The organism is Stenotrophomonas sp. PA-6-5C (genome assembly GCF_021605635.1).
Classification (GTDB): domain Bacteria; phylum Pseudomonadota; class Gammaproteobacteria; order Xanthomonadales; family Xanthomonadaceae; genus Stenotrophomonas; species Stenotrophomonas lactitubi.
Genome location: NZ_WKEE01000025.1, coordinates 1 through 57,671, shown reverse-complemented (window position 1 = coordinate 57,671; position 57,671 = coordinate 1). Strand labels below are relative to the sequence as shown.

Here is a 57,671-nt window from a genome sequence, read left to right as displayed (position 1 = left end):
CTCGCGATCAACACGGGGCAGGAGGCGATCATCGACGGCAGCGGCGGGCGGCTCTATCTGTCTCCCTCCGAAGCCGATCTCGCCTCGGCACGTGCCTGGATCGCCGAACAGCAGCAGATCCGCGAGCGTGAAGCGGCGCAACGTGCGCAGCCGGCACAGACCACCGATGGCCACCGCATCGACATCGGCGCCAACGTCAACCTGCCCGAGCAGGTGCCGCTTGCACTGGAACAGGGTGCGGAGGGCGTCGGCCTGATGCGCACCGAGTTCCTGTTCCTCGAACGTGGCAGTACGCCCAGCGAGGATGAGCAGTACGCCACGTATGTGGCGATGGCCACGGCACTCGACGGCCGCCCGCTGATCGTGCGCGCGCTCGATATCGGTGGCGACAAGCAGGTTGCACACCTGGAGCTGCCGCGCGAGGAAAACCCCTTCCTCGGCGTGCGTGGCGCGCGCCTGCTGCTGCGCCGCCCCGACCTGCTGGAACCGCAGCTGCGTGCGCTGTATCGCGCGGCGAAGGACGGTGCACGCCTGTCCATCATGTTCCCGATGATCACCTCGGCGCCTGAGCTGATCAGTCTGCGCGCCATCTGCGAGCGGTTGCGCACCGAGCTTGATGCGCCGGAAGTGCCGGTCGGCATCATGATCGAAGTACCGGCTGCGGCTGCCCAGAGCGACGTGCTGGCACGCCACGCCGATTTCTTCTCGATCGGCACCAACGACCTGACCCAGTACGTGCTGGCGATCGACCGCCAGAACCCGGAACTCGCTGCCGAGGCCGACAGCCTGCACCCCGCCGTGCTGCGCGCGATCCGCGCCACGGTGGAAGGTGCACGCATGCACGGGCGCTGGGTCGGCGTCTGCGGCGGCCTGGCAGGCGATCCCTTCGGTGCAATGCTGCTGGCCGGCCTGGGTGTGGACGAACTGTCGATGACCCCGAACGACATCCCGGCAGTGAAGGCACGCCTGCGTGGCAACGCGCTGACCGATCTGCAAGCGCTGGCCGACACCGCGCTGGACTGCGAAACCGCCGAGCAGGTGCGTGCCCTCGACGGAGCGCGCGCATGAGCGCCCGCGCCGTCACCGTTACCCTGAACCCGGCGATCGACCAGACCGTGCGATTGGTGCACCTGCAACCGGGCCGCGTGCATCGTGCCCGCAGCTGCCGCGACGACGCCGGCGGCAAAGGCGTCAACGTAGCCGCCTGCCTGGCCGATTGGGGCGTGCCGACCACCGCACTGGGCGTGCTCGGCGATGGCAACGACGGCGTGTTCAGCGCACTGTTCGCTGAGCGCCGCATCGCAGACGGGTGCCTGCGTATTCCGGGCCACACCCGCACCAACATCAAGCTGGTCGAAGACGCCAGCGGCGAGACCACCGACATCAACCTGCCCGGCCTGTCGTTGTGTGACGCCGATCTGGATGCGGTATCCCGCCGACTCGCCCCCCTGCTCCAGCCCGGCCTGCCGGTGGTGCTGTCCGGCAGCCTGCCGGCCGGGCTGCCAGCCGATGCATGGGCGCAACTGCAGGCGCAGGCTGGCGCCGCCGGCGCACACATACTGCTGGACACCAGTGGCGACGCACTTGTCGCCGCGTTGAGCGGCGCACAGGGCGCACTGCCCTACGCGGTCAAGCCCAACCGCCACGAACTGGAGGCCTGGACCGGCACGCCGCTGCCGGATCGCAGCGCTCTGCGGGCCGCTGGTCAGGCCCTGGTCGAACGCGGAGTCGCGCTTGTAGCGATCTCGATGGGCACCGATGGCGCGCTTTTCATTGATCGCAGGGGTGCCCTGGTCGCGCGACCGGCGCGACTGGCCCAGGGCAGCACGGTCGGTGCGGGGGACGCCATGGTCGCCGGCATCGCCGCCGCATTGCTGGAGCCCTCCCTTGATCTGGCCGGCGGTGCACGCCTGGCGACGGCGTTCTCGATGAGCCGGCTGGAGAGCGGCGACGCGCGACGGCTGGACCCGGCGCAGGTGCGCGAGTGGACCGGCGATGTACTGATCGAGCGGTTGGATTGAAACCCCTGCAGAGGGAGCTGCGGCTGGCCTCGGGCCACCCCTGCCCCTCCTGCAAGGACGAACCTGAAGAATTCCAGGAGTTCCCATGCAAGCTTCCACCGTAGTCATCGCCGCTGGCGAACGCAGCATCGAGGCGGTTCTCGCCGCCGAAGCGCTGCGCCGCGCCGCCCGTCAGCAAGGGGTTGAACTGGCGATCGAAATCCGCAGCGACCAGGGCGTAACCGGCGCACTGCCCGCCGCGCAGGCCGCCGCGACACAGCTGCTGCTGGTCGGTGATGGCGAGGCAGACGCGTCCCGCTTTGGCAGTGCCCGGATCGTGCGCGCGAGTCTTGGCGAAGTGCTGAACGATCCACTTGCCGCGCTGGCGCTGCTCGCCGCGACATCAGCAACCGCTTCTACTGCAAACGACGGCAAGCGCATCGTCGCCGTCACTTCCTGCCCGACCGGGATTGCCCACACCTTCATGGCGGCCGAAGGACTGCAGCAGGCCGCCAAAGCATTGGGCCACGCGATCCGGGTGGAAACCCAGGGCTCGGTGGGCGCACAGGACGCATTGAGTGACGAAGAAATCGCCGCCGCCGACCTGGTGCTGATCGCTGCCGACCGCGAAGTGGATCTGTCGCGCTTCGCTGGCAAATGCCTGTTCAAGAGCGGTACCAAGCCGGCGATCAACGACGGCCAGAACCTGATCCGCAAGGCGTTGGCCGAGGCCAACGTGCAGGCCGGCGCGGCCGTTGCCGGTCGCACAACCGAAAAGACCAAGGCCACCGGCCCGTACAAGCACCTGATGACCGGCGTGTCCTTCATGCTGCCGTTCGTCACCGCCGGTGGCCTGCTGATCGCACTGGCGTTCGCGCTCGGCGGCATCTACGCCTTTGATGATGCACACAAGGGCACACTGGCCTGGTCGCTGTTCCAGATCGGCGCCAAGTCCGGCTTCATGTTGATGGTGCCGGCACTGGCCGGTTACATCGCCTACTCCATCGCTGACCGTCCCGGCATCGCGCCCGGCATGATCGGTGGACTGGTTGCGGTCAACATGGACGCAGGCTTCATCGGCGGCATCCTGGCCGGCTTCATCGCCGGCTACGGCGTTTACTGGATCAACCGTGCGCTGCGCCTGCCGCGCAGCCTGGAAGGTCTCAAGCCCGTGCTGATCCTGCCGGTGCTGGGCACGCTGTTGGTCGGCCTGTTGATGATGTACGTGATCGGCACGCCGGTCGCCGGGCTGTTGGCCTGGCTGACCGACTGGCTGCGCGGCATGCAGGGCAGCAGCGCGATCCTGCTGGGGCTGCTGCTGGGCGGGATGATGGCGGTGGACATGGGCGGGCCGGTCAACAAGGCGTCCTACGCCTTCTCCACCGCGCTGATCTCCAGCCAGGTCTACACGCCGATGGCGGCGACGATGATCGGTGGCATGACGCCTCCATTGGGCATCGCCCTGGCAACATGGCTGTTCAGCAACCGCTTCACTGCCGAGGAGCGTGGTACGGCCGGTGCAGCCGGCGTGCTCGGCCTCAGCTTCGTTACCGAAGGTGCGATTCCCTACGCGGCGCGCGATCCGCTGCGCACCATCCCGGCACTGATCCTCGGCTCTGCCGTGGCCGGCGCGATCTCGATGGCCGCGGGGGTTGAACTGAAGGTGCCGCACGGAGGTGTGTTCGTGCTGCCGATCCCGAACGCGGTCACCCACCTGGGCATTTACCTGGTGGCGCTGCTGGCCGGTGTCGCGGTCACTGCGGTCGCGCTGGGCGTGCTCAAAAAGCCGGTCACGTCCCCGGCCTGACCCGTCCTCCCAGACCTATCCGCGGCCCCTGCTGCTGCAGGGGCCAGGCGACCTACGCCCTGCACAAGGAGCCCCGCATGACCTGCCCTTCCCGCCGACGCCTGTTGCTGGTCGCCATCCTGCTGGCCCTGCCGTCGCTGGCTACCGCCGCCGACGCAAGCGAAGTCTTCGCCCCCAAACTTGCCTACACCGGTGAAGCTGCCGCCACGCTCGACGGGGGCAAGAGCAGCGGCACGGCCTATGCCGGCCAGTTGATGTTTGGTGCCGACGTGAATCTTGATGCCGCGTTCGGTTGGCGAGGCGCGACCATCAAGGCTTATGGCATCAACCGTCATGGCACCAACCTCGCCAGGAGCAGCACGGGCAACAGCACCTCGGTGCAGGAAATCTACGGTGGCCAGGGCACCCGCCTGGCCAACCTGACCCTCGAGCAGAAACTGCTGAACGATCGATTGGTGCTGGAAGCCGGCCGCAGCGTGGCCAACATCCATTTCCTCGGCTCCGAGCTGTGCCAGTACTTCCAGGGCAATTCGGCCTGCGGCAACCCGACCTACGTGTTCCGTACCAGCAACTTTACCTGGTGGCCGGTATCGAGCTGGATGGCCGATGCCACCGCCTGGGTGATGCCCGATGTCTACGTGCGCGTCGGCGCCTACCAGGTTGATCCGACCCAGGCCGAAGACGGGCAGCACGGCCTGAAGTGGAGTACGAACCAGGCCACGGGCTGGGTCGTGCCCTACACGATCGGTTGGCGCAGCCCGGCTTCGGCACGATTGAAAGCCAAGTATGAAGTCGGCGGCTGGCAGGACAACTCGACCTACCGCGATCCGCTGCGCGATGCCAACGGCAATCCGGCGCTGCTCAGCGGCCAGGCGCCTGCGTCCCGTCACGGCCGCTCCGGCGCGTTCGTGCGCTTCGAACAGCAGGTCAGCAGCGATGGCAACGGCCGTGGGCTGACCGTGTTCGGCGCGGCGCTCAAGGGCACCTCCGGCCAGTTGATCGAAGACCACTTCCTGCAGGCCGGCCTGGTGCAGAAAGGCACGTTCGCCAGCCGACCGCAGGACAGCATCGCCTTTGTTGTCACCCAGCAGAAGTACAGCGACATCGCACTGGAGAACCTGCGCCTTGCCCGTGCCGCGGCCGGCGGCAGCGGCACCCCGTACGACAGCCAGGTGATGATGGAGTTGAGCTATGGCATCCAGCTCACCCCGCAGCTTCGCATCGCGCCGAACCTGCACTACATCGTGCATCCTGACCAGTTCGACGAGCCGGCACGCCAGCGCGACCTGCCCAATGCGCTGATCGCGGGCCTTCGCATCGATTGGAGTCTGTAAAGCGGCGCCACGCCGCACAGATGCCCTCCGTCTTCACGAAGGGCATGAATTCTTCGCGGTAGAACCCGTAGGGCAGACCCGGCGTGGTCTCCCGCGAAGTCGGATCCAGGCGCATCTTCAGTCTACGCTGCAGGATCCACTGCTACTGATGGTTGCTGAATAGTGGTGGATCAGTGCGGATGAGACGCTGGACGCTACACACAGGATGGCTGCGTGACCTGCTGCGTTGACGCGGATGGCGCCGGCTCCGGTTCGGGCTCTTGGATGGAAGCTTCCAGCAGGGCCACGTAGGTATCCAATCGTATGCGCTGACCGATAAGCACCCAGCCCATCAGATAGAAGAACGCCATTCCAAAGATGAGCAGCGCGCCTGCCCAGCCAACATCAAAGACAGCGCCCCAATCGCCCCATTTCCAGCTGCGAAACTGAAGGTAGAGTGCGATAAGCAGTGGAAACGGGCCAAGACGCTGCAGTCCTCCGTACATCAAGCCCATGCGGTCGATCATATTGGTCCGCAGGTTGCTGACGTACTTGAGACGTTGCTCGCGCTGGCCCCTCGGAAAGCTGCGGAGGTCTGTAATCACCGCCCGCCAATGAGTGAACTCGCTGTCCATTTCCCTGGCATGCGACAACCTGGGCTGGATGTACTGGTGAAGCTCTCTCTGTGCCATAAGCACGACACTGAGAACGAAACCTGCGATCTCAACAACCAGACAAACCACGACAAGCACCACCGCGACATTGACAGGCAGCCACCCAGGGGCGAGGCCGATCAGAACACCGACGACGGCTGCGAGCATGCCCACCCAGAACGACCATTTCTCCAATCGGCCCGCCTTCGGGTAGATGCTGTGATCGACCAGTCCCTGCACACGTCCATAAAGCCACTGGAAGGTCAGTTCCTCCCGCGGTTCGGCCTGCGCGGGTGAATCGAATGCGGTTCCTGCCTGCATGTCCATTGCGCCCCCTGTCCCATCGACGTTTGTGTCGGTCAGCGAATCGTAGCCGAGGCGGGTTTCAGATGGCGCCTTGCCGGTCAGCGGCCGGCACCGGCCTCGAATCGCGGGAGTCCGGAATCGGAATTACCGTGACGCGTCACGCGTGAATGGCGTGAACCATCAACCGGGTATGATGCCGGCTTTCTCGCACTTGCCGCGACGCAGCGCGCGTTGCTGTTGGCTACGCGCCGGTGCAGCTGAGACCCCACTTACTCCATGCTCGCTTCCTATTCCCCCCTCATCATCTGGGCGGCCGTGGCCGTTGCCACCGTCGGCCTGCTGTTCCGGCCGTTCCGTATTCCGGAATACGTGTGGGCGCTGGGCGCGGCCGCGCCGCTGCCGCTGCTCGGGGCGGTGTCGCTCGGCACGACCTGGCACGCGGTGGCCGAAGGGCGGGATGTCTACCTGTTCCTGATCGGCATGATGGTGCTGGCCGAGCTGGCGCGGCGCGAGGGCCTGTTCGACTGGCTGGCGCTGTATGCGGTGCGGCATGCCGGCGGTTCGGGGCGGCGCCTGTTCGATCTGGTGTTCCTGGTTGGCACGGTGGTGACGGTGTTCCTGTCCAACGACGCCACGGCGGTGGTGCTGACGCCCGCGGTCTATGCGGCATGCAAGGCGGCCCGCGCCAATCCCCTGCCCTATCTGTTCGTCTGCGCGTTCATCGCCAACGCGGCCAGCTTCGTGCTGCCCATTTCCAACCCGGCCAACCTGGTGGTCTATGGCAGCCACATGCCCTCGCTGCTGCAGTGGCTGGCGCAGTTCACGCTGCCGTCGTTGGCTGCGATTGGTGGCACCTATCTGGTGCTGCGCTGGGTGTATCGCCGCGAGATCGCACAGCCGTTGGCAGCGTCGCCCGAGCATCGCCCGCTTACCGAGGGTGGCCGGCTGAGCGCGCTCGGCGTGCTGTTCACCGGCACCGTGCTGCTGGTGACGTCGGCACTGAATGGTCCGCTGGGCCTGGCCACCTTCTGTGCGGGCGCGCTGAGCGTGGTGGTGTTGGCGATCCGCCAGCGCCATAGCCCGCTACCGCTGTTGCGCCACGTGTCGTGGGGCGTGCTGCCACTGGTGGCCGGCCTGTTCGTGCTGGTTGAAGCCGTGTCGCAGACCGGTGTCATCCAGACGGCGGCCAGCGCCCTGCAGACGCTGGCACAGACCTCGCCGCACCAGGCCGGCTGGTTGGCCGGTGGCGCAGCCGCGCTGCTCAGCAACGTGGCCAACAACCTGCCGGTGGGTCTGGCGGCCGGCTCGCTGGGGCAGATGGCGGAGCTGCCGGCGCAGACGCGCGCGGCGTTGCTGATCGGCGTGGACCTGGGCCCGAACCTGTCGGTGACCGGTTCGCTGGCCACCATGCTGTGGCTGGTGGCGCTGCGTCGCGAAGGCGAGCACGTCAGCGCGCTCGACTTCCTGCGGGTCGGCGCGCTGGTGATGCCGCCCGCGCTGATCGGGGCGTTGCTGCTGCTCTGATCAGGGCGCGGGCGCAGTGCTGGCCTAGAACGCCACCTGCAGGCGGGTGTTGAAGGTGGTGCCTTCGTCCTTTCCCGGCCCGGTGCCGCTGCGGTTGTTCGTCTGCCAGCGGATGGCCTCGAACATCACGCGGCTGAAATCGTTGAGGTACCAGTTCGTGCCCAGCGTCCACGCGTGGCCGGTACCGCCGCTGGGCAGTTCGGCGTAATCCACGTCTTCATAGCGTGCCTTCAGCTCCCAAGCGCCCCTGCCGCCGCGCGTGACCGGGTCCGCCACCTTCACCCGGCCCCAGGTGCCGGCCTTGCCCGAATAGGCTGGCATGGCACCGGTCAGGAACCAGCCGGCCGAGACGGCCCAGGCCTGGTGGTCAAGGTCGTAGCGACCGCTGGCATCGGCGCCACGCAGGTTGCGCGTGCCCCACTCGCCCGTCGCCCAGGCCGGGCCGAAGAAGCCCGCCAGCTCCGCGCCATAGCCGGTGCTGCGCTCGGCGCCCAGCAGCGCGCCCGGGGTGATCTTGACCAGATCGTTGAAATGCCCGGCGATGGCCGAGCTGCGCACCACGCTGCTGGCGCCGGCGGCGATCTCCTCGTGGAAGGCCCATGCGCCCAGATGCACCGTCGCGGTGGAGCTCTCGATGGGGTTCCAGTGCACGCGCGTGGCCCAGGTCTGGCTGTCGTTGTCGGTGCCGGCGTTGTTGAGGTCATTGCCCGCCACCGAAAGGCTGGCGTGCCAGCCCTTGCCGTACACGCGCTCGGTAAGGCCGACACCGAACAGCCCGCGCTGCGGCAGCATCAAGGTGCCCACCACGTTGCGGTCCTGGAAGGGCGTGTTGGAGGTGCTGCTGGAGCCGTCGATGCCGCGATCGTTCAGGCGGTTGCCGACGGTGAGGTCTGCAGGCAGGCCGAACAGGCGGTGATCGACGGTGGCATAGACCGATTTCCAGGCCACGTCGTTGTCGGCGAAATCGCCTTCCACGGCCCAGCCGAGAATGCCGTAACGTCCTTCGGCGCCCAGGCGCACCGAACGGATTTCGGTGCCGGAGAGGTTGCGGTCGTTCACCGCGGAGCCGTCGGTGCTGGAGGCATCAACAAACAGGCGCCCGCGCGGCCGGAAGGTGACGTTGCCGTCGGCGCTGCTGAACTCCGGCGCGCCCTTCGACCAGGACACCTTGGGCTGTTTCGACTGGCCCGATTCCAGCGCGGCAACCCGGGTTTCCAGCGCGGGCGCGGGCGTTGCCGATGGTGAGGCTGCAGTGCCCTGCCCGCCCTCGACAGCGCGCAGGCGCGCCTCCAGCTGCTGGATCTGCACGGACTGTTGCTGCACCAGTTGCGAGAGCTGGGCTTGGCTCAGTGGTGCAGGCGGTGATGACGTGGACTGGGCGCCGGCATGGCCAGTGGCCAACAGCAGGCCAAGCGCGACCGACAGCGCTGCCGGCGGCAGCACGGTGGAATGGTTCATGGTCTCTCTCTCTCCGGCCAGCCGGCCCCCTGGCCTGGCGCTGGCCTGTTGCGGTGGTGCGGGGGAAGATCGGGGAAGGAAGGAGGCGCGCGCCGCCGGATCAGCCCGGCGGCGCGGCAAGCGGGCTCAAGCGGCCGCGCTCAGCTGGTGGCCTGCGTCTGCGCGTTCGGGCGCCAGGTGATCAGTTTGTTCTCGACCACATCCAGCATGGCGTCGATGACCAGCACGAAAGCGGCCAGGATGATGATGCCGGCGAACACGCCCACGGCATTGAAGTTGCCTTCGGCCTGGGCGATCAGGTAGCCCAGCCCTGCCGAGGCACCGAGGTACTCGCCGATGATCGCGCCGACCACGGCGAAACCGACCGAGGTGCGCAGCGAGGACAGGATCCAGCTGGCCGCCGCCGGGAAGTACACGTGACGCAGCAGGTCGCTGCGGCCTGCACCGAGGATGCGGGCGTTGGCCAGCACCACCGGGTTCACTTCGCGCACGCCCTGCATGGCGTTGAAGAAGGTGGTGAAGAACACCAGCGTGACCGCCAGCGCCACCTTCGACCACAGCCCCAAGCCCAGCCACAACACGAAGATCGGCGCCAGCACCACGCGCGGAATCGCGTTGAAGCCCTTGATGAAGGGGTCCAGGATGCGTGCCGAACGACGGCTCAGGCCGAGCCAAACGCCGCCTGCCACGCCCAGCCCGGTGCCGATGATGTAGCCCAGCGCGGTTTCGGTCAGGGTGATGTAGACGTGCTGGTAGAACGAGGTATCGGACAGCCAGGTCCAGGCCTGCTGCACGATCGCCGTTGGCGAGGGGAAGAAGAACGGATCGATCACGTCCAGCGCGATGCCGCCCTCCCAGCCGCCGAACACAGCGACCACCAGAGCCAGCTGGATGAATTTGTCAGTCTTGGCGTGCATAGCTCTTCTCCACTTCGCCGCGCAGGCAGGCCCAGATGTCGCGGTACAGGTCGGTGAATCGTTCGTCCAGCTTGATTTCGGCCACGTTGCGCGGCCGCTCCAGGTTCACGTCGAAGCTGCGCACGACGCGGCTTGCCGGGCCGGAGGACAGCACCACCACGCGGTCACCCAGCGCGATCGCCTCTTCCAGGTCGTGGGTGATGAGGATCACCGAGCGGCGATCCTCCTGCCACAGCCGCAGCAGTTCGTTCTGCATCAGGTGGCGGGTGTGGATGTCCAGCGCCGAGAACGGCTCGTCCATCAGGATCACCTTCGGCTCGACGATCAACGCCTGCGCCATCTGCACGCGCTTGCGCTGGCCGCCGGACAGCTGGTGCGGGTAGCGGTGCTCGAAGCCCGTCAGGCCGACCTTGGCCAGCCAGGCATTGGCCTTGGCCTTGCGCTCGGCTTCAGGCACGCCACGGAAGCGCAGACCCAGTTCGACGTTCTGGTAGGCGGTCTTCCATGGCAGCAGTGCATCCTGCTGGAACAGATAGCCGACCGATTCCTGCACGCCGCTGACCTTGTGGCCATCGATGGCGACATCGCCGGACGACGGCGTCAGCAGACCCGCCACGGAATTGAGGATGGTGCTCTTGCCGCAGCCGGTGGGGCCGACGATGGCAAGGAACTCGCCGTCGCCCACCTGGATGTCGACATCGCGCACCGCGGTGAATTCGCCGAAGGACATGGTCACCTTGTTGATGGCGACCATGGTCTGTGCAGGCTCCAGCTGCGGCGCGCCGTTGAGCTGGCGCACGGTGGCATTGAGGGCCATGGGGTTACCTCCGCTTAACGTTGGGCTGCCGGCGCCGCAGCGTGGGCACGCTCGACGAAGGCATTGGTGTAGGTCCTGGACAGATCGATGTTGGCCTTGGCCACGTCCGTGTTGAATTCGCGCAGCACCTTCAGCGGTGTTTCCAGATCGGCCGCGGTGAAGTGGCCATCGGTGGTGAAGATCGCGCGGGCGTTCTCCACGGCGCGTGCATAGGTGGCGCGGTCGCCGGAGACATAGCTGTCAGGCAGGGCCGCGACGATATCCTCGGCGCTGTTGTCGGCGATGAACTTCAGCGCCATCTGCTCGGCACGGGCGATCTTTTCGGCCGCTTCCGGGCGCTTGTCCAGGAAGCTCTGGTTGGCGTACATCACCGAGGTCGGGTACAGGCCGCCATAGACCTGGCGTGCGCCTTCATCACTGCGTGCGTCGAGGATGATCTTGCCGACCTTGCGTTCGGTGATCAGGGTGGCGGCGGGGTCGTAGTTCACCAGCAGGTCGATCTTGCCCTGCTCCAGCGCGGCGACTGCGGCGGCACCGGACCCCACGCCGATCAGCGAGATGCTGTCGACCGGGATGTCATGCTGGGCCAGGAAATGCCGCACGAAGAAGTCCGACGAGGAGCCCGGTGCGGTGATGCCGACCTTCTGGCCCTTGATGGTCTGCGGGCGCGCCGGATCGAACGTGGCGTCTTCGCGGCCGGCCATCACCAGGCCGGAATTACGCGAGAGCAGCACGAAGGCGACCACGTCCTTGCCCTTGGCCTGCATCTGGATGGTGTGGTCGTAGAAGCCGACGGCCACGTCGGTGGAGTTGGCAACCAGCGCCTGCAGCACCTTGGAGCCACCCTGGGCGAAGTTCTCGGTCTTCACGTCCAGGCCGACGTCCTTGAAATAGCCCTTGGCGTCGGCGATGAAGAACGGCAGGTTGTTGAGGTTGTAGGAACCGACGCTGATGCGCACCGGGGCATTGTCGCCGCCGCGCGCGCCGCCACCGGCGGCAGTGGCGTCCGGCTTGCTGCATCCGGCCGCGGCCAGGCCGACCGCGCACAGCGCGGCCATGAAGAACTGCTTGTACATCATCCCTCCCAGGAGTGAAGCATCTACGTTGTGGTGGCGGGCAAGCACCGCTGTGCCGGCCCGACCGGTTTCAGATCATGCCGCTGACGTCCATTGGCGGGCTTGATTGGCACTTGCCCTGGCGGGCGCGGGCGACGTGGCGAACACGCGACCTTCAAACAGACGACGTGCGGTGCGCACCACGCTGGCGACCACCGGCGCATCGTCCGAGCTGCGACTGAGGCCCACCTCCAGGGCCCCACTCGGATGTTCGAGGGTAATGCTGCCGGGCAGCGGCAGGCACCCGACCAAAGTGTGGGCCAGCGTGCCCGGGGTGACGGCGGCGGTCGCGATGCCCACCGCACCGGTGATGGCCAGCGCGGTGTGGCACTGGTGCGGCATGAAATAGCGCACCTGCAGCTGCCCGCCGTGTTGTGGTGCGGACAGCAGCACCGGCTTGGGAATGACCTTGTTGCCGGCGTCGGCGATGCCCATGCGGGCGCCGGCCTCGATGCGCAGTGCCTCCAGCCGCGCCATGAACGCTGCATCCGCGTTCAGTTCTGCAGGTGAGGCATCGCCGCGTACGCCCAGGTCTTCGGCCTGCACCAGCATCAGCGGCATCGCGCAGTCGACCAGGCTGACCGGCACGCCGTCGATGGTTTCCCGGGCATGGCCGCTGGGCAGCAGCTTGCCGGTGCGTGCGCCGGCCGCGTCCAGGAAGGACAGCCGCACCGGCGAGGCCGAACCCGGTGCGCCGGCAATGCGCGTATCACCCCGGTAGACCACGTTGCCGCCCGGGGTTTCCACCGTGGCGATGATCAGCTTGCCGGTGTTGACGTTGTGCACGCGCACTTCGGTCTGCGGGTCCTGTGCCTGTACCAGCCCGCGCTCGATCGCATACGGGCCCACGGCCGCCAGCATGTTGCCGCAGTTGGGCGAGGTATCGACCACCTGCTGCTCCACCCGCACCTGGGCGAACAGATAGTCCACGTCGGCATCGGGGCGGCTGGAGCGGTCGATGATGGCCACTTTGCTGGTCAGTGCGTTGCCGCCGCCGATGCCGTCGATCTGCAGCGGGTGGCCCGAACCCATCACCTCCAGCAGCAGGCGGTCACGCTCGGCGGGATCGGCCGGCAGATCGCTGGCCAGGAAGAACGGGCCCTTGGAGGTACCGCCGCGCATGAGCACGCAGGGAATGCTGAGCAGATCGTTGGACATACGTGTGATAGATTGATGCGTATAGGGGATGAATGACCCCTCTGTGATTCGATACTGGCATGACCCTAATTGATCTGTGAATTGCTGATTTTTGGATGATTGATACCTAATGAGCATCAATTGCGAAATTCTGGATCTGCGCGCGTTCCTGCTGGTGTCGGAGACCCGCAGCTTCCATCGCGCTGCCGAGATCCTGCATGTCTCCCAGCCGGCGTTGAGCCGACGCATCCAGAAGCTTGAGCAGGCAGTGGGCTCGCCGCTGCTGGAGCGCACCACGCGCAGCGTCAGCACCACGGCCGTGGGCGAGAACCTGCTGCCGCTGGTGCGGCGCATGCTGGAAGAGTTCGATGGATCGCTGTTCTCACTGCGCGGCCGCGAAGACACCCGCGGCGCTACCGTGACCATCGCCTGCCTGCCCACGGCGGCGTTCTACTTCCTGCCCAGCGTGATGGCGCGCTTCCACGAGGCGCATCCGAACGTGCGCTTCCGCATCCTGGATATCCCGGCCACCGAAGGCCTGCAGGCGGTGGAGCGCGGCGAAGTCGAGTTCGGCATCAACTTCATGGGCGCCAACGACCCCAATCTCGATTTCGACGTGCTGGCCGAGGATCCGTTCGTGCTGGCGTGCCGGCGCGATCATCCGCTGGCCCGCAAGCGCACGGTGGAATGGGCCGATCTGGCCGAGCACCAGCTGATCACCGTGCATCGCACCAGTGGCAATCGCACGCTGCTGGACGGCGCATTGGCGCGCGAGAACCTCAAGCTGAGCTGGCACTACGAAGTGACCCACCTGTCCACGTCACTGGGCATGGTCGAGGCCGGCATCGGGGTATCGGTGCTGCCGAAAATGGCGACCCCCGACGGCGATCATCCGACGTTGGTGACGCGTTCGATCGGCAATCCGGTGGTGTCGCGCACCATCGGGATCGTGCGCCGTCGCGGTGCCCTGCTTTCGCCCACCGCAGAGCGGTTCCTGCAGATGCTGATGAGCCAGTGGCGCGCGCAGACCTGAGCGCGGCTTAGTCCGCAGGGCGCGTTCCCGCTGTGGCTGTGGTGCCGCCAGCAACGGCGCTGCTGGCCAGCAGCTGCTCGGCCAGGCCGCGGTAGATCGGCGTCCGGCAGACCATGCCGGACACGCCCCGGGCAATCAGCACGGTGGCCAGGATCGGCAGCAGCAGATCGCCGCTGTCGGTCAGCTCCAGCGAGATCACTGCCGATGTCAGCGGCGCCTGGGTCACGCCGGTCAGGTAGGCGCACATGCCCAGCAGCACGAATGCCTTCGGGTCCACCGCCGGCATCAGCACCGCCAGGTTGTGCCCCAGCCCTGCCCCCACCGCGAGCGCTGGCGAGAACAATCCGCCGGGGATGCCCGCCACGTAGGACGCCAGGTTGGCGAGCAGCTTCATCAGGCCGAACTCGTGACCGACGATTGCCTGGCCCTGCACCAGACTGCGCGCCTGCTCGTAGCCGGTACCGAACGCGCCGTCGCCGAAGAGCAGCGCCAGCACCACCACGACCAAGCCACAGGCCGCAGCCAGTACCACCGGATGGTCCCGCTTGAGCCGGCCCAGCCAGCGCGGATGACCGGACATGGTCAGCAGTACGACCCGCGCGAACAGTCCGCCCAGCAGACCGGCGATTACGCCGCACAGCACAATGGCACCCCACGCCTGGCCCAGGGGCAGCAGCGCCGAGACGTGGCCGAAGTAGGTGTAGTTGCCCAGCAGGCCGAGGGACACCACGCCGCCCACGATGACGGCCGTGAGCAGGGTGCCCGAGAAGCGGTGCTCGAACCGCCCGCTCAACTCTTCAATGGCGAACACGATGCCTGCCAATGGGGTATTGAAGGCCGCGGCGATGCCGGCCGCACCACCTGCCAGCAGGAAATGCGACAGCTCGCGGGGATCCTTGAACCCGAACCAGCGCCCGAACAGGTACATCAGGCTGGCGCCCACGTGCACGGTAGGGCCTTCGCGGCCAACCGACGCGCCGCCAAGCAGGGACAGCGAGGTCAGCAGCAGTTTGCCCGCCGAAACCGCAGGCGAGAGGTTGACCTGCCGGAATTCCGGGTCCGGCTGTTCCAGCGATGCGATGACCTGCGGAATACCGCTGCCACGGGTTGGCCTCAACGCACCGGCGGTCAGCCAGGCCAGCAGCGCGAAAATGCCCGGCGTGAGCAGCAACGCCCACCACGGGGAATGGGCAATGACGCGCTGGAAGACATGGAAGGCAGCATCGCTGGCCTTGGCGAACACGATGGCTACCAGTGCCACGGCCACCGCGCCGCTCCACAATGCCGCGCGCCGGCGCCATCCTTCGGTCAGCACCATCGCTGACAGGCGTGCGCGGAGAGGTTGAAGATCGAACATCGGTTGATTCTGTGAGCGCCGCTGGGCCCAGGGAAGTGGCGAGTGTGGCGGTTGGCGCTGCGGTATCCGGTGAAATGGGCGTCCACCTGCCCTGCCAGCGCCCCCGCCGGGTGCACATCACTCGGCGCAGCTTGCGGTGTTCTTGCCGTGCCGTTTTGCGTGATAGAGCGCCTTGTCCGCCTTCGCCAGCCAGTCCTCTGCGGTGCCTGTGCCAGCGGCGATGCCGATGCTGACGCTGACGCTGAAGTCGATGTCGGCGGCCTCGGCCGTGCCCGGTTCCTGCAGATGCTGCCTGATCTGCTCGGCCACCTTCATGGCCTCGGCTGCTGTGCGCTGACCCAGCAGGGCGGCGAACTCATCGCCGCCCAAGCGCGCCGGCATGTCGCCCGGCTGGGCCAGCTGGCGCAGCACTGCCGCGATGCGGCGAAGCACCTCATCGCCCGCGCGATGGCCGTGCGAATCATTGATCTGCTTGAAATCATCTACATCGAGCATCAGCAGGCACGCGCCCGCGCCCTGGTGCGGCCCCTTCTCCAGCACCTGCTGGGCGCGCTGGATCAGGAAGCCGCGGTTGGCCAGTTCGACCAATGGATCCATCCGGCTCAGCCGCTGCAGCTGGCGATTCTGTGATTTCACCCGCCGCGCCAGTCGCCAGCTCAGCACGCTCAGACCGATGCCATAGACGAACAGGAAAGGCAGGCTGAGGACAATCGTGCGCTGCGAGGTGACCGGCTGAAACGGCAAGCCCAGGGCGAGCCAGGCGATCACGAATCCGGCCACCAATGCCAGGGTCGCCCGCGTTGCCAGGCGGATACCGCCGGCGGCGATCTTGTCGGCCACCAGCAGCGCGGCAAACAACGCACTCGGCACGGTACTGAGGGCCATGAAGGCGATCCACGCGCCTCCGAGCAGGGAGTCGACGATCATGCAGCGGAACTGTACCGCGGCCGGCGCGCGCGCGCGGCGTGTCAGCACCAGCGCCACTGCAGGCCATGCGACGGCATTGAGCAGCAGCAGTACCCACGCCGACGCATCCGCCTGACGCTCCAGGATGATCGAGGCAATCGGAAGCGCCCCCAACCCATTTCCCACGAACCGCATCCAGCCGATGCGCCGTGCAGCGCCGACGCCCTCGACCGCGACTTCCGTTGAATCAGTGAAGAACGGCATTGCCGGCTCTCCCGATCATCTCCCCTGCCATGCGCCCAGACATCCGTTTGCCTGCGAGTCTGGCATCTGCACGTCAACAACAGGTCAATGGCCGGTGCTTGCCACCGGTGTCGATCTCCCAGCGCAACTCGAAGTGCAGTTCCAGTTGCTGTCCCGGCTGCAACCGGGTGGGCGCCAACGTGAACCCATCCGGCGGGCCGGTCTGTGGCTCCACGCAGGTGGCGTGCGCGGCGCCGTCATAGACCACCCAGTGATCGGTGTCGGCGCGCAGTCGCAGCCGCTGGCCGGCGGAAACCAGCGTGACCTCGCGATGGTTGATGAAGCAGTCGTCCCAAGGGCCTTGCGCCGGATCGACGCAGGGCAGGACGGCGATGCCCTCTCCGTCGCGGGGGTACATCGCGGCTGGCGCGAACAGCAACCGGTCCGGCTTGCGGAACCACGGGTGCCAGCCGAGCACGGCCGGCATCGGCGTGTCGCCTGCCTGTACGGCCAGGCGCAGTTGCAGGCAGTCAGGCTGCACGTGGATGTGCTGCGATGCCCTGCCCCCGAAGGGCCAATAGCCATCCTCGGGAAGGTCCAACGACAGCGATGCGCCGTCCGATTCAAGGCGGTCGATGCGCCAGGGCCGTGAGAAGCCAACGCCATGGATGGCGTGCACTCCAAAGTTGACCGGCAGCTGATAGGGCCTGCCGTCGAAGCTGAAGCGTCCCTGCCGGATGCGCCCGGCCCAGGGGACCATTGGATAGCACCCCCAGCCGATGGCGGCCGCCTCCTGCTGTTCGCCGATCAGCCATTCCACACCGTCGAAACGGATCCGCGCGATGCGTCCACCCGCCTCCGGTGCCACTGCCACTTCCAGCCTGCCTGCCCGCAACCAATGCAGTAGACCGGCAGGCATCGCGGCCTGCGCATCATCCTGCGGAGATGTCTCAGGCGCCATAGGGATCGATGGTCCGGATGCTGCCGTCTGCTTCCATGTGCAGCGGCGTGCACTTGACCGAACGCAGGTGGGTGACCCCGCCCGACAACAGTGCGTCGTGGTAGAACAGGTACCACTGCCCCCGGAACGCACAGATGGAGTGATGGGTGGTCCAGCCCACCACGGGCGTGAGGATCACGCCACGATAGGTGTACGGCCCGTATGGACTGTCGCTGGTGGCATAGCACAGCAGGTGCGTATCGCCGGTGGAGTACGACAGGTAATACCGGCCCTGGTATCTGTGCAGCCAGGGCCCCTCGAAGAAACGGCGTGCGTGATCATCGGCGCGCAGTGGCTGTCCGTGCCCGTCCAGGATGACGATCTCGCGCGTGGCTTCGGCCAACCGGGTCATGCTCGCGTCCAGTCGCGCGATACGCGGGCCCAGTGCCGGCGCGTCGCCGGCAGGTTCTTCATGCGCCGGGTCGTAGCGGTTGTCCCGGTACTTCTGCAGCTGGCCACCCCAGATGCCACCGAAACAGAGGTAGTGCGTGCCGTCGTCGTCCTCGAACACGGCCGGGTCGATCGAGTACGCGCCCTCGATGGGCTCGGGCTCGGCAGTGAACGGGCCCTCCGGCCGATCCGCCGCCGCAACGCCGATGCGGAACATGCCGTCGGCATCCTTGGCCGGGAAGTACAGGTAGTAGCGGCCATCGCGGCAGGCGGCGTCCGGCGCCCACATCTGCCGGCTGGCCCATGGCACGTCGCGCACATGCAGCGCCACGCCGCAGTCGCTGGCCTCGCTGTCGGGCGTGTCCATCCGCAGCACATGGTAGTCCTGCATGCCGAAGTGCCCGCCCTCATCGTCGAAGGGCGCGCCGCTGTCGATGTCGTGCGACGGATAGATGTACAGCAGCCCCTCGAATACGTGCGCAGAAGGGTCGGCGGTGTAGATGTGCGTTACCAGTGGTTGCGAGATGGCGTGTGCTGCCAGCTGATCCAGGTTGCTGCCCTGTCGCCGCGACTGCAGCTCCTGCTCGATGCGGGTTTCCATGCGCTTGTTGATCTCGTAGAGGAAAAGCAGCGCTATCGCGGCCAGGAACGGAATGGCGCAGTAGACGCTTACCGTCAGGCGGATGCCGTCCACCACGGCCTGCGGCTGCTGCGGGGCGCCTGCCTGGTAGCCATGATGGGCGAGGATGGCGGCGACCAGCGCACCACCGATGCTGAGCCCGATCTTCAGGCCACACAGCATTGCCGAGAAGACGATCGCGGTGGCACGGCGGTGGTTCTTCCACTCGGAATAGTCGGCGACGTCGGCGATCATCGCCCACAGCAGCGGGATGGTGATGCCGTAGCAGAACCCGTGCAGCATGAAGGCAGCGAAAGCCACGGCAACCGCCGTGGGCGGAAAGAAATAGAACGCCAGCAGGAACACGGTGGAGACCAGCAGTGCACCACCAAAGACATCACGCTTGCCGAACCGGTCGGCCAGGCGGCGCGATACGCCGATGCCCAGGATCATGCAGACGATGCCGCAGGCGTTGAACAGGCTGAACGCTGACGTTGCCGGGTCCTTCGGCCAGGCGAACCCGGACAGGCCCATGCCGTTGAGCGCCGCGTTGACGGCAGCGATGAAGCGGTTGAACCCGGAGCTGTCGAGAAAACCCGCCAGGGCGGCTTCGCTCATGTAGTACTGGAAGTAGTAGACGTAGGTGCCGCCCTTCAGGGACAGGTTGATGAAAACCAGGATGGTGAGGGCCAGCATCACCTTCCAAGGACGGTTGCGCAGCAGATCGGACAGGTCCTGCAGCACGCCGGCGGTCTGTTCCTTCGCCGGTACGATGCGCTCGCGCGTGGTGGCGAAGGTGATCAGGAAGAACACCGTTCCCACTGCCGCGAACACGGTCATGACCCGCTCGAAGCCCAGCACGCGGTCGCCGTCGCCGAGGATCAACACCAGCGGCAACAGCAGCACCTGGATGATGAACTGCGCGACCATCACCGCCACGAAGCGGTAGGCCGACAGGCTGTTGCGCTGGGCCATGCTGCCGGTGAGCACGCCGCTGAGCGCCGAATACGGCAGGTTGTTGGCCGCATACACGAGCATCAGCAGGCCGTAGGTGGTCACGGCGTAGATGATCTTGCCGCGCGGCGCCAGGTCGGGGGTGCTGAAAGCAAGCAGCGACAGCGCCCCGAATGGAAGTGCGGTCCACAGGATCCACGGCCGGAACTTGCCCCACCGGCTGGCCGTCCGGTCGGCGGCAATGCCGATCAACGGAGTGAACACGAACGCCCCGAGCACACCGATCACGAAGATGATCGTTGCGGCCGTGGCCGGCGGCAGCCGGAATACATCGGTGTAGAAGAACGCGAGATACGTGATCAGCGTCTGGAAGATCAGGTTCGCCGCGAGGTCGCCCAGGCTGTAGCCGAGCTTCTCCCGGATGGACAGCGTGTGCCCGGTGCTTTCCATGGGGCGTGCATCAGTCACGATTGGCCTCCACGCGGAACCCGCCCTTCGCACGGATGTCGGCGCTGGAGCTTCCCACCCTCACTTCATACGCACCCGCCGGCACCGCATAGCCGCCGCGCGCTTCGTCATACTGGCGCAGGTCCTGCTGTGCCTGCAGATCGAACGCTACGGTGCGCCGCTCGCCGGCGGCCAGGTGGACGCGCTGGAAGCCGCGCAATGTCTGGCGTGCATCGCCGGGGCCCGCCTCCAGCCGTCGTACATACAACTGCACCACTTCGTCGCCGGCACGCTTGCCGGTGTTGGCTATCTCGACCTGCACCTTGAGCTTGCCGTCGTGGGCGATGCGCGCCGAATCAAGCTGCAGCCTTCCGTAGTCGAACCGGGTATAGGACAGCCCGTGGCCGAACGGATACAGCGGCGTGCCGCGGAAGTAGCGGTAGGTACGGCCTTCCATCGTGTAGTCGTCGAACGCGGGCAATGTGTCATCCGCCCTGTAGAAGGTCACCGGCAGGCGCCCGCCGGGATTGACTTCGCCGAACAGCGCCTGGCCGACGGCGGTGCCACCGCGCTGGCCGGGATACCAGCTCATCAGGATGGCGGACAGATTCTGCTGCGCCCACTCCACCGCCATCGCCGAGCCACCAGTGAGCACCATCACCACCGGCTTGCCAGTGGCGTGCAGCGCTTCCAGCAGCGTGCGCTGTGGCGCGGGCAGGCGCAGGTCGGTACGGTCCCCGCCGGCGAAGCCCGGGTAGTTGACCTTCATTTCTTCGCCTTCGACGTCGCCGGTGAGGCCGCCCACGAACACCACGACGTCTGCATTGCGGGCGGCCTCCAGCGCCGCTTCGAACGGCGGCTTGGCACCGGGCATGCGCCACCCCAGGCGGACGCCGGCGTCGCGCTCGGCGTCGAAGTACTCAAGCCTGAGGTCATAGGCGCGGCCGGCCTGCAGGTCCAGGTCCACGCCATCGCCGCGCAGGCGATCGCTGTTGGCCCAGTGGTCGAGCACCCGCTTGCCGTCCACGTAGAGGCGGAAACCATCGTCGGCGGCCGCCTCGATCCGGTAGCGCCCCGAGACGGGCGGCAGCAGCTGGCCACTCCAGCGAATGCTGAAACCATCGCTGGGGATGCCCTGCCCCGGCGCGGCTTCACCACGGGCCAGCAGGTTGTCGGTGGGAGAGCCCCGGTCCCAGCGGAATCCGATCTGGGCATCGGTGCGCACCAGCGCCGGCGTGCCGGAAAGATCAGCGGTACGGAAGTACTCGCCACGCAGGCCGCGCTCCGGGGAATCGGCCGAGGGTCGCAGGTAGGTCGCTTCGATCAAGGGCGTGGCGCTGGGATCGTCGCGCCCTTCAACCAGGTCCACGCCGCGTGCGTAGCTCACCTCGATGCCCTTGGCGGCATCGCGGATGCCCTGCAGCAGGGTGACCGGCGCGGCCGGGGTGCCGAAGTAGTTGCCCAGCAGTGCCATGGCGTCATCGGCGGTGGGGCCGATCACGGCGATGCGCTTGAGGTTGCGCGACAGCGGCAGCACGCCATCGTTCTTCAGCAATACCAGCGATTCCTGCGCGGCCTTCAGGGCCAGCGCATCATGCGCCGGTGCCTGGTTCACCGACGCGGGAATCCGCGCCCAGCGCACGCGCTCGGGCGGGTCGAACATGCCCAGCCGCATCCGCGCGGCGAACAGGCGGGTCACCGCATCGTCGATCTCCGCCTCGCTGATCAGGCCCTGCCGCACGGCGGCTGGCAGCCTGGCATATTCCTGGCCGCACTCCAGTTCGGTGCCGTTCCTGACCGCCAACGCGGCTGCTGCTTCGCGGCTGGGAACGATCCGGTGATGCTTCCAGATGTCGACGATGGCCCAGCAGTCGGATACCACATAGCCCTTGAAGCCCCAATCGCGGCGCAGCACATCGCGCAGCAGGAAGCGGCTGGCGCTGGCGGACTCGCCATACACCCGGTTGTAGGCCCCCATCACCGCGTCCACCTGCCCCTCCTTCACCAGCGCCTCGAACGCGGGCAGGTAGGTGTCATACAGGTCGCGCTTGCTGGGGCGGGCATCGAAGTGGTGACGATCAGCTTCGGGGCCGCTGTGCACGGCCAGGTGCTTGGCGGTGGCGTCGAGCTTGCGGTACACCGGGTCGTCACCCTGCAGGCCGTGCACGAAGGCCACGCCCATGCGGGCGGTGAGGTACGGGTCCTCGCCGTAGGTTTCCTGGCCGCGGCCCCATCGCGGGTCTCGGAAGATGTTGATGTTCGGCGACCAGTACGTCAGCCCCTGATAGCGGCCATGCGAGCCTTCGCGGAGGAACTGGTGGTGCTTGGCACGGGCCTCGTCGCTGATGGTGCTGGCAACCTGCCCCATCAGCGGCACATCGAAGGTGGCCGCCAGGCCGATGGCCTGCGGAAACACGGTGGCCTGCCCTGCCCGCGCCACGCCATGCAGGCCCTCGTTCCACCAGTCGTAGGCGGGAACGCCCAGGCGCTCGATTGCGGGCGCGGCGTTCTGCATCTGCGCCGCCTTCTCCTCCAGGGTCATCCGTGCGACCAGGGCGGCGGCGCGGGTTTCAACGCTGGCCGAGGTGTCGAGCCAGGGCGCAGGCCCGGTAGCGTGACCGGTCGTTGCCAGCGCGATGGCAGCGCACAGGGCCAGCGTGCGGAAGAAGGGAGTGCGCGTCATCATTTGCTCCTCAGGGCACGCTCGTCGCGCGCGAATGGTCCCAGCAGGGCGCCGACGAAGCCGCCTGCACGATCCGTACTCAATACCGTTCCGTCCACGTTCCCGACCAGCGACTGCCAGCCACGCCCATCACCGGTGTCGAAGGCGAACGCGTACCTGCCTTCGTCACCGGCGATCTTCAGGCGCAGCGAGCCGGATGCCATCGCCTCACGGGTTGCCAGGGTGCGGGTAGCACCGCTGCCGTCGCGCGCTTCCAGGAAGACCGCCACGTGGTCACCGCCGACGCTGCGGACACCCAGGAAGTACCAGTGCGTCTCGTTCTGGAAAGCTGCCAGGCCAGCGGCCACGCCTGCTGCCGGGCGGGTCATATCGGTACTGGCCTCGAAGCGCAGGTGTTGCTGGCGTCGGCCGAGGAACGCGGGGCTGCGCAGTGTGTCCAGGTTCTCCGCCAGCGGATGCACGGCCAACGCCCCCGGCCGCTCGCGCAGGTCGGCCCACGGCTGCTTGGGGACGCGCACGCGCAGCCAGCCGCTGCCGAGTGTCGGCGTATCGAATTCGTCGCGCTCGGTGAAGTTGCCGGTGGACGGCGCCTGCGACGCCTCGCCCTGCATCCACGAGGGCGCTCTGGCCGCATACGGAATGGCCTGGTTGGCCGGCAGGATCACCGGCCAGCCGTCCTGCCATTGCACCGGCAGCAGATAGGTCTCGCGCCCGGTGTTGTAGTGGCGGATGTCGTAGTTGCGGCTGGCAAGGAACACCGCCCACCAGGAGCCGTCCGGACCCTCCACCAGATCGGCATGCCCGGCATTGGTGATCGGCAGTGGCCTGCCATCTGGCAGGTCGCGCTGGGTGAGAATCGGATTGCCCGCATACGGCACGTAAGGCCCCCACACCCCGCGGCTGCGCAGCACCACCTGCGAGTGCTGCGGGCCGGTGCCGCCTTCCGCGTCGGAGAGGTAGTACCAGCCATCGCGCCTGTAGAGGTGCGGCCCCTCGATCCAGATCGGGTTCCTGGCCGGCTCCACCCCGCCGTCGACCAACACCCTGCGCGGCCCTACCGGGGTGAAACGCTCCAGATCGATCTGCTGCATCCAGATGGCTCGGTGGCCCTCGTAGCGTGGCGGGCCGGGCGGTACATCGTTGTTGAGCAGATACACGGTGCCGTCATTGTCGAAGAACAACGACGGATCGATGCCGTCGATGCCGGGCAGCCAGTGCGGATCGGACCAGGGACCGGCGGGATCGCGCGCGGTCGCGATGAAATTGCCGCCGCTGTCGACGGCCGTGGTGACCACGTAGAACATGCCGTCGTGGTAACTGATGGCCGGTGCGAAGATGCCACGCGACACGCCCAGGCCGTCGAAGTCCAGCTGCGATGGCCGGTCGATCACGTTGCCGATCTGCTTCCAGTGCACCAGGTCCACGCTTTCGAACACCGGGATGCCCGGGAAGTAGGTGAAGCTGGAGTTGACCAGATAGAAGCGCCCGTTTGCGGCGACGACGCTGGGGTCGGCATGGAACCCGGCAAGAATGGGGTTGCGATAGTGTCCGGCCGGCAACGGCGCATCGAATGCCGCGTCGCGACCGCGGTACTCGAACCAGTCGAAGTAGACCGGCGGCGCAGGCGCCGCTGCCCACGCCTGCGGCAGGAATGAAGACAACACGAGCAGTGAGGTCAGCAGCAGGCGCATCAGGGAACCTCCGCAGGAGAAATGGAAAGCTCGAAGGGACCGGCGGGCGCGCCGCTGCTGTCGTGCAGGGTGCACACCGGGCCATCGGCCCAGCAGTAGCGCACGCGGGCGGCGGAAACGGCCTCGGCGCTGCGCAGCACGACGTCGTGACCGTCCAGCACCGCGTCGGCGTAGTGGCAGTGGCGCGCATCGGCGTCGCACAGCTCGAAGCCGATGGGACCGTTCGCGCCGGTCGTGACCAGGGCGCCGGCCACGTCGTCGAACGCGATGCGTACACCGGCCCGCGTGGCCGATGCCTGGCGCGCTATCGGGCCGGACGGCGCTACGCCGCGCTCGCTGTAGACCACATGACGCGCTGCCCGCGCCAGACGCCGGCCCAGCTCCTGCTTGTTCGGCGGGTGGATGTCGTAGGCATCGCCGATGTCGATGGCCACGGCCAGCCCGGTGTGCGGATCTTCCGCAGCGACGAGCCGCTGCGCCTCGCGCACCTGCGCCCAGCCACTTTCAACCGGCGCGACGGGTGGCTGGCCATAGCCGGCCAGTTGCACCAGCAGCAGCGGCGTGTGCGCGCCGAACCGCCTGCGCCAGTCATCGCGCAGGCCGCGCAGCCGTGCCGCATAGGCAGCGCCGTCGCCGGTGTTGGATTCGCCCTGGTACCACAGCATTCCGCGCAGGCCGTAGTTGCCCAGTGGCGAAATCATGCCGTTGTACAGCGTCGACAGTCCTGTAGCGGCATGCCACGGTGCCAGCGGCGGCGTCTGTACACCGGGCGCCACCCGGTACTGCCAGCGCGCATCCAGCGCGATGCGCGTACCGTCATCCAGGCGGATGGCGTGCGCACTTGCGGGCCCTGCAAGCCCACCCTCACCGTAGGTGTCCAGGACATTGATCACCACCGTGTTGGCACCGGCCTTCAGCAACCCGGGCGGCAGCGCATACGTCCGCCGCTCACCCGCACCGTACTGGCTGCCCACGGCGACGCCGTTCACCCAGGTCATGTCCGTCTCGTCGACGGGACCCAGCTCAAGCCAAGCGTGCTTGCCGGCCTGCGCGGCAGCCAGTGTCACCTGGCTGCGGTACCAGACCATGCCGTTGTAGCCGGCCAGCGCTGGCACACCCCAGCGCTCCCACGCCCCGAGCGTGGCGGGTGCGCGTTGCCATCCGCTGCTGTCGGTGCCGGGCTGCCAGGGCGTATCGGCGGCGGCACCTTCGCGTGTTGCCCACCAGTGTTGCCAGTGCTGGCCCCAGCGTGCGTTTGCCGCTGCGGGATCGCGGGCAGACAAGGCGAGCACATCCAGTGCTGGCCCCATGCCGCCCTGCATGCGCAGGGCATCGGTGCTGGTCCAGGCCTCGATGCGCGAGCCGCCCCACGCCGCCTGGATCAAGCCCATGGGGACATCCACCGTCTTCTGCAGTTCGCGCGCAAAGTAGAAGCACGCAGCGGAAAAGTCGCGCACCGTGTCCGGCGCCGCCGTACGCCATGCCACAGACGCCGGAAAATCACTCTGTGGTGAAACCGCCGCCGCCTTCGGTACGGTGAACAGGCGGATTTTCGGTTGCGTGGCGCTGGCGATCTCGCTGTCTGCCTCCAGCGTGCGCCGCACCGGCAGTTCCATGTTCGACTGCCCGGAACACAACCAGACGTCGCCGATCTGCACGTCGTGCACGATCTGGGCGGCGCCCCCCGCACGCACCGACATTGCATGGGGGCCGCCGGCGGCCATGGACGGCAGCGTTGCCTGCCAGCGGCCGTCGGCCGCCGCGTGGGTGCTGACCGTCTGCCCTGCAACGGTCACCGAAACCGTGGCACCCGGCGCGGCCCGGCCCCATACCGGAACCGGCTGCTCACGCTGCAGCACGGCGTGATCCTGGAACAGCGGATGCAGCAGCGCCATCCCTGGTTCCTGCGCCGCTGCACTCGTGGCGCAGCCGCCCATGGCAACCACCAGCATCCAGCCCACCCGCGACGTCGGCTTCATCGCCCATCTCCCGGTGCGGACGGAAACTGCAACGCCTGGTACCAGGCCAGCGGATGCGGCGGCGCGGCTTCGCCTGCGGGCAACGGCCTGCCGCTCACCGACTGGAAGTACGCCACGCTGGCATCGCGCCACCACTGCGCTTCCCGCAGCTGGATACGCAGGAAGGCTGCGACCTGCGCATGCCGTTGTGCATCCACCCTGCCCTGCAGCCCTGCCCAGGTGGCCTGCATCCCCTGCACCTGCCGTACCCCCTGCGAGTAGCGCGCGACCAGCTCGTCCCACAGCGTCCGCCCCGAGACCATGCGGTGGTCCCACGGCACGTGGTGGAACCACAGCAGCAGCGGCTCTGGAACCCGCGCCAGGTCGCCATACTGCTCAGCCACGCCGGGGGAATACTGGGCCACGGCATTGCTGCCGCCTGCGGTGCGGTCGAAGCCAATGCCGCTGTGATCCGCACGGTGGTAGTACACCGACGTCCAGTCCGCGCGTGGGCCGCCATCGACCCACGGACCCGGACCATGGTGGTGTCCCCGCGCCATCAGATGGTGCAGGCCCAGTGGGGTCATGTAGTTCACCGCGGCCTCGCGCGAGGCCATCATCATGCCGACGATGGGCTGCACCACGCCGGGATCGGCCGAGAAGGTCAGCGCCGCCCAGTCCGCCGCGATGTCCCCGGCCGATTGCCGCGGATCCCACGCAAGGCGCCCGAAGGCGTACCAGTTGGCCTGGTCGAAATGCGATCCACTCCAGGTGCGATCGGTGCCGATGTTGGCGACGCCGGCCATGCCGGCCAGGGATCGCGCCACGGTGAAACCTTTGCCGCGTGCGCGGGTGTCGGCCCGCAGCGCTTCCTCGTACAGCGGCCCCAGGTAAACCAGGTGCGTGGCGAAGCCCAGGTATTCCTTGGTGATCTGCACTTCCATCATCAGTGGCGTGCGCGGCATGGCCCCGAACAGCGGGTGGAACGGCTCACGCGGCTGGAAGTCGATGGGCCCGTTCTTCACCTGCAGGACCACGTTCGGGCGAAAGGCGCCGTCCAGGCCGGCAAATTCGCTGTAGGCCTGCGTGGCCCGGTCGGCGGGAACGTCGTGCGCATAGACGAAGGCGCGCCACATCACCACGCCGCCGTGCGGGGCCAGTACATCGGCCAGCAGGTTGGCGCCGTCGGCGTGCGAGCGGCCATAGTCCTGCGGGCCGGGCTGCCCTTCCGAATTGGCTTTCACCAGGAAGCCGCCGAAGTCGGGAATGCGTGCGTAGATCTCGGCGGCCTTGTCCCGCCACCAGCGCTGCACGCCCGGGTCGAGCGGATCGGCGGTGTCGAGCCCGCCGAGCTCGATGGGAGCGCTGAAGCGTGCGCTCAGGTAGACGCGGATGCCGTACGGCCGGAACAGATCCGCCAGTGTTGCCGCTTTGTCGAGATATTCCGGCGCAAGACTCTGTGCGTTTGCATTCACGTTGTTGAGCACGGTGCCGTTGATGCCTACGGACGCATTGGCGCGTGCGTAGTCGGTGTAGCGCGGGTCGCGCCACTCCGGCAGCGTCTGCCAGTCCCACAGTGACTGGCCTGCATAGCCGCGCTCCACATACCCGTCGAGGTTGTCCCAATGGTTGAGCACGCGCAGCCGAAGCCGTGGCGATTGACGCACATCGAGGGCATCGATCCTTGCGCCCGTCTGCAGCAGCCGCAGCAGATGGAACACGCCGTACAGCACGCCGATATCCCGTGGTGCGGCGACCAGCAGCACATCGCGCCCGCCCACCCGTGTGCGCTTGAGCAGGTAGCCTTCCTCGCCCAGTGACTGCAACTGCGCGCGCAACGGTGCGATCAACGCTGACGACTGCGGGGTGCCCAGCACCAGCGCGGGACCGCTGGCCGCCGTACCCGGTGCCTGCGGATCGCTGCCGAGCAGTCCGCCGAGCCCACGCTCCAGCTCATCGCGCGCGGCGCGCTGCGTGACCGTCTGATCAGGGGCCACCACCTGCCCCAGGCGGGTGCGGTAGTCGGCAGCGAGCGTCGGCTCGAGCGGGGCGTAACGCATCCACAGCGCGTAGCCATCCTCTGCGCGTGCGTTGCCCATGCAGGCCAGCAACGCCAGCACGCTGGCGAACATCCAATGACACCGCTCGCCATCGAAACGGAACCGCAGGGTGGCCAGCAAACCTTGTAAGCTCGGCGCGTGCGCTGGATGCAGCAGCGTCACAAAGAAGAACGGGAGCGCGTATTGGACAAGCCGAAGAAATCGGTCCGCCGCAAAACCAGTGGCGTGACGATCGACGAGGTGGCAGCCCTGGCCGGAGTGTCGCCGATGACGGTGTCGCGGGCGATCAACCAGGGCAAGGTGCGCGACGTCACCCGCGAGCGCGTGATGCGCGCAGTGCGTGAACTGGGCTATACGCCCAACCTCGCCGCCAGTTCGTTGGCCGCCGCGCAGCACACGCGTATTGCACTGATCTACACCGACCCCAGCGGTGCCTACCTGCGCGAACTGCTGGTCGGCCTGCTGCGGGTAGCGTCCAACGCTGCCATCCAGCTGGTCATCGACTACTGGGACGAGCCGGGCCCCGCCGCCCAGCGCAAGGCCGCGCGTGCCCTGGCCGGGCGCGTGGACGGCGTCATCCTGCCGCCGCCGCTGTGCGAATCGAAGCCCGTGGTGACCGAGCTGGTCAGGGCCGGTATCCCGGTGGTTGCGATCGCGCCAGGTCACCTTGGCAACGGCGTTTCCTGCGTGCGCATCGACGACTTCCACGCTGGCAGGGAACTGGCCGAACACCTGATCCAGCATGGTCACCGCCGCATCGGCTTCATCTGCGGGCGTACCGATCTCAGCGCGAGCGCGCGACGCTATGACGGATTTGTCAGCGCGCTGCACGACGCCGGGCTGGAGGTCGACCCCGCCCTGGTCGAACAGGGCGACTACACCTACCGCTCGGGGCTCGCCGCTGCTGAAAAGCTGCTGTGCCAGCCCCGGCCGCCCACTGCGATCTTCGCCAGCAACGACGATATGGGCGCGGCGGCAATCTCCGTTGCCCACCGCCGTGGCCTGGAGGTACCCCGCGACCTGTCGGTGGTGGGCTTCGATGACAGCTCGGCGGCCACCACGGTCTGGCCTGAGCTCACCACCATCCATCAGCCGATCGCCTCGATGGCCGATGCGGCCATCGATATCCTGCTGCGCACCATCCGCCGCCGCACAGACGGCGAGCGGGTGCTGATCGACCACGTGGTGCCGCACCAGCTGGTGGTACGCGATTCGGTCGCGCGCCCACCTGGTTCCCGATAGCGCAGAGCGCGGCGTCACGGTCAGGCGCCCGCGCAGCCGATGGTGGTCTCTGCTTCGTTCAGAGCGCCCAGTGCGACACGCGACACCGACAGTGTCATCGCCCCCGCCGTTCCGATCGACCACGGGCGATCCAGCTTGCCGACATCCGCACCAGCGGCCGCCAAGCACTTCAGCGGCACACCCACGCGGGTCCATTGGCCCACCGGCAGCGTTGCCAGCGTCGGCGTGAGCGCAATGCGGGCCGAGCAGCCAGCACCGCAGCCCACTGCCAACCAGGCCTCGCTGCGGGGTGCAGACTCCACCCGCAGCGTGGTCAGCAGCATCAGGTCGCCGTTGCTTTCGCGCTGCAGGTCCAGCGCTGTGTGCGACTGCAGCGTGGCAAGCGCCTCCCCCTTGCCAGACCACGCAAGACGGCGACCGTCCTCCTGCGCCAGATGGTCCACGCCAGTGACCTTGAGCAGATCGCCCTCCAGGGCCTCCGGCACCTTGGTGACCGTGACGCCCTGCCCCGTGCCCTTCTGCAGGCGCAGGGCCATGCCTGAACCGGCTTCGCCGCGCGCGAAGAACACGCCGGTGGCGCCTTCGTTGCCGGTTACCCCAGAAACTTCCGGCAGCGCCGCCAGATCGCCATTGTCGGCGTAGGACAGTCCGAAGCCGAAAGCGAACTGCGGGTCGTAACCCTGCTGCCCCACGTTGTTGGCGTACTGCGTGGCCGTGCGCGGCCAGCTGAAGCTCAACCTGCCCTTGAAATCGTGCTGCACGCTGCCATCAGCCTTGCGCAGCAGAACGTCGGCAACGCCGGCACCTTCCGAGCCGGGCAGCCACGCTGCAACGAACGCATCCGCGGCGTTGATCTCGCGGTTGACCCACAGCGGGCGTCCGCTCAGGAACACGGCCACCACAGGGATGCTGTCGGCCTTCAGCCGTTTGATCAGGGCAAGATCCGCGTCATCCCCCGGCTTGTACGCCAGAGTCGGCAGATCGCCCTGGAACTCGGCATACGGACTCTCGCCGAATACCACCACGGCCACGTCCGGCTTCGTCACGTATTTCCCATCAACCGCAAGCACTGCCTCGCCACCTGCGGCGGACGCCTGTTGGGCGATACCCTCGTAGATCGTGTCCGCGTTGGGGAAGTCCTTGCGCGTGGTGCCGGTTCCCTGCCAGTTCAACGTCCAGCCACCGGCCTGTTTGCCCACGTCGTTGGCACCATCACCGGCGACCAGGATGCGCTGCCGGGGGGACAACGGCAGTACACCGCCCTGATTCTTCAGCATTACCAGTGATTCGCGCACCGCCTGCCGCGCCAGGGCGCGATGTTCCGGTGCACCGATCAGGGCAAATTGCCCGCCGACCGCGCGGGCGGATGGCTTGCCGGCCTCGAACAGGCCCAGTCGCATCTTCACCCGCAGGATCCGGCGCACGGCTTCATCCAGCCGCTGCTGGCTGATGGTGCCGTTCTTTACTGCAGCCAGCGTGGTTTCGTAGAAGCCTTTCCAGCTGTCCGAGGCCATGGCCATGTCCAGCCCTGCATTGATGGTGGCCGGGCAATCGGTGGTCGTGCATCCCTTGACCTGTCCATGTCCGTTCCAGTCACCCACCACGAACCCACCGAAGTGCATGCGGCCCTTCAACGCATCGGTCAGGTACTGCCTGTGACCATGCATTTTTTCGCCGTTGACGCTGTTGAAGGACGCCATGACGGTCTGTGCGCCTGCCGCGATCGCCGGCGGATACCCGGCCGCGTGGATGCGCACCAGGTCTGCTTCGCTGATCCGGGTATCACCCTGGTCCTTACCGTCGGTGGTGCCGCCGTCGCCGAGGAAGTGCTTCACCGAAGCGATCACATGACGACCATCGAGGAACGCGGGCGTACCCACTTTGCCCTGCAGGCCTTCGACCATTGCACCGGCATAGCTGGCCACCACCTCGGGCGATTCGGAATAGCCCTCGTAAGTACGCCCCCAGCGGTCGTCCTGCGGTACCGCCACGGTCGGTGCGAATGCCCACTCCATGCCGGTCGCGCGGGTCTCCAGTGCGGTGACTTCGCCGATCCGACGCAGCAGATCCGGGTTGCGGGCCGCGCCCAGGCCGATGTTGTGCGGGAACAGCGTCGCGCCGATGATGTTGCTCTGCCCGTGCACGGCATCAATGCCGAACAGCACCGGAATCGCTTTGCCACCGGCGGAGGTGTCCATCGACGCTGCGTAGAACGCATCGGCCAGCGCCAGCCATTCGGCCGGCGCGGCATCGTAACGGCCACCGGGATCGGAATTGCCGCCGGCCAGGACCGAGCCCAACCGATAGCGGCGCACGTCGTCGGGCGTGATGCTGGCGATATCGCCCTGCACCAGCTGGCCGACCTTTTCCTCCACCGTCATGGTGGCCATCAGGTCGGTGATGCGCTTCTCCAGCGCGGGGTCCTCGGCCAACGGCCAGGCGACCTGCGGCCACGGATCCGCTGTCGCGGCCGCAGGTCCGGCAACCTTCTCGTCCTTGCCGCAGGCCGTCAGTGCCAGCAGCAGCGTGGTCAGCAGCACGCCAGCATGGGCGCGGCCAACGTGTCGATGGGTCATTGCGTTCATCCTTGCATCTGCTCCAGTTCCTTGCCCTTGGTTTCGTGCACGTACCTGAGCACGAAGAACACCGAAATGACCGCTGCCACCAGGTAGATGCTGTACGTGGCTGCCAGCCCGGTGGCGGCCAGCAGGATGGGGAAGGTCACGGTAACGGCGAAGTTCGCGGTCCACTGCGCCGCACCGGCCACTGCCAGGCCCGAACCGCGGATCTGGTTGGGGAACATTTCGCCCAGCATCACCCACATCACCGGCCCCCACGAGATGTTGAAGAACACGACATAGGCATTGGCCGCCACCAGCGCCAGCGTGCCCATGCCTGCAGGCAGCTGCAGGTGCGTATCGACCAGCGAGCCGCTGGCGAATGCCGCCACCAGCACCGCCAATGACACCGCCATGCCGGCCGAGCCCACCCACAACAACGGCTTGCGCCCGATGCGATCGATCAGCAGCACGGTGACGATGCACGCACCGATGCTGAGCGCACCGGACAGCACGTTGATCAGCAATGCGTCGTTCTCGGAGAAGCCGACGGCCTGCCAGAGCACGGCACCGTAGTAGAAGACCACGTTGATGCCGACCAGCTGCTGGAAGGTGGCCAGGCCGATACCCACCCAGACGATGGAGCGGATCCGGCCGGTGCTCTTGCTGCGCAGGTCAGACAGCCGCGGCCGATGGTGGTCGGTCGACAGCGAAGCGTCGATCTCGGCAAGCTTCGCCTGCGCCTCGGTACCGCCGTACAGCCGCGCAAGCACCTGCAGCGCCTCGTCCTTGCGGCGCTTCACCATCAGGTAGCGTGGGCTTTCCGGAATGGTCAGCAGCAATGCCAGGAACAGCAGCGAAGGCGCGGCCTGCATCCAGAACATCCAGCGCCACGCCGCATAGCCGCCCCACAGCGCCTCGGTGGAGGCACCGGCGGTGGCCGCCAGCAGGTAGTTGGACAGGAACGCGACGGTCAGCCCGCTGATGATGGCGATCTGCTGGACCGTGGCGAGGCGGCCACGGTAGCGTGCCGGTGCCACTTCGGCGATGTAGGCCGGCGAGATCACGCTCGCGGCCCCGACCGCGAAGCCCCCCAACACCCGCGCGGCGACGAACATCACCGAGGACGATGCGGCGCCCGCGCCGATCGCCGACAGCAGGAACAGCACCGCCGAGACGATCAGCACATTACGGCGACCGAGACGGTCGGCCAGGCGGCCGGCACTGAAGGCACCGACGGCACAGCCCAGCAGCATCGAGGCGATCTCGAACCCCTGCATCCACTCGCCGGACCTGAACGCCTGGTGCAGGCCGTCCTGGGTGCCGTTGATCACGCCGCTGTCGAACCCGAACAGGAATCCGCCAATCGTCGCCACCACGCTGATCAGTACGATCAATCGGGTGTTCTCTCCACCGTTCATTGCCTGCTGCATTGCCCTGCCCCTCCCCGGTTCGGTGTCATCGATGCGAGCCATTGGCTCAACGCAGCAGGTATTGGTTGATCAGGTTCTCGTAGCGCTCCTGCTTGCCGCTGATCTGCCGTGGCTCGCCGCCCTTGGCACCCAGCGCAGCCAGCTCTGCGAGGCTGAGCGCGCCGCGCGCGAAGTCCTTGCCGGCACCACTGTCGAAGCTGGCGTACCGCTCCTGGCGCCACTGCTCCAGCGGCGAGTCGTTCAGCAGCGCATGGGCCACTTCCAGTCCGCGGGCGAACGCATCCATGCCGCCGACGTGGGCAATGAACAGATCTTCCAGGTCGGTCGATTCACGGCGCACCTTGGCATCGAAGTTCAAGCCGCCTTCCAGACCGCCCTGGCGCAGTACCACCAGCATCGCGCCCACGGTGTCGTACAGGTCGGTGGGGAACTGGTCGGTATCCCAGCCGTTCTGTGCATTGCCGCGGTTGGCGTCGATGCTGCCGAGCAGGCCGTGGTCCGAGGCGACCTGCAGATCGTGCTCGAAGGTGTGGCCGGACAACGTAGCGTGGTTCGCCTCGATGTTGAGCTTGAAGTCCTTGTCCAGGCCATGCTCCTTCAGGAACCCCACCACGGTGGCGCTGTCGAAGTCGTACTGGTGCTTCATCGGTTCCATCGGCTTGGGCTCGATCAGGAAGTTGCCCTTCAGGCCGATGCTGCGGCCATGGTCGCGCGCCATGGTCAGGAACCGCGCCAGGTGGTCGACTTCGCGCTTCATCTGCGTATTGGCCAGCGCGGCATAGCCTTCGCGGCCGCCCCAGAACACGTAATGTTCGCCGCCCAGTTCAACGGTGGCCTCCAGCGCGGCCTTCACCTGTACGGCGGCACGCGCCACCACCGCAAAGTCCGGGTTGGTGGACGCACCGTTCATGTAGCGCGGGTGCGAGAACAGGTTGGCCGTGCCCCACAGCAGCTTCATGCCGGTGGCATCCTGGCGCGCCCTGGCAAGGCCCACCATGTGCTTCAGGTTCTTTTCGTACTGCGTGACGTCATCGGCGTCCGGCGCCAGGTCGATATCGTGGAAGCACCAGTACGGCACGCCCAGCTTGGTGAAGAACTCGAACGCTGCGTCCACCTTCGCCTCGGCGGTTGCCATCGGCGAGCCTGCCTCCCAAGGGAAGTGGCGCGTGCCCGGGCCGAACGGATCATGCCCGGCGTTGCAGAAGGTGTGCCAGTAGCAGACCGCGAAGCGAAGATGCTCCTGCATGGTCTTGCCACCGATGACCTTGTCGGCGTCGTAGACCTTGAAGGCGAGCGGGTTGTCCGAGCCCCGTCCTTCGAAGGGAATGCGGCCGATGCCGGGGAAGTACTCCTTGGCGCCGATGAAGGGTTGCGTGCTCATGGTGCGTCTTCCTGTCGTTGTGCGAGGTGTCGCGGAAAGAGGAATCAGCCGCGATACAGCGGCGTGATGGCGTCGAGATGTCGAAGGAACCGGGCGTAGGCCGTGGCGTAGGCTTCGCTGCGCGAGGGGTCCGGGCGCGCGGACCGCAGCGGGTCGAGCGCAACGTGCCGGTCGGTGATCGCGGCGATCGAGGTGGCGTCACCGCGCGCGTGAGCGACGGCCCACAGCGCCTGCAAGGCCGCACCGAACGCCGCGCCTTCGGGCTGGGTCGGCACGTCCACCGGCAGGCCGAACACATCGGCCACCAGTTGCCGCCACTGTCCGCTGTTGCTGCCGCCGCCGGTCAGCACGATGCGGTCGAACTGCATGCCCGCGCCGACGAATGCGTCGTAGCCAAACTTCAGGGCGTAGGTGGCCCCTTCCATGGCCGCGCGGTAGATGTGCGCCGGCGTCATGTTGGTCGTATCCAGGCCCGCAAGCACCCCTTTGCCCTGCGGCAGGTCCGGCGTGCGTTCGCCGTTGAGGAACGGCAGCATCACCAGCCCGTCGGCGCCGGGCGGCGTGGCGTGCAGGTGGCCGTCGCCATCGCGGCTGCTGAAACCGAAGGCATCGGCAACCTGCCCGGTCACCACGGTGCAGTTCATCGTGCAGATCAGTGGCAGCCAGCCGCCGGTCGACGAGCAGAACGCGGCCCACGCGCCGTTGGGATCGACCACGGGGGTGTCCGAGAACGCAAACAGCGTGCCTGACGTGCCCAGGCTCATCGCCAGGCGACCAGGCACGACGCAGCCGGTGCCGATGGCCGCCATCATGTTGTCGCCACCGCCGACGGCCACCTTCACGGTGGGCGGAAGTCCCAATGCCACGGCGGCCTCAGGCGCGATGTCGAACACCTCATCGGGTGCAGCGATGCGCGGCAGGCAGCCGGCAAGATCGCGCTGCGGATCGGTCGCGTGCAGCAGCTCGTCCGACCAGGTACGGGTGCGCACGTCCAGCCAGCCGGTGCCGGACGCGTCGCCGTACTCGCAGAAGCGTTGGCCGGTCAACACGAAATTGAGGTAATCGTGCGGCAACAGGATGGTGGCCAGCCGGGCGTAGGCGTCGGGCCGGTGCGTCTTCGTCCACGGCAGCTTGGAGGCGGTGTAACCGGCAAGCACCGGGTTGCCGGCCAGTTCGATGGTGCGTGCGGCACCGCCAACCGCGTCCATGATCTGCACGCATTCGGCCGCGGTGCTGGTGTCGCACCACAGCTTGGCCGGTGCCAGGACCTTCCCTGCCGCATCGATCGGTACGAAGCCATGCTGCTGCCCGGAGACCGCAAGCGCGGCAATGCGCGAGCGCAGCGCCGGATCGATTGCGGCAAAGCAGCCCTGCAGCGCGGCGACCCAATCGTCTGGGCGCTGTTCCCGGCTGCCATCGGCGGCGCTGGTCAGTTCCAGTGGCGCGCTGGCGCTTGCAACGAGGCTGCGTGCATCAGGATCGTAGACGACCACCTTCAGGCTCTGCGTACCGGCGTCGATTCCTGCAACCAATTCCATCTACTGCACCCCATAGTGAGTTGAAGGTAGCGCTACCAATTCTGCGCAACAGCACACACTGCGGCTACGCCACGGCCCGCCCCGTTTGCCAGGCTTCCGGCGCAGCCTTGCAGTAGCGTTCGATGAAGTCCGCCTGCGAGGGCATCTTCGCCACCGCTTCCTGCACCGGCTGCCGGAGTCGATGCAACAGCGTGCGCAGGTCCGCGTCGCCGATCGCGCGCGCAAGCGGATGCGGCGGTCCTGGCAGGATGCCCTGGCCCATCAGGACGCTGGTCCAGGAGTCGACCCGGAACAGCTCGCCGGGGTCCTGCCAGGCATGGGCACGTTCGCGCCACGCGCGCAGGCGGACCTGCAGTGACTCGGGAAGCGCCATCTCGCGGCACGCCTTCCACATCGGCTCGTCGCGCTGGTTGGCGTGGTAGTGCAGGATGATGAAATCGCGTACATGCTCCATCTCCTGGCGGCTTACGTCGTTGTACAGCGCCACCAGCGAAGGGGTGATGCCCTCGGACGGGAACAGCTGGATCAGGCGTACGACGGCGCTGATGGTCAGGTGGATGCTGGTCGATTCCAGCGGCTCGATGAAGCCACTGGCCAGCCCCAGCGCCACCACGTTGCGGTTCCAGGCCTGCAACCGGCGCCCGCTGCGGAACGGTACCAGCCAGGGATCGCGCAGGGGCCGTCCGTCGACATCACGGAGCAGCTTGGCCTGCGCCTCGTCATCGGACATGTGGCGGCTGGAGAACACCAGGCCGCAGCCGACCCGGTGCTGCAATGCGATATGCCAGCGCCATCCGGCCTCGTGCGCGATGGCGCGGGTGTAGGGCACCGGCGGCGTAGCCGCGTCGGTCTGCACGGCAACGGCACGATCGCTGGGCAGCCATTCGTTCCAGTCTTCATAGCCGGTATGCAGTGTCTGCTCGGTCAACAGGCCACGAAAGCCGGTGCAGTCGATGAACAGATCGCCTTCGATGACCTGGCCGTCCTCCAGCAGCAGCGATGCAACCGAACCGTCATCGGCATGCTGGCGGACTTCCCGGATCTTGCCTTCCACCCGCCGCAGCCCGTTGGCTTCGGCCTTGCCGCGCAGGAATCGGGCGTAGAGCCCGGCGTCGAAATGGTAGGCGTAGTTGACCTGGGGCTGGGTCTGCAGCGAAAACCGGTCGGCTCGGGAAGCGACGCTTTCCAGGCAGAAGTCGCCCAGTTCCGAAGGCATGCCGCGCCGCAGGCTGTCCAGCCAGAAATGATGGAACGGCGTGGCCCACGTGCCCTGCCCGATCGTGCCGAAGGGATGGATGAAACGCTCACCCGGGCGACGCCAGTTTTCGAACGAGATCGAGAGCTTGAACGTGCCCGCGACCGCACGCATGAACTCCTGCTCATCGATCTGCAGGAAGCGGTGGAACGTGCGGATGGGCGGCACGGTGGATTCGCCCACACCCACGGTACCGATCTGCTCTGACTCTACCAGGGTGATGTCCAGCTGCTGGCGGAACTGATGCGCCAGCGCGCAGCCGGCCAGCCAGCCGGCAGTGCCGCCACCGGCGATCACCACTCTCCGGATCCGCCCTTGTGTAGTGTGCGCAGCGTTCAATGCGATGCTCCCCATCAGCGGTTGAGTCGACCCAGCAGCTGCGCGCGCATGCGCCGCGCCTGCGTCTCGTCGAACGGTGCCAGCTCCCCCCGGGCGGCTTCTGGCAGGTGTTGCCCTGCCCGCCCGCCGGGACCAAACACGTAGTACTCGAAGATCCTTGCCCAGGCCTGTTTCTCGCGTGCCGGCAGATCACGCAGGGCCCACATCGCGTGCTGCAGCGCCGGCAGCGGCGAGCCGAGGAAGGCTGGCGCGCTGCGCCACCAGTAATTCACCAGCACGTTGAACGGTTCCAGGCTGCGCACGTGGTGCCACCACAGGCCCGGGATGAAGATGGCATCCCCAGGTTCAAGCGTGGCGGTCTGCGCGCTTGCCATGGCATCACGGAAGCGCGGATGGCGGTCGACGTCCGGGCGTTCGAAGTCCACCGTGCTGACCACCTGTCCTCCAGGGGTCGGCTCCATCGGCCCCGGGTAGAGGTTGCCGATCTGCTCCGGCGGAAACAGGGTGAAGCGGCGCCGGCCCACCGCACAGCACGCCAGGTTGTCGGGGATGTCGTAATGGCAGGAGGCCGTTACCCGGTTGCCGATCCAGATGCTGGCCGAGGCATCGATGCCCTGCCCGGACAGGCCGGCATCGTTGTGCTGCGCGAACCCGGGCAGCGCCCGTGCGATCAGCAGCGAAGCGACGTAGTAGGTGGGCGGGTTCGGCGAATCCAGATGATCGCCAATTGCGTCCAGCACCTCCGTCAGCACGCCACGCCGGACCTCGAAGTTCAAGCGGGTGAAGTCGGCGTTGTAGAACGGACGCCCTTCGATCTCGGGGCCGCCGAAGGAATAGGGAACCGGCACGCCTGCGTCGAAGCCGCGAAGGTAGGCCATCGCCTCCTGCAGGGAACGTGCACCGGCCTGCACAAGCCCCCATCCGTTCGCGATGCCGCGCAGCACCACCGGTTCGCCGGCAGCCACCAGCGACTCCAGCGGCAGCGCCGTGGCATCGAGCCCTTCCAGGGTACGCATCGGGAGGCCGTCCAGCACCGGTCAGTTCCTGCCTGCCGCAGCAGCGGCATCCTGCGCCCGCAGTCGCCGCTGCTTCTCGGCGATGAGGCGGCGCATGTTGTGCAGTGACGCCAGCATCAGATAGGCGCCTTCCAGATAGCCGGCGCGGTTGAGCGCTGTCAGCGCGGCACCGTCCAGCTGCGCCAGCCGATCACGGTCGATCGCGTGCAGGCCGTTGACACCGACCCGATGCTCCGGATCGATCCGCACGTCCAGCGTGACCGGTTGGATCAGCCCGTTCGCATCGAGGGCGGCGAACATCTCCGCGGCAAACGCATGGCCATCGTGAATGCCGCGCAGCACGCCGGCGACGTGTTCGAGATAAGGCGAGTTCCCTCCCTGCGGCAGGAACACCGGCTCCCCCTGCATCGCGCTCACGCGCGGATGGTCCAGATCCACATGCAGCACGGCCTCCCGGGTGAGCGCGCCATCAACGTGGTCCTCCTGGAAGCCGATCAGGAATGGCCCCTTGGCGGCCGCACCGGGCAGGTACGCCGCATTCCAGCGGTCGCCCTGCAGGAACAGGTTCTCGTGCTGCTCGAAGCCCAGCAGAGCCACCGACTGCCAGCCACCGGTGTCGGCATCCCTGCGCAGGAAGATCGGGTACTCCCGCTGCAACTCTGCAAATTCACTCGGGTACGCCGGCACCATGCCGACCGCATCGCCGAACTCCGGCCCGAAGCCGGTGGCAACGCGAAGATCGCGGTGGGCAACGTTGTTGAGCATTTCGTAACGCGGCATGGAAGTGTCCCGTTCGGTCAGATGCCTTCAACCGGTGCAGCTGCCGTGGCAGCTGCACCCCCCACGGTTCAGAACTTGTAGCGCACGCCGAGCATATACCGCGGACTCTGGTCGGCCAGCTTGACGATCATCTGCGAGGTGCGCGAGCGCCAGCGGACATCCTCACCGGTCAGGTTGATCGCCTCCAGGCCGAACGACCAGTGATCATCCAGGGTGTAGTTCACGCTGAGATCCCACTGCTCATACGCCTCCACATAGTACGGATTGCGGCTGGCCCCCTGGTTGGCCAGGATCAGGTACTGGTCGCGCCAGTTCCAGGCAAGGCGTACCGACCAGCCGTATTTCTCATACATCAGCACGGCATTGGCGGTGTCGCTCAGGCCGGTGAGCGAGAACTGGTCGATGCCCGGATCGCCGGCATTGTTGAAGCCCACATCACCATCGACCAGGGTGTAGTTGGCCAGAATGCCAAAGCCGGTATCGCCGAAGAAGTACTGTCCACCCAGCTCCCAGCCGTGCAGCTTGGCCTTGTTCTGGTTGATGGGACGATTGACGTTGAACTGGTAGAGCGGATCGGCAGCCGTGCCGTAAAGATCGTACGCTGCCTCGGTGGCCAGCACCTGGGCGTCGGTGCCGTTGTAGGCGGCCAGCCCGGCCGGATTGTTGCGCAGCAGGGCCAGGGCGGTGAACAGCGAGGTGTCATTGGCCGAGCACGCCGCCGCGTTGGCAGCGCCCACCTGGGTGACGCAGGCACCGCTGTTGAGGAACGCCAGGGCCGCCTGCGCGTCCGGGCCGGAGGTAGGATCGCGCAGGCCGTACAGGCTTTCCTGGACAATGGTGTTGCCAACGAAGTTGTCGACCGATTTGTTCCAGTAGGTCAGCGACAGGTAGCTCGCGTCGGCGAAGTACCACTCCAGTGCCAGGTCCAGGTTGTCCGATTCCAATGGTTTCAGCTGCGGGTTCTGTGCAGTGCCGCTGGCCCGCGAGGACGGGTCGATAAGGACCGAGCCGAACGGCTGCTGGGCAGTCGGGCCGGCATACAGGTTGCCGATCGGCGCGCGCGCGATGCTCTTGCCGAACGAGACACGTCCCTTCAGGTCCTCGCGCAGATCGATGCTGAAATCGAGGTTGGGCAGGATGTAGCTGTAGTTGCTCTTTTCGGTGAACGGCTGCTGCTCGTCGGACAACACCACACGGAAGTCATTGTTGGACTGCCACTCGATCGCTTCCGGGATGGCGATGTTCGAGGTGGAGACAACGTCCGTCGTTTCATAGCGCACACCCAGTCGGGTATTGGTACGCATGCCGCCCAGCTCGCCATCCAGCTCAACCTGGAAGTAGGCCGACTTCGTCTTCTCTTCCACCAGGTTGTCGGCGGCGCGCTTGGGGCTCACGCCGAGGCCCACGCCATACTCGTTTGCCGCCCACTGCGCGAGGCGGCCGGCGTCGCCGCGCCATGCGGTCCAGCTGCTGGCACTGTAGTCATCAAACAGACCGACGATGTTGACCGGCTGCATCAGGTCCATCAGCCCGCCGGCCGTGTCACGGTTGACGTTGGCTACGCCCCAGTCACCCAGTGTCGAATAGGCCTCTTCGGCCTGGATGCGATGGGTGGTGGACTTGCTGCTGTCCACGCCGAACTGGAAGCGACCGCTGTCGAAGATCCACTCGCCATCCACGCGGCCCTGCTTGATCTCGCTGATCTGGGTCTGCGAGTTGACGCGCAGCACCTGGCTGCCGATCTCGCCCGGCACGAAGCCCGGGTTGACCACGCCGTTGGTATTGGCGGCTGCATCGGCGGTGGACGGGAACCAGACCTGGGTGCCGATCGGCAGGCCGTTGTTGAAGTTCAGCTCCTGCACCCATGAGCCGCCGCAATGCGGGCCGGTGGTGCAGTTGTTGGTGCCGGCGATGCTCATGAAGATGGAGCCACCGCCAGTGAGCGGGTCGTTCGGGCGGCTTTCGTTCTTCGAATTGTGGGCATCGAAGGTCAGCTTGAAGCGGTCGGTCACGTTCCATGCGGCATTGAAGCCCAGCGACCCCAGCTTGTACTTCTGCATGCTGCGCTGCTGCTCAAGGCCGAAGTCCTTGGTGCCGGCAATCTCGCGGATGTAGGTTGGGGTCGCTACCGCGCCACTGGTGTCGAATTCGACGTCGGTGTAGTTGCTGTTCTGCAGCCACATGCCCTGCTCGCCACGATTCTCGGTGATCTCGTTGGTCGAATAGGTGTAGTCCAGGGTCAGGGTCACCGCATCGGTCGGCGCGAACTGCAGCACCGCCTGGCCGTTGATGCGTTCTCGTTCGAACTCGGAGAACGCGTAGCGCAGGTCATTGGGCCGGGCGTACAACGCGCCCACCGTGGGCGCATTGACCACCCTCGGGTTGCCCGGCATGGAGCCGGTCCACGGCTGCGCGTTCCAGTAGTTCTCGGTGGCCTGCACCGAACCGCCCTTTCGCTTCTGATAGCTGGCGCTCACGCCCACGCCGAGGGTCTTTTCCGGATTGGTGTAGCTGAAGATGCCGGACAGCTCCGGTGTCAGGTCGTCACCGAATGGCTGGCTGCGGTCGGAGACAGCTTTCGCGCCGGCACTGGCGACGATGCCCTCATGGTCGAACGGCCGAGAGGTGAGGATGTTGATGGTGGCACCGATGCCACCGCTGGGTACATTGGCCTGGCTGGTCTTGTAGACCTCGATGCCGTTGATGGCTTCGGCAGCCAGCTGGGCGAAGTTGAAGGCGCGGGTACCGCCGTCAACACCACCGATGGCGACCTGCCCGGACGCACCGAATGCATCGGCGCCGGGCATCTGGCGCCCGTTGAGGGTCACCATGTTGAACTGAGGGCCGAAGCCACGCGCCGTCACCTGTGCACCTTCACCATCACGTCGTTCGATCGAGATGCCGGTGATGCGCTGCAGGGACTCTGCCAGGTTGGTGTCGGGGAACTTGCCGATGTCCTCAGCACTGATCACATCCACCACGCCGGCCGAGTCGCGCTTGATGTCCATCGCCTGGCTGAGGCTGTTGCGGATGCCGGTGACCTGCACGGTATCCAGCTGTTTCGGACTGGGCGGGTTCTGCTGCTGGGCGACAGGCGCGGCGGGTGACGTCTCCTGTGCGAATGCGGGATTGATGACCAGGACCCCACCGACAAAGGTGAACATGGCCCTGGAGGTGAACTTCGCCAGCGTCCGGCTCATCGACGAGCCCTCCGGCCTGGGGTACGACGGAACGAAAAAGCGCTCATGACTCTCCCCTCTGACATACGATCGAATGGATGTACCGCCCCTCCTGGGGGCACGCACGGGCGATGCCCGTCTTCCACACCGAACATCGCAGTGCGCTTTGCACCCACTGCGACTCACACTCGCTTTCAGACCTGCCGGAACAGCCGCGCGGTAAAAGGGGGGGCATCCGCTGGCCTTACACCGGTCCAGTGGTAGCGCTACCATCGCGTCAGGGCGCAGACTACTCACCCGCAATCGCGCTTGTCATCATGCAGCGCAGCAAAGGGAATCGACACTTGAAGAACGGCCACAAAGCGGTCCGCCGGAAAGCGAGCGCCATCACCATCGATGACGTCGCTGCGCATGCAGGCGTTTCCGCCATGACGGTGTCGCGCGTCATCAACGGCCATGCCGGGGTACGCGAGGGCAACCGCGAACGCGTCCTGCGCAGCGTGCACGCACTGGACTACCGGCCCAACCTCGCCGCATCCGCACTGGCCGCCGCGCAGCGCACGTGCATCGCCTTGATCTACACCAATCCCAGCTCCAGCTACCTGCGCGAACTGCTGGTCGGCGCACTGCGCGGGTCCACGCGGTCGGCGGCGCAGCTGGTGATCGCTGCATGGGATGAACTGGGCGCCCAGGCACGTCGCGAGGCGGCACGGCAACTGTCCACCACCGTGGCAGGGGTGATTCTTCCGCCTCCCCTGTGTGAGTCAAAGGACATCGTCGATGTATTCGTCAATGCCGGCATTCCCGCGGTATCCATCGCGTCCAGCCGCTTCAGCGACAGGATTTCCTGCGTGCGCATCGACGACTGCCAGGCCAGCCATGACATGGTGGCGCATCTGGTCTCCCGTGGGCATACCCGCATCGGTTACATCAAGGGCGATCCGAACCAGACGGCCAGTGCGCATCGCTGGCAGGGCTACCGGGATGCCCTGGCCGAAGCTGGTATCGTCTACGACGACGCGCTCGTCCAGCCGGGCTACTTCACCTACCGGTCTGGACTGGAGGCTGCCGAGCAGCTGCTGACGCTGCAGCCGCCACCCAGCGCGATCTTCGCCAGCAACGATGACATGGCATCGGCGGTCGTTTCCGTGGCGCATCGTCGCGGCCTGCAGGTGCCGGGCGATCTTTCGGTGGTCGGGTTCGATGACACATCCGCTTCGACGATGGTGTGGCCGGAGCTGACCACGATCCATCAGCCGGTAGCGGAGATGGCCGACAACGCGATGGACATCCTGTTGCGGGCGATCCGTCACTCCGCCTCGCCGGGACGCGCGACGGTCAATCACGTACTCGCGCACCGGTTGATCACGCGCGCTTCGGTATCGACACCGCAGCGGCCCTCTGCACTGCGGGCATCGCCGATTGCAACGCGGCAATCCGCTGACGCCGAGGGGCGCGGCGGCTGAAGCACCGCCCCGGGCCCGGTTGCCCTACAGCCGCCGCATCATCAGCTGGGCTGAGCCTGGGCACAGTCCACTGAACTGCGTCGACGCAGCGATGAATCCCGGCGCTGCATCGCGCGCGACGCGCTCATAGCCAAGCTGCCCGAAGAACGGCGCTGCTGTGGTCGTGAGAAGGAACACCGTCCTGCCGCCCGCCGCTCTGGCATGCCGCTCCAGTTCCACAACCAGGTGCCGCCCCAGACCCCTGCCCTGCGACATCGGCCGGATAGCCAGCGAACGCATGAGCACCACATCCCGGCTCGATTCGTAGCCCACACAGCCGAGCAGCTCTCCATCCAACGTCGCTGCCAGAAGGGTGATTGGCCTGCCTGCACGCAGATCCTCTGTTGGCAGGCCGCTGGCCTCCAGCAGGGCCAGCACATCGGCAGACAACGCTGTCTCCATCACGCGCATGCGGCAGCCCTCTCTTCGTTCCGGCCCGGCGTGCAGCGGCAGCAAGCGCTCATCGTGCTCTCTGCGCGGCGTGGGCGCGGTCGCTGCTGGACGCCGCGTGTTGGCAGGGAAGCGCGGTCTGAAGTGCTTCGATGACCAGAGATGCGGCATCCTGCTGCAGTCGTTCGGCAGGCAGCTGCCGGATGTGCGAAGCCACCCGGTCGACCAGTTCATGGGGAAGGATCTGCCCCTGGCCGCACCACTGCCCTCGGCCTGCGTCCGCAATACCCTGGATATAGGCGCTCGCGCGGGCGCTCGACAGGTCCCGGCACTGATCACTGCTGCAGAATCCGCCTTCGCCCTTGCCCTGCAGGAGCCTGGCCAGCTCTGCTCCGCTTACGAACCAGGTGCGCGCAGCCGGTGCCGTCTCGGCCAGCGCGAACCCCGCCATCAGGCAGAGGCAGAGCACGAGGGCGGCGGGCACGCAGCGCGCTCTCCTGCCGACCGGATCCCTGCGGATGCCCGTGTCTGTCATCTAGTTCTCCTGGGCAGCATGGCCGCGCTCCTGGATACGGTCCAACTGATTGCGTGGAGTGAACTGCGGGTCGTCCGCTCCCTCCAGCATGAGCTCGACCATTGCATCGAAGGTTGCAGCGGTCTCGCCAGACTGCGCAGGCGTCATGAAGCCGGAATCGCCCTTGCCGGCGAGGTGGACCGCAGCAACCGTCTCCCGCTCGCCGTCCTCGGCCCACAGGTAGTCGTGCACCAGTGCCTCGCCGTGCTCGCCAGGCTCAAGGAAATCGGCGGCGCCGCGCGCCATGGCCAGAAACACGACCAGGTCATGGAGGTTCTCGGAATACGTCAGTGACCCTGCAACGAAGTACGCCCCTGCCTGATCGTAGGCCGCAAGCTTGATGTTCTCCGCCTGCGTGGATTGCAGGATGGCGGCCAACGCTGCGCGATTGTCCGCATGCCGGGCCAGCATTGCATTGCAATCGGCGAGGAATTCACCCAGCTCCACATCACTGGACGCAGCCAGATCGGCGCCGCCGGGCAGGTGCCACCGGCCGGCGATGGATCGCCAGTCATCCCACCTCGATGCTGCAGGCACCGGCGCGGCCAACCAGCGTGCAAGTCGCTCGCGCGGCAGCTGCAGCCTGAGCAGGGCCGAATAGGGTTCGGACATGGCTCGCGTCCATTCTCTGATCTTCGACAGCGAGGCTTTTACCAAACAACGTCAGCCAAGCCAACTGCCGCAACCGGGCACGTGCTGTTAACGCTCCCGCATTATGCTGACTGCCTCATTGGATTTCCGCGAGGTGCGCCCCTTGACCAAGCTGCATGCCCTGATGATCGCCAGCTGCCTGTCTGCCTTCAGCCCACTGGCCCTGGCTGAAACCGTAAACCTGACCAACAGCGCCGACGGTGCCAACCGCGAGGCCGGCATTGCTGCGGTCAAGAAGAAGTTGCAGGACGCCTGCACCGATCGCAAAGGTTCGCCCGACGCGGCGTCGTTCGAAGTGGTCTTTGAAAAGACCAGCGACAACCCGAACGTACCGAAGCCGTATTACGTGGACGGCCGGATGAAGTGCGGGTTGCCGGGGTAAGCGCGCGATGCCACCGGCGGCCGTGCCTGCATTACCCCCGCGGCGGCTGCGCGCCGCCCGGGGCCCGTGCCGGAATCCCTAGCGACGCAGTGCGTCGATGATCACGCCGGTGGCGATCTCCACCAGCAGGTATTCCGTATCCGACTGCCGCACCCAGCGCTGACCGCGCCCGGGGTCGCGCAGACGGTAATGCGTGTAGTCGTCCACCCAGTAGCGCCTGTCAACCTCGGCCCAGGGCAAGCGGTCACCGCGGCGCCACGCCTTTTTCTGCCAGCCCGGCGGGGGTGCGTCGCGGTTGTGCGGGCCGCCTGCATGGGGCGGCGGTCCGTTGCCCCGTGCATGATGCGGCGGATCGGCCCAGGCAGGCGCAGCAACCAGGGTCACTGCCGCACCCAGGGCAATGCCAAGCAAACGTCCGGTTTTCATGGGGATACTCCCGGTCCAGCCGCGGTATGCGGCCTTGTGCCACGGAATATAGAGCAGTCCCCGTGAACGGATCCATGCGCGCCACCCGGCCCGCCCGGACGTCCGCCCGCCGCGCCCATCTGCCCGTTGTGGTGCTGCAATCAGAGACAGACAGACTGTGTATCCTCGGCCCGTGCCCGGATCGCCGCCCCTGCCCGAACATGATGCCGATGACGCGCTGGAGGCCCGCGGCAGCGCCACGGAGGTGTTTTCTGTCTTCCTCAGACTGGGGCTGACATCCTTCGGCGGCCCCATCGCCCATCTGGGCTATTTCCATCACGAGTTCGTGCAGCGCCGACGCTGGCTGGATGATGCCCACTTCGCCCAGTTGTTGATGGTCTGCCAGTTCATTCCGGGGCCGGCCAGCAGCCAGATGGGCTTTGCCATTGGCCTGTTCCGTGGCGGCTGGCGGGGCGCGTTGGCGGCATTCGTTGCATTCACCCTTCCCTCTGCGCTGCTGATGCTTGGCCTTGCCGTGGCAACCTCGCGATTGGATCAAGGTATCTACCCGGTCGTCGTCCACGGTTTGAAGCTTGTGGCCGTCTCGGTAGTCGCCCACGGCCTGCTGGGTATGGCGCGGCAACTAGTGCCCGATATGCGGCATGCGTTGATCACCTGCGTCGCTGCGGCGGTGACAGTGCTGACAGGCAATGCATGGGGGTCGTTGATCGCCGTGGGGTTGGGCGGCCTGCTCGGCCTGTGGCTCTGCAGGCGTGCAAAGGCGCCTGTTGCTGCGGTCTTTCCAGTCCCCTACAGCGTCCGTGGCGGCGCCATCAGCCTTGCGCTTTTTCTGGGCGGGCTGGCGGCTTCCTTTATGCTGCCCTCCTCTGCTGTGCCGACGGCACCCGGCGTTGCGGGCGCGTTCTATCAGGCCGGGACTCTGGTCTTCGGCGGAGGCCACGTCGTGCTGCCGCTCCTGCAGCATGCGGTGGTCGACAGCGGCTGGGTAAGTGCGGACACATTCCTTGCAGGCTACGGCGCTGCCCAGGCGATGCCTGGCCCGATGTTCTCGCTGGCCGCGTTCCTTGGGGCAGAAACGCCGCTGGGCCTGCCCGCGGTGGCAGGTGCAGGGATCGCGCTGCTGGCCATCTTCCTGCCGGGATTCCTGTTGCTGCTGTCGGTATTGCCGATCTGGAACCAGTTGGTGCGCCGACAATGGGCTGCCAGGGCGGTGGCCGGGGCTGGCGCGGCCGTCGTCGGCCTGCTGGCTGCCGCGTTCCATGATCCGGTGTGGACGGACGGCGTGCGCACACCGTTCGATCTTGCAATCGCTGCCGTGGGCTTCGGGCTGTTGGCGGTTGCGCGGATATCGGCGGTATGGGTTGTGCTGTGGTGCGTCGTTGCTGCGCTGGTCGTACAGCAATTCAGGTAGCTGGCGATGCCGGCGCCCGGCAGCGGTGCGTGCGCTCTTACCGCCGAACCTGGGTAGGATTCAGGCCCAGTCGCCTGCGCAGCAATCGCCTGAGCGTCGCAGAATCGCCCAGCCCCACCTGCGCGGTCACCTCTTCCACCGAAAGCCCGCCGCTTTCCAGCAGCACCCGCGCCCGGTTCAGGCGCACCGACTGGATCAACTGCTGCGGCCCGTAGCCGAGCACCTTGTTCACTTGGCGGTTGAGGGTGCGTGTGGACATGTTGGCCCGCGCGGCAAGCGTGCCCACGGTGACTGGTTCCGGGAGCGTCTCTGCGATGTGGCGGGTCAACAGCGCAATCAGGTTGTTCTCGGGCACCATCATCGCCGGCGACATATACAGCGACTGCAGGCGACGCTGCTCGACCAGCAGCGCCTGGCCCAGCATTGCCGTGAGTTGCTCGCCGAAGCGCTGGCGCATCACGTAAAGCACCAGGTCCATGTGTGCCATCGCGGCGCCGGCGGTGATCAGCGGACCATCGGCATGCACCATCCGGTCAGGCTCCACACGGGTAGTGGGCGCCACGCGCCGCAGCGCAGGGGCCAACCACCACGTTGTGGTCACGCAGCGTCCCTCCAGCAATCCGGCTGCGTTGAGCAGAAACACGGACGAACACGAGCCTGCAATCGTGCCGCCCGCTCTGGCATGGCGACGCAGCGCAGCGACCAAAGGCGGAATGTCCGGCTGGCGCAGGCGAGCGTCGAGCTGACGGGCGTCGTCGATGTCCAGGCCCGGCAGGATCCAGCATTCGTGCGCAGAGGAGCGCGCAGGCAACTTGTCCACCTGCAGTTGCAGGCCGTTGCCAAGCGGAATGCTTCCTGACGTCACCGCGCAGACCCGCCAGCGCGGCGGTGCAACCCCGACCCGGCACGCCAGCTTGGCCGCGGTGGTCAGAAGATCAAGGGTGAGGGTGACGCTGGAGGCAAAGGGCTCGCGCGGCACCACCAGGACGAAATCATGCATTGGCTGATTCTGCGCGATTGTTGGCAAATCGGCCACTTCAGACCAGCGCCGTAGCGCGGTTGAATGGGCGTTCCCTCACCCACGAGCGCCATCCATGCCCACCATCCTCATCAAGACACCCGCCGACGCACTGACCGCTCTTCAGCGCGAGCGGATGATCGCCGCGGTGAATACCGCTGCAACGCAGTGCAGCGGCCTGGGGCCTGATCCTCGCCAACGCAGCCTGTGCTGGGTGATTGCCGAGGAGGTGCCGGCCGGCTTCTGGCGCTGTGGCGGCAGTGCCGACTTCCTCCACATCGTTCCGTGCCTGGTCCACGTCCTGGCCCCTGCCGGCGTACTCGACGAACAGCACCGATCCCGTTACGCGGCGGTTGTGCACCAGGCCATTCTGGAATCGCTGGCCCTGCCGGATACGCAGCGGCTGGCTGCTTCGATCATGGTGAGCGATGTCACCGATGGCACGTGGGGGCCCAACGGCCAGCTGTGGACACTGCCGCAATTCGTGGAGGCCGCGGGGTATTCCCATCTGCAAGCGCCGGTGAAGCGCTGACGCCGCAAGCCCTTGTCAGCAGACTGCGCCAACGATCATGTTCAATCACCCCATGGTCGCTGGCAGTAGCGGGCAAATTCCTGAAGAAAGGCCTCCGCCGGTCCGCGATTGACCGGCTGCCTTACGGCATCGGCAATGGCCTCCGGCTCCATCTTCATGAAGGGAAAGCGCAGGAACAGTTCTTCATTGAAACGGGAGCTGATTGTCGACAGCACAAGCCGCAGAGACGCGAGCATGTCGTCGCCGCGATGGGATGCGTGCACCAGCGCGATGGGCTTTGCAATCACAAGGTCGCCCGATACGAGCCAATCGATGGCGTTCTTCAGGCCGCCCGGAATGCCTCGTGCGTACTCGGGGCTTGAAATCAGAATGCCATCGCTGGATTCAATGCAGCGCTTGAAGTGCACAACACTGTCAGGCAAGGGCAGATCTTCAAGATCGGGAGAGAAAACGGGCAATCCGCCGAGGTCGGCGTAGGTACTCAGTGCGATATCCGGCGGCGCGATTTCTTCCAGCGCCCTCAGCAATGCGGTGTTGGTGGACAGCCGGCGAGCGCTACCGGATAGGGCAAGGATCTTCATCCCGGCACGCTATCACAGGCACCTGTCGCCGTGTCCGGCAATGACCCGCAGCGACCCGTTGCACGTGGCAAACTAGCGGTGGTCGTTCAACGTCCATTGATCATGCACGGATGCGCATAGCCCATGACACGTCTGCTCATCATTGAAGACAACCCCGAGCTGGTTGCAAATCTCTACGCCTTCTTCGAGCCACTGGGCTACGTGCTTGACGATGCGCGGGATGGTGCCACCGGCCTGCGCAGGGCAACGCAGAACGATTACGACGCCATTCTGCTTGACCTGATGCTGCCCCGCCTCGATGGCATGGCACTGTGCCAGGCGCTCCGTCAGGAGTTCCAGAACCCGGTGCCGATCCTGATGCTGACCGCCCGGGATCCGGTGGAGGACCGCGTGCAGGGGCTCGCGTTGGGTGCGGATGATTACCTGGTCAAGCCCTTCTCCCTGAAGGAGCTGGACGCACGCATCAAGGCGCTGGTCCGCCGCGCCCAGGGCCGGCAGGTCCAGAGTGTGCTGGACTGGGGCGATCTGCGCGTCGACACCCGTTCACCGCAGGCGTGGCGCCAGGGCCACACCCTCAATCTGACCCCGACAGCGCACAAGCTGCTGATGTGCCTGGTGCGGGCTGCCCCCGCGGTGGTGCGCAAGCAGGAGATGGAATACCTGATCTGGGGCGACGAGCCGCCGGAGAGCGGTGCACTGCGCACGCACATCCATGAGCTGCGCCTGCAGGTAGACAGGCCGTTCAACCCTGCACTCATTGCCACGGTGCACAGCGTTGGCTGGCGGCTGGACAGGCCGGCACTGGCACCTGCGGAGTAGCCCATGCCGTTGACTACCCGCTCGCTGAAGTCGCTTTATCGAAGCCTGACACTGAGAACGCGCATCACGGTGTCGTTCGTGCTGCTGATGGCCGGTGCCATGGGCTTCATTGTGCTGGTCGAACTGGTGGACTATGACGAGGTAAGAGCCTCCGTCGTTTCGATGACCCAGGACCGCGAGGTCCATCGGCTGCAGGCCGCGCTGGCCAGTGGTGAGCAACCGGAACTGGCGAAGGGCAGCCAGTTGTATGACGCGCGTTCGGCTCCTCAGGTGCTGCGCAGGTACGGACCGGGCTACCACGGTGAAGAAGGCCCGAACGAATGGCATCTGCGGGTGTTCGAAAGCAACGGACAGCGCTACTACCTGCTGCAGGATGGCGAGCACTATGCCTACCTGGAGCATCTGATCAACGCCTTCGCGGCGCTGGTCATCCTCACCTGCGTGCTCTGCGCGTTCTGGATCGGCCGCCGAACCGCGACCCATGTCATCGCGCCCATCACCCGTCTGGCCGAGGCGGTGCAGAACAAGCACAAACCCTTCCCCTACCAGGATGCACGCGATGAGATAGGTGTGCTGGCGCGCGCTTTCGCCCAGCACAGCGACGAGCTTGAGCAGTTCCTGCAACGCGAACAGTGCTTTGCAGGCGATGCCAGTCATGAGCTGCGCACGCCCTTGGCGATCATCGGTGGCGCGGCCGAGACACTGGTGCACCAGCTGCCCGCCGACAGCCACCTGGTGGCCAGCGCCGATCGCATCATGCGCACCACCCAGGAAATGCAGCGGCAGTTGACCTGCCTGCTGCTGCTTTCGCGTGACCCCAGGACGGTGCCGCGCAGCGTCGTGCCCGTGCGGGTGCTGATCGAGGAATGCAGGGAGCGATGTGCGCCGTGGCTTTCGGGAAAGCCGGTGCGCTTGGTTCTGGATGCGCCGCAGGACCAGCAGGTGCTGACCAATGCAGAGCTGGCCCGTAGTGTGATCTGGAATCTGCTGCGCAATGCCTGCCAGTACACGGAAGAAGGCGAAGTGCGGGTCGAGCTGCGGAGTGCCACGCTGCGGATCGCCGACACCGGCCCGGGGCTGCCGCCCAGCATCGATGCGCAGCAGTTCAAGCGCTTCATGCCCAGCACCCGGCAGGGTGGTGAAGGCCTGGGCCTGTCCATCGTGCAGCGTGCGGTCGAGCATATGGGCTGGCAGATGACGGTCGAGACATCGGCGCAAGGTTGCCTGTTCACTGTGCAGATGCACCCTGCCGCAGCAGGCACCTGACAGCTTCCTGACACGGGCCTGCACATCCTTGCCGGATTTCCTACCTGAAGGCAGGACAGAAATGCAGCCAGGGCACCCCAATGGCAACGGCAAGTACCCACACGGAAAGACCGGCCTGCGCCGCATCTTCCATACCCTGATCCATTCGCGCGATGGCTTCATCGCCACCTTCCGGGGAGAGGCGGCCTTCCGCCAGCTGCTGTTGCTGCATGGCGCACTGGCGGTCGTGGCCTTCCTGCTGGAGGTCAGCCGAAGCGAGCGCGCCCTGATGCTGATGGTCTGCTTCATCAGCCTGATGGTGGAACTGCTCAACTCGGCCATCGAAGCAGTGGTCGACCGCATCTCGCTGGAACATCACCCGCTTTCCAAGAATGCGAAGGACATGGGCAGTGCGGCGCAGACCACGGCGCTGTTGATGGTCGCTACGGTATGGGCCGTGGTTCTGCTGGGCTGAGCACGAAAGCTGACAACTTCCTGATAAGCGCATCCAGATACTGCGCGCACTACTCGTACAACGGATTGTGCACGTGCGTCCATGCTTCAGACTTTCCCCTCATCATCCGATCGTGCTCGTGTGGTGCACCGCGTTGTTCTTCGCCACGCTGGGAAACATCGCCCTCTGGAAAACACTGTGGTCCGTCATGGACATCCATGACCTGCGCAGCACCCTGTTTTTCTTCAGCCTGCCGGTGCTGCTGTTCTGCCTGTTCAATCTGCTGTTCACGCCGATCGGCATCCTTCCCTATGTACGCAAGCCGGTACTGGCGCTCCTGGTTCTCATCAGTGCCGCGTGCAGCTACTTCATGCTTCATTACGGCGTGCTGATCGACCGCGACATGGTGCAGAACGCGCTGGAGACCAACCAGGCCGAGATGACGTCCTATCTCTCGGTGCCGCTGCTGCTGACAGTGCTGTTGCTGGGCGCCCTGCCCTCGTGCGTGCTGCTGGTCATGCGCAGTGGAAACGGCGGTCGCCCCTTGCGGGCGGCGCTGGCATGGCTGGGAAATGTGCTGGCGACTTTGATGGTGCTGGCGGCGGTGACGTTTGCGTTCTACAAGGAGTACTCGTCGCTGCTGCGCAACAATCGCTACATCCGTGAACAGGTGCTGCCGCTGAATGTGGTCCGCCACACCTATGGTTATCTCAGGAGCAGCTACAGCGCCAAGGCGCAGCCATTGCGGGCTGTCGGCGAGGATGCCACCCGCATCCCCGGAAAACGGCCCCGCCTGGTGATCGTGGTGGCTGGCGAGACGGCACGAGCACAGAACTTCCAGCTCAACGGCTACCCACGCCCGACCAATCCGTACCTGTCACGCAAAGACAACGTCATCAGCTTCGGCGACGTTTCCTCCTGCGGTACCGCGACGGCCGTGTCGCTGCCCTGCATGTTTTCGCAGATGACGCGGTCGCAGTACGACGGAGTCGCTGCGGCCTCGGAAGAGAACGTGCTCGACATCCTGCAGCGGACCGGTGTCAACGTGCTTTGGCGCGACAACAACAATGGCGGTTGCAAGGGCGTGTGCGAGCGCTTGCCCACCGATGACATGCCTCCGCTGAAAGTGCCTGGATTGTGTGTCAACCGGGATGGCACCTGCCATGACGAAATCCTGCTGCACCAGCTGGGCGCGCGCATCGAGGCGATGCCGGGCGATGGGCTGATCGTACTGCATCAGCTGGGCAGCCATGGGCCCACGTACTTTGAACGCTATCCGGCCGATGCCACGACATTCAGCCCCACCTGCGACAGCAACCAGATCCAGAAGTGCAGCAATGAAGCGCTGGTCAACACCTACGACAATACGCTGGTCTATACCGACCGACTGCTGGGCAAGGCCATCGACCTGCTGCAGACCTACGCGGACCAGCGCGATGTAGCCCTGATCTATGTTTCCGACCATGGCGAGTCGCTTGGCGAGCACGGCCTGTATCTGCACGGGACGCCCTACTTCATCGCGCCACGGGAGCAGACCCAGGTGCCGCTGGTGATGTGGTTCTCTCCCGCCTTCGCGACCCATGCACGACTTGAGGTTGCCTGCCTGCGTCATGCTGCGGGCACCGGATCCTACAGCCACGACAATCTCTTCCACTCCCTGCTGGGGCTGTTCGATATCAGCAGCGGGATTTACGAGCCGGGCCTGGATGTATTCGCGGGCTGCCGCCTCCCCTAGGGTCGTCGACTGTCACAGTGTCTCCGCCAAACGCAGCACGTCCATGGGAAACGCGGCGTAATCGTCGAGCGGAGCGCTGTGGCTTTCCCGCCGGTGGATCTGCCTGACCGCGACCACGCCCTTGCCGGGAACAATGACCAGGTGCTGGCCGAGATAGCCGTTGGCTGCGTATGCCGCTACAGGCCCCCGGTCGATGTCGAAGATGTCGCTGAGCTTCAGTCCGCGCCCGCTGATTTCGGCAGCGTAGCGCTGTGGCCAGGCAGGTCCCAGGCGTTCGGCCAGGAAGCTGATCAGCGCTGCCTTGCTGTCGAACAGCCGGCCCTCGGTGGCCAGCAGCACCTCCTGCATCCCAGCGTCCACGCTGCGGGCAGACAGGAAGGCTGCTGCCGCTGATTTCAGCCGGTAGTGCTCCCAAGCGGGGATGCGCCACCACAGCAGGCCGACATCGGGGGAGCGTGCGCTCTCGGCGGTCATCAACGCCACCGAGCGCTCGCTCAGCAACCGCTTGCCGCCCGGGGCGACGCCACCGGCCAGCATCAGTCTTCCAATCGCCGCCAGATCAGGGGCTGAAAGCGATAGCCCGGCCATGCCCAAAGGCGTGCCGGCCGCATCCTTCATCCATGCATGACCGGAGATGCCGAGTGGCTTGAACAGCCGTTCGTCCAGGTAGACATCCAGCGGCTTGCCGGCAAGCCGTTCGACGATGCCCGGCAGGAGATTGGTGGCCTTGTTGTTGTAGGCGAAGGTGGTGCCTGGGGCGCTGGACACCTCGGCCGCCAGCGCCAGCTTCACCAGATCCGGTGCGCCCTCCAGTTCCACACCGGCGTTGGCTACGTTCTGCAGTCCGGAGGTGTGGTCCATCAGCATCCTGATCGTGATGTCCCGCTTTCTGCCCTGCCGCCATTCCGGGTAAACAGTGCTGACCGGCTCGTCAATGGAAGCGAGCCTGCCGTCATCGAGCAGCAGCCCGATGGCCAGGGCGACGACGGACTTGGTCGCCGACATCAGGTGGATCCGTTCTTCACCGGCGGCGGGCGCGATCTGTAGCAGGACAGCGCCTTCGCGCTCAATGAAGACCGCATCGGAATGCGCATTGCGGGCATTCTGCTCGATCGCTGCAAGGGCGTCGGGCGTGTTGGCGCCGGCCACCCAGGGGCGCAGCGCGAGGAAGAATATGCAGACGAACAAACAGGCTCTCATGGCGGGCTCCTCCACTGGACAGGCACACGATGACTACATTTGTAGTCATCGTGCAGTGCATGAAGTCATGCGCCGACCGGGTGCCTTCACCCACGCTCGGGCGGCGCCTGCCAGGCATCCGACGGCCTTTGTGCATAGGCGCGCACGAAAAGCGCGACCGTGGCATGGCTTCCAGACATGGGCGTTGCCGCATTTGGCAGGCCATGCTCTGCAAGGATGAGCCTGAGAAACTTCTCACTATCACTGGAATGCGGCGAGCATGCAGAGGCCGTCGCCATCGCCTGCGTGGCGAGATCGAAGTACGGCTGGAGCACCGCACGCCAGTGCTCCATGTAGACAGCGCGGGCATGATCCGAACGCGAGAGCGTCCTGCAGAAGGCCTGGCATGAAGGCTTTGCCGCCAACCGTCCGATGCCATCGTTGATCTGCATCAGCGCATCGCCAAGATCCAACGTTCCATGCATGTGCAGCCCAGCAACCGGCAAGGATGCCAGATGGCTGTCCATGACGGCCCCGTAGAGCTGCGCCTTGTCACGATAGTGGGCATAGATCGTGACCTTGCTGACGTCACAGGCCTCAGCGATGCGCTTCATCGTCGCGTTCTCAAACCCCACTTCCGCAAACACAGTGCCGGCTGCATCCAGTATCCAACGTCGGCTCAACGCCCGCGCACCCTCCCAGCGCAGGGCGGTTTTACTTGGGAGGCCGCTGGAGCGAACCACGCTCACATCCGCCTGAACAATGCACTGGCATTCACGCCGCCAAAGCCAAATCCATTGGTCAACGCGAACTCGATCTCCGCCTTCCGCGGCCCGCCGGCGACGATCGAAAGCCCTTCTGCCAACGGATCCGGGCGGCCGAGGTTGAGCGTCGCCGGCGCGACCTGATCGCGCAAGGCAAGCACCGTAAAGATTGCTTCGATGCCGCCAGCCGCCCCGAGCAGGTGCCCGGTGCTGGACTTGGTGGCAGAGATGAGAAGATCTGGACGGGCGCCGAACAAGGCACGCATGGCCGCAAGCTCTGCCCGGTCCCCCACCTGGGTCGAGGTAGCGTGCGCATTGATGTGGTCGACCTGCTCAGCGGAAATGCCCGCCTGCGCCAGCGCGATCTCCATCGCCCTGCGGGCGCCACTGCCGTCGTCGGGTCCCGCAGTCAAATGGTAGGCATCCGAAGTGGTGCCGTAGCCGACCAGCTCGGCCAGCGGGGGGGCACCACGCGAGCGCGCGTGATCCAGCCGCTCGATCACCAGCAGCCCCGCTCCTTCGGACATGACAAAGCCGTCCCGCCGCTCATCAAACGGGCGAGAGGCTGCCTGGGGTGAGCCGTTGAACGACGTACTCAGTGCCTTGGCAGCGGCGAAGCCGCCCAGGCTGACCCGGTGCATCGCCGCCTCCGCCCCACCGCACAACGCGATGTCCGCCTCACCGGACCGAATGAGACGCGCCGCATCACCAATGGCTTGGACACCCGCCGCGCAGGCCGTGACGGGAGCGCCCTGCGGACCTTTGAACCCGTAACGGATCGATGCCTGCCCAGCCGCCATATTCGCCAGGAAGGTGGGTGCAGTGAAGGGCGACAACCGGCCAGGCCCTCGGCTTTCGGTGGTGTGGACCGCATTGACGATGGATCCAAACCCGCC

46 protein-coding genes and 1 pseudogene (1 of these 47 running past the window's edge) are annotated in these 57,671 nt (G+C 66.3%); 15 read left to right on the top strand and 32 right to left on the bottom strand.

Annotated elements, in window-relative coordinates:
• The 4 genes from ptsP to GIW57_RS12445 all read left to right on the top strand — a co-directional run.
• Positions 1–1,068 carry the end of a phosphoenolpyruvate--protein phosphotransferase gene (gene ptsP, locus GIW57_RS12460; RefSeq protein WP_236511161.1) on the top strand. The gene continues 1,443 nt to the left of window position 1, outside the view, so 1,068 of the gene's 2,511 nt are visible here — the last part of the coding sequence; its start codon lies off the left edge, out of view; its stop codon occupies positions 1,066–1,068.
• Positions 1,065–2,021 carry a 1-phosphofructokinase family hexose kinase gene (locus GIW57_RS12455; RefSeq protein ID WP_236511158.1) on the top strand — a complete coding sequence of 319 codons (957 nt, stop codon included), beginning with the start codon at positions 1,065–1,067 and terminating at the stop codon, positions 2,019–2,021. The genes ptsP and GIW57_RS12455 overlap by 4 nt, the downstream gene beginning before the upstream one ends.
• Positions 2,022–2,106: 85 nt before the next feature.
• Complete coding sequence (locus GIW57_RS12450; RefSeq protein WP_236511155.1) at positions 2,107–3,807, top strand: fructose-specific PTS transporter subunit EIIC; 1,701 nt, start codon at positions 2,107–2,109, stop codon at positions 3,805–3,807.
• Between the two features lie 77 nt (positions 3,808–3,884).
• Positions 3,885–5,141 (top strand): carbohydrate porin, encoded by a 1,257-nt coding sequence (locus GIW57_RS12445; protein ID WP_100465392.1) that lies wholly within the window; start codon positions 3,885–3,887, stop codon positions 5,139–5,141.
• 194 nt (positions 5,142–5,335) lie between these two features.
• Here the strand turns inward: GIW57_RS12445 and GIW57_RS12440 are convergent, their stop codons facing one another.
• The gene (locus GIW57_RS12440; protein ID WP_236511152.1) at positions 5,336–6,100 is read right to left on the bottom strand and encodes a hypothetical protein; all 765 of its coding nucleotides are present in this window, start codon (positions 6,098–6,100) and stop codon (positions 5,336–5,338) included.
• A gap of 255 nt (positions 6,101–6,355) precedes the next feature.
• Between GIW57_RS12440 and GIW57_RS12435 the strand changes: the two genes are divergently transcribed.
• The gene (locus GIW57_RS12435; protein WP_236511149.1) at positions 6,356–7,603 is read left to right on the top strand and encodes an arsenic transporter; all 1,248 of its coding nucleotides are present in this window, start codon (positions 6,356–6,358) and stop codon (positions 7,601–7,603) included.
• Between the two features lie 24 nt (positions 7,604–7,627).
• Here the strand turns inward: GIW57_RS12435 and GIW57_RS12430 are convergent, their stop codons facing one another.
• From GIW57_RS12430 to GIW57_RS12410, 5 genes are all read right to left on the bottom strand, one after another.
• The gene (locus GIW57_RS12430; RefSeq protein ID WP_236511147.1) at positions 7,628–9,061 is read right to left on the bottom strand and encodes a porin; all 1,434 of its coding nucleotides are present in this window, start codon (positions 9,059–9,061) and stop codon (positions 7,628–7,630) included.
• Between the two features lie 140 nt (positions 9,062–9,201).
• Positions 9,202–9,978 (bottom strand): ABC transporter permease, encoded by a 777-nt coding sequence (locus GIW57_RS12425; protein ID WP_236511145.1) that lies wholly within the window; start codon positions 9,976–9,978, stop codon positions 9,202–9,204.
• Complete coding sequence (locus GIW57_RS12420; protein WP_236511142.1) at positions 9,962–10,795, bottom strand: ABC transporter ATP-binding protein; 834 nt, start codon at positions 10,793–10,795, stop codon at positions 9,962–9,964. Before GIW57_RS12420 ends, GIW57_RS12425 begins: the two co-directional genes overlap by 17 nt.
• A gap of 14 nt (positions 10,796–10,809) precedes the next feature.
• Complete coding sequence (locus tag GIW57_RS12415; protein WP_180167077.1) at positions 10,810–11,871, bottom strand: ABC transporter substrate-binding protein; 1,062 nt, start codon at positions 11,869–11,871, stop codon at positions 10,810–10,812.
• Positions 11,872–11,946: 75 nt separating this feature from the next.
• Entirely contained in the window at positions 11,947–13,068 is a 1,122-nt protein-coding gene (locus GIW57_RS12410) for a 4-oxalomesaconate tautomerase (protein WP_236511139.1), read from the bottom strand.
• 109 nt (positions 13,069–13,177) lie between these two features.
• On the opposite strand from GIW57_RS12410, the gene GIW57_RS12405 reads away from it, so the two are divergent.
• Complete coding sequence (locus GIW57_RS12405) at positions 13,178–14,080, top strand: LysR family transcriptional regulator (RefSeq protein ID WP_099818458.1); 903 nt, start codon at positions 13,178–13,180, stop codon at positions 14,078–14,080.
• A 7-nt stretch (positions 14,081–14,087) separates the two neighbouring features.
• Here GIW57_RS12405 and GIW57_RS12400 read toward each other — a convergent pair whose 3' ends face one another.
• The 9 genes and pseudogenes from GIW57_RS12400 to GIW57_RS12360 form a co-directional block, all read right to left on the bottom strand.
• A complete protein-coding gene (locus GIW57_RS12400; RefSeq protein ID WP_236511136.1) occupies positions 14,088–15,437 on the bottom strand; it encodes a chloride channel protein in 1,350 nt (449 codons plus the stop codon).
• A gap of 117 nt (positions 15,438–15,554) precedes the next feature.
• Positions 15,555–16,607, bottom strand: a complete 1,053-nt coding sequence (locus tag GIW57_RS12395; protein ID WP_236511134.1) for a sensor domain-containing diguanylate cyclase — start codon at positions 16,605–16,607, stop codon at positions 15,555–15,557.
• Positions 16,608–16,680: 73 nt separating this feature from the next.
• Positions 16,681–17,547 carry an aldose epimerase gene (locus GIW57_RS12390; protein WP_236511131.1) on the bottom strand — a complete coding sequence of 289 codons (867 nt, stop codon included), beginning with the start codon at positions 17,545–17,547 and terminating at the stop codon, positions 16,681–16,683.
• Positions 17,537–18,502, bottom strand: coding sequence for a glycoside hydrolase family 43 protein (locus GIW57_RS12385; RefSeq protein ID WP_329605761.1), 966 nt, complete (start codon positions 18,500–18,502; stop codon positions 17,537–17,539). The genes GIW57_RS12390 and GIW57_RS12385 overlap by 11 nt, the downstream gene beginning before the upstream one ends.
• Positions 18,503–18,526: 24 nt before the next feature.
• A pseudogene (locus GIW57_RS12380) lies at positions 18,527–19,999 on the bottom strand (MFS transporter); the annotation flags it as partial.
• A gap of 10 nt (positions 20,000–20,009) precedes the next feature.
• Positions 20,010–22,682 carry a glycoside hydrolase family 3 protein gene (locus tag GIW57_RS12375; RefSeq protein ID WP_236511128.1) on the bottom strand — a complete coding sequence of 891 codons (2,673 nt, stop codon included), beginning with the start codon at positions 22,680–22,682 and terminating at the stop codon, positions 20,010–20,012.
• Positions 22,679–24,373, bottom strand: coding sequence for a glycoside hydrolase family 43 protein (locus GIW57_RS12370; protein ID WP_236511170.1), 1,695 nt, complete (start codon positions 24,371–24,373; stop codon positions 22,679–22,681). Before GIW57_RS12370 ends, GIW57_RS12375 begins: the two co-directional genes overlap by 4 nt.
• Positions 24,370–26,349: a sialate O-acetylesterase gene (locus GIW57_RS12365; protein WP_236511126.1), complete on the bottom strand. Its 1,980-nt coding sequence runs from the start codon at positions 26,347–26,349 to the stop codon at positions 24,370–24,372. The genes GIW57_RS12370 and GIW57_RS12365 overlap by 4 nt, the downstream gene beginning before the upstream one ends.
• Positions 26,346–28,460, bottom strand: a complete 2,115-nt coding sequence (locus tag GIW57_RS12360) for an alpha-glucuronidase family glycosyl hydrolase (protein WP_236511122.1) — start codon at positions 28,458–28,460, stop codon at positions 26,346–26,348. The genes GIW57_RS12365 and GIW57_RS12360 overlap by 4 nt, the downstream gene beginning before the upstream one ends.
• A gap of 111 nt (positions 28,461–28,571) precedes the next feature.
• Between GIW57_RS12360 and GIW57_RS12355 the strand changes: the two genes are divergently transcribed.
• Complete coding sequence (locus GIW57_RS12355; RefSeq protein ID WP_236511121.1) at positions 28,572–29,630, top strand: LacI family DNA-binding transcriptional regulator; 1,059 nt, start codon at positions 28,572–28,574, stop codon at positions 29,628–29,630.
• Between the two features lie 20 nt (positions 29,631–29,650).
• On the opposite strand, the gene GIW57_RS12350 is transcribed toward GIW57_RS12355, so the two are convergent.
• The 8 genes from GIW57_RS12350 to GIW57_RS12315 form a co-directional block, all read right to left on the bottom strand.
• The gene (locus GIW57_RS12350; protein WP_236511118.1) at positions 29,651–32,215 is read right to left on the bottom strand and encodes an exo 1,3/1,4-beta-D-glucan glucohydrolase; all 2,565 of its coding nucleotides are present in this window, start codon (positions 32,213–32,215) and stop codon (positions 29,651–29,653) included.
• Positions 32,212–33,621, bottom strand: a complete 1,410-nt coding sequence (locus GIW57_RS12345) for a sugar porter family MFS transporter (RefSeq protein ID WP_236511117.1) — start codon at positions 33,619–33,621, stop codon at positions 32,212–32,214. Before GIW57_RS12345 ends, GIW57_RS12350 begins: the two co-directional genes overlap by 4 nt.
• A 46-nt stretch (positions 33,622–33,667) precedes the next feature.
• Positions 33,668–35,002 (bottom strand): xylose isomerase, encoded by a 1,335-nt coding sequence (xylA, locus tag GIW57_RS12340; RefSeq protein ID WP_236511114.1) that lies wholly within the window; start codon positions 35,000–35,002, stop codon positions 33,668–33,670.
• 44 nt (positions 35,003–35,046) lie between these two features.
• Complete coding sequence (xylB, locus tag GIW57_RS12335; RefSeq protein ID WP_236511111.1) at positions 35,047–36,540, bottom strand: xylulokinase; 1,494 nt, start codon at positions 36,538–36,540, stop codon at positions 35,047–35,049.
• Positions 36,541–36,604: 64 nt separating this feature from the next.
• Positions 36,605–38,149, bottom strand: a complete 1,545-nt coding sequence (locus GIW57_RS12330; protein WP_236511109.1) for a tryptophan halogenase family protein — start codon at positions 38,147–38,149, stop codon at positions 36,605–36,607.
• The gene (locus GIW57_RS12325) at positions 38,149–39,168 is read right to left on the bottom strand and encodes a cupin-like domain-containing protein (protein WP_202908269.1); all 1,020 of its coding nucleotides are present in this window, start codon (positions 39,166–39,168) and stop codon (positions 38,149–38,151) included. Before GIW57_RS12325 ends, GIW57_RS12330 begins: the two co-directional genes overlap by 1 nt.
• Positions 39,169–39,171: 3 nt before the next feature.
• The gene (locus GIW57_RS12320; protein ID WP_236511106.1) at positions 39,172–39,930 is read right to left on the bottom strand and encodes a SapC family protein; all 759 of its coding nucleotides are present in this window, start codon (positions 39,928–39,930) and stop codon (positions 39,172–39,174) included.
• Between the two features lie 68 nt (positions 39,931–39,998).
• On the bottom strand, positions 39,999–43,130 hold the full coding sequence (locus tag GIW57_RS12315) for a TonB-dependent receptor (protein WP_236511103.1): 3,132 nt from the start codon (positions 43,128–43,130) through the stop codon (positions 39,999–40,001).
• A 407-nt stretch (positions 43,131–43,537) separates the two neighbouring features.
• Here GIW57_RS12315 and GIW57_RS12310 point away from each other — a divergent pair, with 407 nt between their 5' ends.
• The gene (locus tag GIW57_RS12310) at positions 43,538–44,575 is read left to right on the top strand and encodes a LacI family DNA-binding transcriptional regulator (protein ID WP_236511100.1); all 1,038 of its coding nucleotides are present in this window, start codon (positions 43,538–43,540) and stop codon (positions 44,573–44,575) included.
• 24 nt (positions 44,576–44,599) lie between these two features.
• Here the strand turns inward: GIW57_RS12310 and arsN2 are convergent, their stop codons facing one another.
• The 3 genes from arsN2 to GIW57_RS12295 are packed head-to-tail and all read right to left on the bottom strand — an operon-like array spanning position 44,600 to position 46,190.
• Positions 44,600–45,070: an arsenic resistance N-acetyltransferase ArsN2 gene (gene arsN2, locus GIW57_RS12305; protein WP_157804900.1), complete on the bottom strand. Its 471-nt coding sequence runs from the start codon at positions 45,068–45,070 to the stop codon at positions 44,600–44,602.
• A 4-nt stretch (positions 45,071–45,074) separates the two neighbouring features.
• Positions 45,075–45,539 (bottom strand): Rap1a/Tai family immunity protein, encoded by a 465-nt coding sequence (locus GIW57_RS12300; RefSeq protein ID WP_236511097.1) that lies wholly within the window; start codon positions 45,537–45,539, stop codon positions 45,075–45,077.
• Positions 45,540–46,190 carry a hypothetical protein gene (locus GIW57_RS12295; protein WP_236511095.1) on the bottom strand — a complete coding sequence of 217 codons (651 nt, stop codon included), beginning with the start codon at positions 46,188–46,190 and terminating at the stop codon, positions 45,540–45,542.
• Between the two features lie 142 nt (positions 46,191–46,332).
• Here GIW57_RS12295 and GIW57_RS12290 point away from each other — a divergent pair, with 142 nt between their 5' ends.
• On the top strand, positions 46,333–46,611 hold the full coding sequence (locus GIW57_RS12290) for a hypothetical protein (RefSeq protein WP_100465755.1): 279 nt from the start codon (positions 46,333–46,335) through the stop codon (positions 46,609–46,611).
• Positions 46,612–46,689: 78 nt separating this feature from the next.
• On the opposite strand, the gene GIW57_RS12285 is transcribed toward GIW57_RS12290, so the two are convergent.
• Positions 46,690–47,037, bottom strand: a complete 348-nt coding sequence (locus tag GIW57_RS12285) for an RcnB family protein (protein ID WP_100465417.1) — start codon at positions 47,035–47,037, stop codon at positions 46,690–46,692.
• A 172-nt stretch (positions 47,038–47,209) separates the two neighbouring features.
• On the opposite strand from GIW57_RS12285, the gene chrA reads away from it, so the two are divergent.
• Positions 47,210–48,448: a chromate efflux transporter gene (chrA, locus tag GIW57_RS12280; RefSeq protein WP_236511093.1), complete on the top strand. Its 1,239-nt coding sequence runs from the start codon at positions 47,210–47,212 to the stop codon at positions 48,446–48,448.
• 37 nt (positions 48,449–48,485) lie between these two features.
• Here the strand turns inward: chrA and GIW57_RS12275 are convergent, their stop codons facing one another.
• Positions 48,486–49,484, bottom strand: coding sequence for a helix-turn-helix domain-containing protein (locus GIW57_RS12275; protein ID WP_236511090.1), 999 nt, complete (start codon positions 49,482–49,484; stop codon positions 48,486–48,488).
• Between the two features lie 58 nt (positions 49,485–49,542).
• Between GIW57_RS12275 and GIW57_RS12270 the strand changes: the two genes are divergently transcribed.
• Positions 49,543–49,998 carry a hypothetical protein gene (locus GIW57_RS12270; protein ID WP_236511087.1) on the top strand — a complete coding sequence of 152 codons (456 nt, stop codon included), beginning with the start codon at positions 49,543–49,545 and terminating at the stop codon, positions 49,996–49,998.
• 41 nt (positions 49,999–50,039) lie between these two features.
• On the opposite strand, the gene GIW57_RS12265 is transcribed toward GIW57_RS12270, so the two are convergent.
• Positions 50,040–50,579, bottom strand: a complete 540-nt coding sequence (locus GIW57_RS12265; protein ID WP_100465420.1) for an NADPH-dependent FMN reductase — start codon at positions 50,577–50,579, stop codon at positions 50,040–50,042.
• A 123-nt stretch (positions 50,580–50,702) separates the two neighbouring features.
• Between GIW57_RS12265 and GIW57_RS12260 the strand changes: the two genes are divergently transcribed.
• The 4 genes from GIW57_RS12260 (at position 50,703) to GIW57_RS12245 (ending at position 54,832) form a co-directional block, all read left to right on the top strand.
• Entirely contained in the window at positions 50,703–51,398 is a 696-nt protein-coding gene (locus tag GIW57_RS12260; protein WP_180167100.1) for a response regulator transcription factor, read from the top strand.
• A gap of 3 nt (positions 51,399–51,401) precedes the next feature.
• Positions 51,402–52,664 (top strand): HAMP domain-containing sensor histidine kinase, encoded by a 1,263-nt coding sequence (locus tag GIW57_RS12255; protein WP_236511085.1) that lies wholly within the window; start codon positions 51,402–51,404, stop codon positions 52,662–52,664.
• 61 nt (positions 52,665–52,725) lie between these two features.
• Positions 52,726–53,118 carry a diacylglycerol kinase gene (locus GIW57_RS12250; RefSeq protein WP_236511083.1) on the top strand — a complete coding sequence of 131 codons (393 nt, stop codon included), beginning with the start codon at positions 52,726–52,728 and terminating at the stop codon, positions 53,116–53,118.
• Between the two features lie 112 nt (positions 53,119–53,230).
• Positions 53,231–54,832: a phosphoethanolamine--lipid A transferase gene (locus GIW57_RS12245; protein WP_236511080.1), complete on the top strand. Its 1,602-nt coding sequence runs from the start codon at positions 53,231–53,233 to the stop codon at positions 54,830–54,832.
• Positions 54,833–54,844: 12 nt separating this feature from the next.
• On the opposite strand, the gene GIW57_RS12240 is transcribed toward GIW57_RS12245, so the two are convergent.
• From GIW57_RS12240 to GIW57_RS12230, 3 genes are all read right to left on the bottom strand, one after another.
• Entirely contained in the window at positions 54,845–56,047 is a 1,203-nt protein-coding gene (locus GIW57_RS12240) for a serine hydrolase domain-containing protein (RefSeq protein WP_236511077.1), read from the bottom strand.
• Positions 56,048–56,118: 71 nt separating this feature from the next.
• Positions 56,119–56,754 (bottom strand): helix-turn-helix domain-containing protein, encoded by a 636-nt coding sequence (locus GIW57_RS12235; protein WP_329605760.1) that lies wholly within the window; start codon positions 56,752–56,754, stop codon positions 56,119–56,121.
• Positions 56,755–56,756: 2 nt separating this feature from the next.
• On the bottom strand, positions 56,757–57,671 hold a 915-nt coding region (locus tag GIW57_RS12230; protein ID WP_236511072.1), incomplete at its 5' end, for a beta-ketoacyl-ACP synthase II.

What these genes read in the sequence shown, in the direction of transcription:
- GIW57_RS12390 (WP_236511131.1), bottom strand. Translation starts at nt 17,547, where the DNA reads ATGGCGCCTGAGACATCTCCGCAGGATGATGCGCAGGCCGCGATGCCT.
- GIW57_RS12315 (WP_236511103.1), bottom strand. Translation starts at nt 43,130, where the DNA reads ATGAGCCGGACGCTGGCGAAGTTCACCTCCAGGGCCATGTTCACCTTT.
- GIW57_RS12425 (WP_236511145.1), bottom strand. Translation starts at nt 9,978, where the DNA reads ATGCACGCCAAGACTGACAAATTCATCCAGCTGGCTCTGGTGGTCGCT.
- GIW57_RS12450 (WP_236511155.1), top strand. Translation starts at nt 2,107, where the DNA reads ATGCAAGCTTCCACCGTAGTCATCGCCGCTGGCGAACGCAGCATCGAG.
- GIW57_RS12365 (WP_236511126.1), bottom strand. Translation starts at nt 26,349, where the DNA reads ATGAAGCCGACGTCGCGGGTGGGCTGGATGCTGGTGGTTGCCATGGGC.
- GIW57_RS12310 (WP_236511100.1), top strand. Translation starts at nt 43,538, where the DNA reads ATGACGGTGTCGCGCGTCATCAACGGCCATGCCGGGGTACGCGAGGGC.
- GIW57_RS12330 (WP_236511109.1), bottom strand. Translation starts at nt 38,149, where the DNA reads ATGGGGAGCATCGCATTGAACGCTGCGCACACTACACAAGGGCGGATC.
- GIW57_RS12360 (WP_236511122.1), bottom strand. Translation starts at nt 28,460, where the DNA reads ATGTTCGCCAGCGTGCTGGCGTTGCTGGCCTGCATGGGCAACGCACGC.
- GIW57_RS12295 (WP_236511095.1), bottom strand. Translation starts at nt 46,190, where the DNA reads ATGTCCGAACCCTATTCGGCCCTGCTCAGGCTGCAGCTGCCGCGCGAG.
- GIW57_RS12255 (WP_236511085.1), top strand. Translation starts at nt 51,402, where the DNA reads ATGCCGTTGACTACCCGCTCGCTGAAGTCGCTTTATCGAAGCCTGACA.
- GIW57_RS12350 (WP_236511118.1), bottom strand. Translation starts at nt 32,215, where the DNA reads ATGAACGCAATGACCCATCGACACGTTGGCCGCGCCCATGCTGGCGTG.
- GIW57_RS12410 (WP_236511139.1), bottom strand. Translation starts at nt 13,068, where the DNA reads ATGTCCAACGATCTGCTCAGCATTCCCTGCGTGCTCATGCGCGGCGGT.
- GIW57_RS12260 (WP_180167100.1), top strand. Translation starts at nt 50,703, where the DNA reads ATGACACGTCTGCTCATCATTGAAGACAACCCCGAGCTGGTTGCAAAT.
- GIW57_RS12415 (WP_180167077.1), bottom strand. Translation starts at nt 11,871, where the DNA reads ATGTACAAGCAGTTCTTCATGGCCGCGCTGTGCGCGGTCGGCCTGGCC.
- GIW57_RS12395 (WP_236511134.1), bottom strand. Translation starts at nt 16,607, where the DNA reads ATGCCGTTCTTCACTGATTCAACGGAAGTCGCGGTCGAGGGCGTCGGC.
- GIW57_RS12320 (WP_236511106.1), bottom strand. Translation starts at nt 39,930, where the DNA reads ATGCCGCGTTACGAAATGCTCAACAACGTTGCCCACCGCGATCTTCGC.
- GIW57_RS12400 (WP_236511136.1), bottom strand. Translation starts at nt 15,437, where the DNA reads ATGTTCGATCTTCAACCTCTCCGCGCACGCCTGTCAGCGATGGTGCTG.
- GIW57_RS12285 (WP_100465417.1), bottom strand. Translation starts at nt 47,037, where the DNA reads ATGAAAACCGGACGTTTGCTTGGCATTGCCCTGGGTGCGGCAGTGACC.
- GIW57_RS12375 (WP_236511128.1), bottom strand. Translation starts at nt 22,682, where the DNA reads ATGATGACGCGCACTCCCTTCTTCCGCACGCTGGCCCTGTGCGCTGCC.
- GIW57_RS12435 (WP_236511149.1), top strand. Translation starts at nt 6,356, where the DNA reads ATGCTCGCTTCCTATTCCCCCCTCATCATCTGGGCGGCCGTGGCCGTT.
- GIW57_RS12455 (WP_236511158.1), top strand. Translation starts at nt 1,065, where the DNA reads ATGAGCGCCCGCGCCGTCACCGTTACCCTGAACCCGGCGATCGACCAG.
- xylA (WP_236511114.1), bottom strand. Translation starts at nt 35,002, where the DNA reads ATGAGCACGCAACCCTTCATCGGCGCCAAGGAGTACTTCCCCGGCATC.
- GIW57_RS12265 (WP_100465420.1), bottom strand. Translation starts at nt 50,579, where the DNA reads ATGAAGATCCTTGCCCTATCCGGTAGCGCTCGCCGGCTGTCCACCAAC.
- xylB (WP_236511111.1), bottom strand. Translation starts at nt 36,540, where the DNA reads ATGGAATTGGTTGCAGGAATCGACGCCGGTACGCAGAGCCTGAAGGTG.
- GIW57_RS12345 (WP_236511117.1), bottom strand. Translation starts at nt 33,621, where the DNA reads ATGCAGCAGGCAATGAACGGTGGAGAGAACACCCGATTGATCGTACTG.
- GIW57_RS12430 (WP_236511147.1), bottom strand. Translation starts at nt 9,061, where the DNA reads ATGAACCATTCCACCGTGCTGCCGCCGGCAGCGCTGTCGGTCGCGCTT.
- GIW57_RS12445 (WP_100465392.1), top strand. Translation starts at nt 3,885, where the DNA reads ATGACCTGCCCTTCCCGCCGACGCCTGTTGCTGGTCGCCATCCTGCTG.
- GIW57_RS12405 (WP_099818458.1), top strand. Translation starts at nt 13,178, where the DNA reads ATGAGCATCAATTGCGAAATTCTGGATCTGCGCGCGTTCCTGCTGGTG.
- GIW57_RS12300 (WP_236511097.1), bottom strand. Translation starts at nt 45,539, where the DNA reads ATGACAGACACGGGCATCCGCAGGGATCCGGTCGGCAGGAGAGCGCGC.
- GIW57_RS12420 (WP_236511142.1), bottom strand. Translation starts at nt 10,795, where the DNA reads ATGGCCCTCAATGCCACCGTGCGCCAGCTCAACGGCGCGCCGCAGCTG.
- GIW57_RS12250 (WP_236511083.1), top strand. Translation starts at nt 52,726, where the DNA reads ATGCAGCCAGGGCACCCCAATGGCAACGGCAAGTACCCACACGGAAAG.
- GIW57_RS12270 (WP_236511087.1), top strand. Translation starts at nt 49,543, where the DNA reads ATGCCCACCATCCTCATCAAGACACCCGCCGACGCACTGACCGCTCTT.
- GIW57_RS12440 (WP_236511152.1), bottom strand. Translation starts at nt 6,100, where the DNA reads ATGGACATGCAGGCAGGAACCGCATTCGATTCACCCGCGCAGGCCGAA.